Annotated in this window: 64 protein-coding genes, 1 tRNA gene and 1 pseudogene (1 of these 66 only partly in view); 27 read left to right on the forward strand and 39 right to left on the reverse strand. The window is 58.8% G+C overall.

Annotated elements, in window-relative coordinates:
- The 3 genes from J1G34_RS16180 to J1G34_RS16190 form a co-directional block, all read right to left on the reverse strand.
- The coding region (locus J1G34_RS16180) for a ShlB/FhaC/HecB family hemolysin secretion/activation protein (RefSeq protein ID WP_262411823.1) at positions 1-724 on the reverse strand (724 nt) is incomplete at its 3' end.
- Between the two features lie 238 nt (positions 725-962).
- Positions 963-2,570, reverse strand: coding sequence for an ArnT family glycosyltransferase (locus J1G34_RS16185; protein ID WP_222994333.1), 1,608 nt, complete (start codon positions 2,568-2,570; stop codon positions 963-965).
- A gap of 86 nt (positions 2,571-2,656) precedes the next feature.
- Positions 2,657-3,622: an arsenic resistance protein gene (locus J1G34_RS16190; protein ID WP_065898030.1), complete on the reverse strand. Its 966-nt coding sequence runs from the start codon at positions 3,620-3,622 to the stop codon at positions 2,657-2,659.
- Positions 3,623-3,762: 140 nt separating this feature from the next.
- Between J1G34_RS16190 and J1G34_RS16195 the strand changes: the two genes are divergently transcribed.
- On the forward strand, positions 3,763-4,176 hold the full coding sequence (locus J1G34_RS16195) for a hypothetical protein (RefSeq protein ID WP_222994371.1): 414 nt from the start codon (positions 3,763-3,765) through the stop codon (positions 4,174-4,176).
- 115 nt (positions 4,177-4,291) lie between these two features.
- Here J1G34_RS16195 and J1G34_RS16200 read toward each other — a convergent pair whose 3' ends face one another.
- The 3 genes from J1G34_RS16200 to gabP all read right to left on the reverse strand — a co-directional run bounded on the left by J1G34_RS16200 (position 4,292) and on the right by gabP (position 6,316).
- Positions 4,292-4,462 carry a hypothetical protein gene (locus J1G34_RS16200; protein WP_158254500.1) on the reverse strand — a complete coding sequence of 57 codons (171 nt, stop codon included), beginning with the start codon at positions 4,460-4,462 and terminating at the stop codon, positions 4,292-4,294.
- A 145-nt stretch (positions 4,463-4,607) separates the two neighbouring features.
- Positions 4,608-4,778, reverse strand: a complete 171-nt coding sequence (locus J1G34_RS16205; RefSeq protein ID WP_222994376.1) for a hypothetical protein — start codon at positions 4,776-4,778, stop codon at positions 4,608-4,610.
- 146 nt (positions 4,779-4,924) lie between these two features.
- Positions 4,925-6,316: a GABA permease gene (gene gabP / locus J1G34_RS16210; protein ID WP_222994334.1), complete on the reverse strand. Its 1,392-nt coding sequence runs from the start codon at positions 6,314-6,316 to the stop codon at positions 4,925-4,927.
- A gap of 556 nt (positions 6,317-6,872) precedes the next feature.
- Here gabP and J1G34_RS16215 point away from each other — a divergent pair.
- The 5 genes from J1G34_RS16215 (at position 6,873) to J1G34_RS16235 (ending at position 11,078) form a co-directional block, all read left to right on the forward strand.
- Positions 6,873-7,646, forward strand: coding sequence for an ABC transporter ATP-binding protein (locus J1G34_RS16215; protein ID WP_104501316.1), 774 nt, complete (start codon positions 6,873-6,875; stop codon positions 7,644-7,646).
- 13 nt (positions 7,647-7,659) lie between these two features.
- On the forward strand, positions 7,660-8,412 hold the full coding sequence (locus J1G34_RS16220; protein ID WP_005783892.1) for an ABC transporter substrate-binding protein: 753 nt from the start codon (positions 7,660-7,662) through the stop codon (positions 8,410-8,412).
- Between the two features lie 74 nt (positions 8,413-8,486).
- The gene (locus J1G34_RS16225; RefSeq protein ID WP_065892679.1) at positions 8,487-9,182 is read left to right on the forward strand and encodes an ABC transporter permease; all 696 of its coding nucleotides are present in this window, start codon (positions 8,487-8,489) and stop codon (positions 9,180-9,182) included.
- A gap of 38 nt (positions 9,183-9,220) precedes the next feature.
- The gene (locus J1G34_RS16230; RefSeq protein ID WP_065892682.1) at positions 9,221-9,910 is read left to right on the forward strand and encodes an ABC transporter permease; all 690 of its coding nucleotides are present in this window, start codon (positions 9,221-9,223) and stop codon (positions 9,908-9,910) included.
- On the forward strand, positions 9,891-11,078 hold the full coding sequence (locus J1G34_RS16235) for a methyltransferase (protein ID WP_065935986.1): 1,188 nt from the start codon (positions 9,891-9,893) through the stop codon (positions 11,076-11,078). The genes J1G34_RS16230 and J1G34_RS16235 overlap by 20 nt, the downstream gene beginning before the upstream one ends.
- Positions 11,079-11,319: 241 nt before the next feature.
- Here the strand turns inward: J1G34_RS16235 and bcsQ are convergent, their stop codons facing one another.
- On the reverse strand, positions 11,320-12,219 hold the full coding sequence (bcsQ, locus tag J1G34_RS16240; RefSeq protein ID WP_130138492.1) for a cellulose biosynthesis protein BcsQ: 900 nt from the start codon (positions 12,217-12,219) through the stop codon (positions 11,320-11,322).
- Positions 12,220-12,550: 331 nt separating this feature from the next.
- On the opposite strand from bcsQ, the gene J1G34_RS16245 reads away from it, so the two are divergent.
- The 5 genes from J1G34_RS16245 to J1G34_RS27235 all read left to right on the forward strand — a co-directional run bounded on the left by J1G34_RS16245 (position 12,551) and on the right by J1G34_RS27235 (position 15,409).
- Positions 12,551-12,626, forward strand: a tRNA-Thr gene (locus J1G34_RS16245).
- Positions 12,627-12,767: 141 nt separating this feature from the next.
- Positions 12,768-13,271 carry a hypothetical protein gene (locus J1G34_RS16250; RefSeq protein ID WP_222994335.1) on the forward strand — a complete coding sequence of 168 codons (504 nt, stop codon included), beginning with the start codon at positions 12,768-12,770 and terminating at the stop codon, positions 13,269-13,271.
- Positions 13,271-13,717, forward strand: coding sequence for a hypothetical protein (locus J1G34_RS16255; RefSeq protein ID WP_222994336.1), 447 nt, complete (start codon positions 13,271-13,273; stop codon positions 13,715-13,717). The genes J1G34_RS16250 and J1G34_RS16255 overlap by 1 nt, the downstream gene beginning before the upstream one ends.
- 1,144 nt (positions 13,718-14,861) lie before the next feature.
- A complete protein-coding gene (locus tag J1G34_RS16260; protein ID WP_262411824.1) occupies positions 14,862-15,101 on the forward strand; it encodes a hypothetical protein in 240 nt (79 codons plus the stop codon).
- Positions 15,102-15,112: 11 nt separating this feature from the next.
- Positions 15,113-15,409, forward strand: coding sequence for a hypothetical protein (locus tag J1G34_RS27235; RefSeq protein WP_262411825.1), 297 nt, complete (start codon positions 15,113-15,115; stop codon positions 15,407-15,409).
- Positions 15,410-15,457: 48 nt separating this feature from the next.
- On the opposite strand, the gene J1G34_RS16265 is transcribed toward J1G34_RS27235, so the two are convergent.
- The 26 genes and pseudogenes from J1G34_RS16265 to J1G34_RS16385 all read right to left on the reverse strand — a co-directional run bounded on the left by J1G34_RS16265 (position 15,458) and on the right by J1G34_RS16385 (position 34,695).
- Positions 15,458-15,622, reverse strand: a complete 165-nt coding sequence (locus J1G34_RS16265) for a hypothetical protein (RefSeq protein ID WP_222994337.1) — start codon at positions 15,620-15,622, stop codon at positions 15,458-15,460.
- 521 nt (positions 15,623-16,143) lie between these two features.
- On the reverse strand, positions 16,144-17,115 hold the full coding sequence (locus tag J1G34_RS16270; protein WP_222994338.1) for a hypothetical protein: 972 nt from the start codon (positions 17,113-17,115) through the stop codon (positions 16,144-16,146).
- The gene (locus J1G34_RS16275; protein ID WP_222994339.1) at positions 17,088-17,792 is read right to left on the reverse strand and encodes a hypothetical protein; all 705 of its coding nucleotides are present in this window, start codon (positions 17,790-17,792) and stop codon (positions 17,088-17,090) included. Before J1G34_RS16275 ends, J1G34_RS16270 begins: the two co-directional genes overlap by 28 nt.
- Positions 17,789-18,340, reverse strand: a complete 552-nt coding sequence (locus J1G34_RS16280) for a baseplate complex protein (RefSeq protein ID WP_222994340.1) — start codon at positions 18,338-18,340, stop codon at positions 17,789-17,791. The genes J1G34_RS16275 and J1G34_RS16280 overlap by 4 nt, the downstream gene beginning before the upstream one ends.
- On the reverse strand, positions 18,337-19,260 hold the full coding sequence (locus tag J1G34_RS16285; protein ID WP_222994373.1) for a hypothetical protein: 924 nt from the start codon (positions 19,258-19,260) through the stop codon (positions 18,337-18,339). The genes J1G34_RS16280 and J1G34_RS16285 overlap by 4 nt, the downstream gene beginning before the upstream one ends.
- Position 19,261: 1 nt before the next feature.
- A complete protein-coding gene (locus J1G34_RS16290; RefSeq protein ID WP_222994341.1) occupies positions 19,262-19,900 on the reverse strand; it encodes a tunnelling fold family protein in 639 nt (212 codons plus the stop codon).
- 2 nt (positions 19,901-19,902) lie between these two features.
- Positions 19,903-21,528, reverse strand: coding sequence for a gp53-like domain-containing protein (locus J1G34_RS27670; protein ID WP_459077114.1), 1,626 nt, complete (start codon positions 21,526-21,528; stop codon positions 19,903-19,905).
- A 9-nt stretch (positions 21,529-21,537) separates the two neighbouring features.
- Positions 21,538-22,539: pseudogene (locus tag J1G34_RS27675) on the reverse strand (phage tail protein); the annotation flags it as partial.
- A gap of 9 nt (positions 22,540-22,548) precedes the next feature.
- Positions 22,549-23,073, reverse strand: a complete 525-nt coding sequence (locus J1G34_RS16300; RefSeq protein ID WP_032895744.1) for a phage tail protein — start codon at positions 23,071-23,073, stop codon at positions 22,549-22,551.
- Positions 23,070-24,242, reverse strand: coding sequence for a baseplate J/gp47 family protein (locus J1G34_RS16305; protein ID WP_222994343.1), 1,173 nt, complete (start codon positions 24,240-24,242; stop codon positions 23,070-23,072). Before J1G34_RS16305 ends, J1G34_RS16300 begins: the two co-directional genes overlap by 4 nt.
- Positions 24,239-24,556, reverse strand: coding sequence for a DUF2590 family protein (locus tag J1G34_RS16310; protein ID WP_122561079.1), 318 nt, complete (start codon positions 24,554-24,556; stop codon positions 24,239-24,241). The genes J1G34_RS16305 and J1G34_RS16310 overlap by 4 nt, the downstream gene beginning before the upstream one ends.
- Positions 24,553-26,865 carry a phage tail tape measure protein gene (locus tag J1G34_RS16315; protein WP_222994344.1) on the reverse strand — a complete coding sequence of 771 codons (2,313 nt, stop codon included), beginning with the start codon at positions 26,863-26,865 and terminating at the stop codon, positions 24,553-24,555. The genes J1G34_RS16310 and J1G34_RS16315 overlap by 4 nt, the downstream gene beginning before the upstream one ends.
- A gap of 6 nt (positions 26,866-26,871) precedes the next feature.
- Positions 26,872-27,015 carry a DUF6890 family protein gene (locus J1G34_RS16320; RefSeq protein ID WP_370881244.1) on the reverse strand — a complete coding sequence of 48 codons (144 nt, stop codon included), beginning with the start codon at positions 27,013-27,015 and terminating at the stop codon, positions 26,872-26,874.
- A gap of 20 nt (positions 27,016-27,035) precedes the next feature.
- On the reverse strand, positions 27,036-27,323 hold the full coding sequence (locus J1G34_RS16325) for a putative phage tail assembly chaperone (RefSeq protein WP_032895740.1): 288 nt from the start codon (positions 27,321-27,323) through the stop codon (positions 27,036-27,038).
- 34 nt (positions 27,324-27,357) lie between these two features.
- Entirely contained in the window at positions 27,358-27,810 is a 453-nt protein-coding gene (locus J1G34_RS16330) for a lysis system i-spanin subunit Rz (RefSeq protein ID WP_032895739.1), read from the reverse strand.
- Positions 27,810-28,343 carry a lysozyme gene (locus J1G34_RS16335; protein ID WP_222994345.1) on the reverse strand — a complete coding sequence of 178 codons (534 nt, stop codon included), beginning with the start codon at positions 28,341-28,343 and terminating at the stop codon, positions 27,810-27,812. Before J1G34_RS16335 ends, J1G34_RS16330 begins: the two co-directional genes overlap by 1 nt.
- Positions 28,340-28,546, reverse strand: coding sequence for a hypothetical protein (locus J1G34_RS16340; protein ID WP_032895737.1), 207 nt, complete (start codon positions 28,544-28,546; stop codon positions 28,340-28,342). The genes J1G34_RS16335 and J1G34_RS16340 overlap by 4 nt, the downstream gene beginning before the upstream one ends.
- Positions 28,543-28,761 carry a TraR/DksA family transcriptional regulator gene (locus J1G34_RS16345; RefSeq protein ID WP_003235240.1) on the reverse strand — a complete coding sequence of 73 codons (219 nt, stop codon included), beginning with the start codon at positions 28,759-28,761 and terminating at the stop codon, positions 28,543-28,545. The genes J1G34_RS16340 and J1G34_RS16345 overlap by 4 nt, the downstream gene beginning before the upstream one ends.
- Positions 28,761-29,210, reverse strand: a complete 450-nt coding sequence (locus tag J1G34_RS16350; RefSeq protein ID WP_032895736.1) for a phage protein — start codon at positions 29,208-29,210, stop codon at positions 28,761-28,763. Before J1G34_RS16350 ends, J1G34_RS16345 begins: the two co-directional genes overlap by 1 nt.
- 6 nt (positions 29,211-29,216) lie before the next feature.
- Positions 29,217-30,338, reverse strand: a complete 1,122-nt coding sequence (locus J1G34_RS16355) for a DUF2586 domain-containing protein (RefSeq protein ID WP_222994346.1) — start codon at positions 30,336-30,338, stop codon at positions 29,217-29,219.
- 11 nt (positions 30,339-30,349) lie between these two features.
- A complete protein-coding gene (locus J1G34_RS16360) occupies positions 30,350-31,030 on the reverse strand; it encodes a phage virion morphogenesis protein (RefSeq protein ID WP_222994347.1) in 681 nt (226 codons plus the stop codon).
- Complete coding sequence (locus J1G34_RS16365) at positions 31,020-31,469, reverse strand: phage tail protein (protein ID WP_169374835.1); 450 nt, start codon at positions 31,467-31,469, stop codon at positions 31,020-31,022. The genes J1G34_RS16360 and J1G34_RS16365 overlap by 11 nt, the downstream gene beginning before the upstream one ends.
- Entirely contained in the window at positions 31,466-31,936 is a 471-nt protein-coding gene (locus J1G34_RS16370) for a head completion/stabilization protein (RefSeq protein ID WP_222994374.1), read from the reverse strand. Before J1G34_RS16370 ends, J1G34_RS16365 begins: the two co-directional genes overlap by 4 nt.
- Positions 31,937-32,034: 98 nt before the next feature.
- The gene (gene gpM, locus J1G34_RS16375; protein WP_222994348.1) at positions 32,035-32,760 is read right to left on the reverse strand and encodes a phage terminase small subunit; all 726 of its coding nucleotides are present in this window, start codon (positions 32,758-32,760) and stop codon (positions 32,035-32,037) included.
- Positions 32,757-33,776 carry a phage major capsid protein, P2 family gene (locus tag J1G34_RS16380; protein ID WP_222994349.1) on the reverse strand — a complete coding sequence of 340 codons (1,020 nt, stop codon included), beginning with the start codon at positions 33,774-33,776 and terminating at the stop codon, positions 32,757-32,759. The genes gpM and J1G34_RS16380 overlap by 4 nt, the downstream gene beginning before the upstream one ends.
- A gap of 1 nt (position 33,777) precedes the next feature.
- Positions 33,778-34,695, reverse strand: coding sequence for a GPO family capsid scaffolding protein (locus J1G34_RS16385; RefSeq protein WP_222994350.1), 918 nt, complete (start codon positions 34,693-34,695; stop codon positions 33,778-33,780).
- Between the two features lie 163 nt (positions 34,696-34,858).
- On the opposite strand from J1G34_RS16385, the gene J1G34_RS16390 reads away from it, so the two are divergent.
- From J1G34_RS16390 to J1G34_RS16400, 3 genes are all read left to right on the forward strand, one after another.
- Positions 34,859-36,916 (forward strand): terminase large subunit domain-containing protein, encoded by a 2,058-nt coding sequence (locus tag J1G34_RS16390; protein WP_222994351.1) that lies wholly within the window; start codon positions 34,859-34,861, stop codon positions 36,914-36,916.
- Complete coding sequence (locus J1G34_RS16395; protein WP_222994375.1) at positions 36,828-37,697, forward strand: phage portal protein; 870 nt, start codon at positions 36,828-36,830, stop codon at positions 37,695-37,697. The genes J1G34_RS16390 and J1G34_RS16395 overlap by 89 nt, the downstream gene beginning before the upstream one ends.
- A gap of 74 nt (positions 37,698-37,771) precedes the next feature.
- Positions 37,772-38,029, forward strand: a complete 258-nt coding sequence (locus J1G34_RS16400; RefSeq protein ID WP_043047335.1) for an ogr/Delta-like zinc finger family protein — start codon at positions 37,772-37,774, stop codon at positions 38,027-38,029.
- Positions 38,030-38,067: 38 nt separating this feature from the next.
- Here J1G34_RS16400 and J1G34_RS16405 read toward each other — a convergent pair whose 3' ends face one another.
- Together J1G34_RS16405 and J1G34_RS16410 are read right to left on the reverse strand one after the other, a co-directional pair.
- Positions 38,068-38,253 carry a hypothetical protein gene (locus tag J1G34_RS16405; RefSeq protein WP_222994352.1) on the reverse strand — a complete coding sequence of 62 codons (186 nt, stop codon included), beginning with the start codon at positions 38,251-38,253 and terminating at the stop codon, positions 38,068-38,070.
- A 75-nt stretch (positions 38,254-38,328) separates the two neighbouring features.
- The gene (locus J1G34_RS16410) at positions 38,329-38,679 is read right to left on the reverse strand and encodes a helix-turn-helix domain-containing protein (protein ID WP_222994353.1); all 351 of its coding nucleotides are present in this window, start codon (positions 38,677-38,679) and stop codon (positions 38,329-38,331) included.
- An 84-nt stretch (positions 38,680-38,763) separates the two neighbouring features.
- On the opposite strand from J1G34_RS16410, the gene J1G34_RS16415 reads away from it, so the two are divergent.
- The 10 genes from J1G34_RS16415 to J1G34_RS16460 all read left to right on the forward strand — a co-directional run bounded on the left by J1G34_RS16415 (position 38,764) and on the right by J1G34_RS16460 (position 45,953).
- Positions 38,764-38,976 carry a helix-turn-helix domain-containing protein gene (locus tag J1G34_RS16415; protein ID WP_222994354.1) on the forward strand — a complete coding sequence of 71 codons (213 nt, stop codon included), beginning with the start codon at positions 38,764-38,766 and terminating at the stop codon, positions 38,974-38,976.
- A 29-nt stretch (positions 38,977-39,005) separates the two neighbouring features.
- Positions 39,006-39,485, forward strand: a complete 480-nt coding sequence (locus J1G34_RS16420; RefSeq protein ID WP_279309148.1) for a YmfL family putative regulatory protein — start codon at positions 39,006-39,008, stop codon at positions 39,483-39,485.
- Positions 39,482-39,847, forward strand: a complete 366-nt coding sequence (locus J1G34_RS16425; RefSeq protein WP_222994356.1) for a hypothetical protein — start codon at positions 39,482-39,484, stop codon at positions 39,845-39,847. Before J1G34_RS16420 ends, J1G34_RS16425 begins: the two co-directional genes overlap by 4 nt.
- Before the next feature lie 73 nt (positions 39,848-39,920).
- Positions 39,921-40,154 carry a hypothetical protein gene (locus tag J1G34_RS16430; RefSeq protein WP_222994357.1) on the forward strand — a complete coding sequence of 78 codons (234 nt, stop codon included), beginning with the start codon at positions 39,921-39,923 and terminating at the stop codon, positions 40,152-40,154.
- A gap of 4 nt (positions 40,155-40,158) precedes the next feature.
- Positions 40,159-42,852 (forward strand): toprim domain-containing protein, encoded by a 2,694-nt coding sequence (locus tag J1G34_RS16435; RefSeq protein ID WP_222994358.1) that lies wholly within the window; start codon positions 40,159-40,161, stop codon positions 42,850-42,852.
- A gap of 20 nt (positions 42,853-42,872) precedes the next feature.
- Positions 42,873-43,190: a hypothetical protein gene (locus J1G34_RS16440; protein ID WP_222994359.1), complete on the forward strand. Its 318-nt coding sequence runs from the start codon at positions 42,873-42,875 to the stop codon at positions 43,188-43,190.
- A gap of 59 nt (positions 43,191-43,249) precedes the next feature.
- Complete coding sequence (locus J1G34_RS16445) at positions 43,250-43,492, forward strand: hypothetical protein (protein ID WP_222994360.1); 243 nt, start codon at positions 43,250-43,252, stop codon at positions 43,490-43,492.
- Between the two features lie 89 nt (positions 43,493-43,581).
- Positions 43,582-43,794 (forward strand): hypothetical protein, encoded by a 213-nt coding sequence (locus tag J1G34_RS16450; RefSeq protein WP_222994361.1) that lies wholly within the window; start codon positions 43,582-43,584, stop codon positions 43,792-43,794.
- Positions 43,791-44,939: a site-specific integrase gene (locus J1G34_RS16455; protein ID WP_222994362.1), complete on the forward strand. Its 1,149-nt coding sequence runs from the start codon at positions 43,791-43,793 to the stop codon at positions 44,937-44,939. Before J1G34_RS16450 ends, J1G34_RS16455 begins: the two co-directional genes overlap by 4 nt.
- 111 nt (positions 44,940-45,050) lie before the next feature.
- Positions 45,051-45,953 carry a hypothetical protein gene (locus J1G34_RS16460; protein WP_222994363.1) on the forward strand — a complete coding sequence of 301 codons (903 nt, stop codon included), beginning with the start codon at positions 45,051-45,053 and terminating at the stop codon, positions 45,951-45,953.
- An 825-nt stretch (positions 45,954-46,778) separates the two neighbouring features.
- Here J1G34_RS16460 and J1G34_RS16465 read toward each other — a convergent pair.
- Complete coding sequence (locus J1G34_RS16465) at positions 46,779-47,372, reverse strand: TetR/AcrR family transcriptional regulator (protein ID WP_065898025.1); 594 nt, start codon at positions 47,370-47,372, stop codon at positions 46,779-46,781.
- Positions 47,373-47,537: 165 nt separating this feature from the next.
- On the opposite strand from J1G34_RS16465, the gene J1G34_RS16470 reads away from it, so the two are divergent.
- The gene (locus tag J1G34_RS16470) at positions 47,538-48,320 is read left to right on the forward strand and encodes an SDR family NAD(P)-dependent oxidoreductase (protein ID WP_122561390.1); all 783 of its coding nucleotides are present in this window, start codon (positions 47,538-47,540) and stop codon (positions 48,318-48,320) included.
- Positions 48,317-49,315 carry an NADP-dependent oxidoreductase gene (locus J1G34_RS16475; RefSeq protein WP_222994364.1) on the forward strand — a complete coding sequence of 333 codons (999 nt, stop codon included), beginning with the start codon at positions 48,317-48,319 and terminating at the stop codon, positions 49,313-49,315. The genes J1G34_RS16470 and J1G34_RS16475 overlap by 4 nt, the downstream gene beginning before the upstream one ends.
- Before the next feature lie 77 nt (positions 49,316-49,392).
- Here the strand turns inward: J1G34_RS16475 and J1G34_RS16480 are convergent, their stop codons facing one another.
- Positions 49,393-50,679 (reverse strand): OprD family porin, encoded by a 1,287-nt coding sequence (locus tag J1G34_RS16480; RefSeq protein ID WP_065892667.1) that lies wholly within the window; start codon positions 50,677-50,679, stop codon positions 49,393-49,395.
- 408 nt (positions 50,680-51,087) lie between these two features.
- Here J1G34_RS16480 and J1G34_RS16485 point away from each other — a divergent pair, with 408 nt between their 5' ends.
- Positions 51,088-53,175, forward strand: a complete 2,088-nt coding sequence (locus J1G34_RS16485; protein ID WP_065935979.1) for a TonB-dependent receptor — start codon at positions 51,088-51,090, stop codon at positions 53,173-53,175.
- A gap of 26 nt (positions 53,176-53,201) precedes the next feature.
- Here the strand turns inward: J1G34_RS16485 and J1G34_RS16490 are convergent, their stop codons facing one another.
- Together J1G34_RS16490 and aguA are read right to left on the reverse strand one after the other, a co-directional pair.
- Positions 53,202-53,417 carry a hypothetical protein gene (locus J1G34_RS16490; protein ID WP_122463872.1) on the reverse strand — a complete coding sequence of 72 codons (216 nt, stop codon included), beginning with the start codon at positions 53,415-53,417 and terminating at the stop codon, positions 53,202-53,204.
- Between the two features lie 235 nt (positions 53,418-53,652).
- Positions 53,653-54,486, reverse strand: partial view of an agmatine deiminase gene (gene aguA, locus J1G34_RS16495; protein WP_222994365.1) — the 3' portion only. 273 nt of this gene lie beyond the right edge of the window; only the last 834 of its 1,107 coding nucleotides appear in the window; its start codon lies off the right edge, out of view; the stop codon is at positions 53,653-53,655.

The following is a 54,486-nucleotide window of genomic DNA, read 5'->3' on the forward strand; positions in this document are numbered from 1 at the left end:
CGCCGGTGCTTTTCTGGCCGTCGTTATTGCGCGACAGGCTGGCGCGCCAGGGCTTTTGCGCGGTGTTCTTGACCACCACGTCGCTGCCGCCGACTTGCTTGCCGGGGGTCAGTTCCATCTGCGCCTGTTTGGACGGCAGACGGTTGAGCTGGTCCACCAGTTGCTCGATTTCACGCAGGTTCAGCGCTTCGCCGACCTTGCCGGGAAAGGCCATGGCCAGTTCGCGTTCGGTCACGGTGCTGCCTTCGGCGCTGCGCAAGGCTTCGAGCTTGCCTTCCACCACCAGCACTTGCAGGTGGCCGGTGGACAGGTCCTGCTGCGGCAGGTAGGCGCGGCTGGTGACGCGGCCTTTGCCGAGGTAGTAGTCGGTGATGGCCTTGAGCAGATCGTTGAGCTGGGACACGCCCAGGCATTGGCCGACATAGGGCTTGAGCAGGCGCTCGCGCTCGGAGGCCGGCAGGCTGTCGGCGCCTTTGAGTTCGATGTCTTTGATCGGGAAGCAACGGGTGTCGGCGGGCGCGGTGGGCGCCTCGGGTTTGGCCGCTTTGCCGGGCAGGTCCTTGAGTTCTTCAAGGCGCCGCTGTTGCTCTTCGAGCAGGCGGTTCTGCCGATCGCGGATCAGGTCCTGGTCCCCGGGGGTGGGGGCCGCGAATGCGCTGTTCAGCGTGAAGAAAGTCAGCAGGCAGACGCCCAGCAGCCGAGTCCATGGCAGGAGCAAGTACATGTTCGATCCGTCGATTTACAAAGGGCGGCAAATTAACATCGAAGCATGCGTCATGCCAATATCCCGACTGCTTTATCGGCAGGCGCCTTAAAAACAACTAACTGACTGATTTTTAAATAAAATATTATTAAAAATCGGTATCTTGCCTGGCGATTCCGATAGACGGTAGCAATGATCTAACTGATGAGTAACGGTAACGCGCCGAGCGTCGCCTCGGATGCTTTCTAAAAAGGGCTTCTCAGTTGAGCAGAAACACCATCAACGCATTGTCATTCAACCGCCCCTGAAAGCTCGGCGCCAACGGCTCGACCGGCGACCCCTTCAACAGCGCCGCGTCCTTGCGCGCCACAATCACCCAGGATGGCCGGGGCAATGTGGCGAGCTTTTCCAGTTCGTTACGCCCGACGAAAAACGGCTGTTCATCGTGGTCCAGGTTCATCATGTAGCGCACCGCCCAGGTGTCCCGGCCCAGGTCGACAAATACCAGAGGGCCCGGCTGCGCATCCCGCAACGCCTCCACCTGGCTGACAAACTCCCGCGTATCGAACTGAAGATCCTTGGCCGGCTCGATGACGGTGACCAGCAGCAACCACTGCGCCGCCAGGGCGATCATGCTCAGCCACACCAACCGCCCGGCCCGACGCCACGCCAACAGCGCCGCCACTTGCATCAGCACAAGCACGCCGATCAATAACGGCATCGAAACATCAGGCCAATAGCCGTGCTTGTGCCAGGCATACCGACACGCAAACACCACCACCACGCACAGCGCCGGCAGCGCGACGACGAGCCCCTCGTAGCAGCGGCGCACGCCAACGAGCCAGCCTTGCGCCTGAAGCAGCCCGTAGGCCGCCACAGCGGCAAACATCGGCACCATGGGCAGGATGTAATAGGCACGCTTGAAGTGCGGTACTGACAGGCCGAGCAAAATCATCAAGCCGCACGCGCCGAGGCGTATCAGCAACTGCACATCATCATTGACCCAGCGCTGCGCCCAGCGGTGACGCAGCGCGATCAACGTCGCCAGGGCCAACGGCACCACCGGGAAGTACCGGTACAAACTCAGCTGAAAGTAGAAGTAAAACGGCTCGCCGGACTCATCCAGCCGCCCACCGACCTGCATCTTGAACACCTCATCGGCAAAGGCATCGCCCCCGCTGATTCGGGCGAGTTTCATCAGCACCCACCAGCACGCCAGCAGCATCAACAAGCCGACCACGCCGTGAACCAACACCTGCCTGACCCGCTCCCCCGGCCGGCCCAGCGCCCAGTACACACATGTCACGCCACACACCTCGATCAACCCCAGCGGCCCACGAATCGCGAAGGCCAAGACAAACAAGGGGAAAACCGCGAGTTGCCTGAACCGTGAGCCCAACCGCTCGCCACTGTGCAGCAGGTAGAAACTGCCGACGCACAGCAGCGCGACCATCTGGTCCAGGCACACCGAGCGCGACTTTTCGAGCAGTTGGGTGGTGAGCAGAGTCAGCAGCACCGTCAGTAATGCCCAAGGCCGGCTGGCCGGTGCGAGCAGGCGATAGATCAGGGCAACGACCCCCGCCGAAGCGAGCGCGGTGGGCAGCACATTCGCCAGATGGTTCGGCGCGTCAAACAGCCGGGCGAAGACAAAACTGAAGAACGTCGCGGTGCCGGGGTAATCCGCGTACGGCTGGCCGTAGGTGGTAGGGAAAAGACTCGCGCCGTGGCGAAACATTTCCTGCAGGAACAACGCCCATCGTCCGTCGAAGCCTTGGGGCTGCTGATCCCAGATACCCAGGGTGAACAGCAACAAGGCGATCAGAAAGATGCCCAGTGACTCCAGGCGAAAGCGGTTGTGATGATCCATCGGGTGACCTGTCAGGTGGGAAGCGCGGGCTTATGGTGCCGACCGCCCCCCTGAACAGCGTCTGAACGAACCTGCACATTCATGCATTACCGACTGGCGCGCCATACCAGGGCCGGGATCAGGCGGATGTAGATCAACTGCGCAACCAGTTCGACCAATGTTTGCAGGATGACCGCCGTCGCGGCCAAACCGCGTGTACCTTCAGGCAACGCCAGCGCCAGGGGCAACACCACCAGGGAATTGCGGGTGGATGCGCTGAACGTCACCGCACGCGCCGTTGCCGCAGGCAGCGCGAACACCCGCGCGGCCAACATCCCCATCAGCGGCGCCAGCAGCGCGAAGCCTGCGTAGATGGGCAGCACAGGCACAAGCAGGCGGATATCCCGAATCACTGATGTGATCTGCGATCCGATCACTACAAACAGCACGAGGGCCATCGCCGGCACCGGCAACCAGGCCCAGGCGCTGTTCCACCGGTTGATCAGCAGTGATCGTCGCGCGTAAAAAGCCGTCAACGCGGCCAGCAGCATCGGCAGCGCGATCAACAACAGGAACGCTTCGATAAACGGCGCGACCGCGATCACCACCTCCGAGTGCGCTCCCAGTATCAACCCCAGGTACACCGGCAGCAGGGCCAATTGCACCAGTAACAGTAACGGCGTGGCCGCCAGCATCAACCGCGAATCACCTTTGCCGATGTGGGTAAACACCACCACGTAATCGATACACGGCGTCAGCAATACCAGCAACGCGCCCACCAACAGCGCAGGGTGCTCCAACAGGCCACGGGTCAGCGCCCATACCAGCAAGGGCACCAGGATGAAATTGGCCAGCAGCAACGCCAGCATAAAGCGCCGGCTACCCCAGCCACGGCGCAGTTCGAGAAAAGGGATTTGCAGGAACATCGCGTACATCAATACCGCGATGGCGGGCGTGACCAGTGCGCCAAGCCCCTGAGCAAAAGACGGCGCAAATGCACCACAGAGCGCGGCCAGCAGGGTGGCGGCAAAATAGAGGGGAATCTGATTGTGCTCAAGGGTGTCGCGGGTCATGAAGACGCTCTGGCAGGTGGCGAAGGCCAAGCCTATTCATCTATTGCCCGGTGGTCGAGTTGGATGTGCGAGCAAACCTGCTTGGGATTTCCCCCAACCTGCGCTTCAATACCTGCCCCAACCCCAAGGACGTTACGCCCATGGCCTCGCCAAACAAGCAGCAAAAACGCGCCCAGCGGGCAAAAACCAAGGCCAAGCAAAACCGTACCCAGCGCGCCGTCGCCACCAAGCCGGACGCATTCGCCGGCGACGACAGCCGTATCGACCTTGAGTCGGTGGACTTGACCGAGCTGTTCATGGAGATGCGCACGGCGGGCGAAACCAGCCAGCAGGCGCTGTGTGCGGTATTCCTGGCGCACCCGCTGCTGGCGCTGGTGCTGGAACAGGAAGGCGAAGAGGAAGCGACCGACTTTATCCTGGCCGCGCTGATTGAATATCGGCAATGGGCCACTGACAGCGATGACGAGGCCGCCGCATTGGCATGGATCGAATCGCCGCAGTTCCAGGCGGACTACGTCGCCGCATCCCAAGCGCTGGCAAACTCAGCAGACTGACACATACAAATGTGGGAGGGGGCTTGCCCCCGATGGCAGTGGGTCAGTCACCTATTTGTCAACTGACCCACCGCTATCGGGGCAAGCCCCCTCCCACATTTTGATCTACATTTTGTCAGTTCAGTACGGGAGCGCCGGCTCTCTGCGCCTTGCGGCGACTGGCAACAAACAACCCCGCCAACACAACCAGCAAGCTCAGAACGCCCGTCGCGATGATTTCGACCCGATGGGCTTCCTGGAACAGCTCACCCGCCGCCGGACATTGGCGTGGATCGAATCGCCGCATCCCAAGCGCTGACGAATTCAGCATACTGACACAGACAAATGTGGGAGGGGGCTTGCCCCCGATGGCAGTGGGTCAGTCACCTATTTGTCAACTGACCCACCGTTATCGGGGGCAAGCCCCCTCCCACATTTTGATCTACATCTTGTCAGTTCAGTACGGGAGCGCCGGCTCTCTGGGCCTTGCGACGACTGGCAACAAACAGCCCCGCCAACACCACCAGCAAGCTCAGAACGCCCGTCGCGATGATTTCGACCCAACGGGCTTCCTGGAACAGCTCACACGCCGCCGTACATTGGCGTGGATCGAATCGCCGCATCCCAAGCGCTGACGAACTCAGCAGACTGACACATACAAATGTGGGAGGGGGCTTGCCCCCGATGGCAGTGGGTCAGTCACCTATTTGTCAACTGACCCACCACTATCGGGGCAAGCCCCCTCCCACATTTTTTGATCTACATGTTGTCAGTTCAGTACGGGAGCGCCGGCTCTCTGGGCCTTGCGACGACTGGCAACAAACAGCCCCGCCAACACCACCAGCAAGCTCAGAACGCCCGTCGCGATGATTTCGACCCGATGGGCTTCCTGGAACAGCATGATGGTCAATGTACCCACGATAAACACCATCACCGCGTAGGTCAGGCCCGGGAACAGCCACATCTTGAAGACAATCTTCTCACCCGCCGCCGCACGCTTCTGACGCATGCGCAGTTGTGACACTGCGATCACCAGGTACACCAGCAGGGCAATGGCGCCGGAACTGGCCAGCAGGAATTCAAAGACCGCCGCCGGTGCCACATAGTTGGCAAATACCGCCAGGAACGCAGCGCCGGTGGACAGCAGCACCGCCCAGTAAGGCGTACCGCTTTTATTGGTGCGCTTGGCCACAGCCGGGGCATCACCACGACGACCCAGGGAGAACAGCATGCGCGAGGCGGTGTACAGCGCCGAGTTGAGGCAACTGGTCACGGCAACCAATACCACCAGGTCGACGATCAGCTTGGCGTTCGGAATGCCCATGCGCTCGAGCACGGTCTGGTAGGAACCCACTGCAGCCAGTGTCGGATCGTTCCACGGCACCAGGGACACGACGATGAAGATCGACAAGAGATAGAACAAACCAATCCGCCAGATCACCGAGTTGGTGGCCTTGGTGATTTGCTGGCCGGGATTCTTCGACTCCGCGGCGGCAATGGTGACGATCTCAGTGCCCATGAACGAGAACATGGTGGTCAGGATCGCCGCCAGCACCGCGCCCATGCCGTTCGGCATAAAGCCCTGGGTGTCGAACAGGTGCGATACACCGCTGACCTGGCTGGTGGGCAGCAAGCCGAAAATCGCCGCCAGGCCGAGGATAACGAAGCCCACGATCGCCACGACCTTGATCAGCGCAAACCAGAACTCGAACTCACCGTAGTTCTTCACACTGAACAGGTTGGTCGCGGTCAGCAGCAAGGTAATGATCAGGGTAAAGGCCCAGATCGCCACGTCGGGGAACCAGGCATGCAGGATGGTCGCCGCCGCGTTGGCTTCCAGCGGAATCACCAGCACCCAGAACCACCAGTACAACCAGCCGATGGTAAAGCCGGCCCAGTGGCCGATTGCGCCGTCGGCGTAAGTCGAGAATGAGCCTGTGTCCGGCGACGCAACCGCCATCTCGGCAAGCATGCGCATCACCAGTACCACCAGCGTACCGGCAGCCGCATAGGCCAGCAGTACGGCCGGGCCGGCGGCGGCAATCGCGTGGCCGGAGCCGACAAACAAACCGGCACCGATAACACCGGCAATCGACAGCATGGTGACATGCCGCGGTTTGAGCCCCTGTTCGAGGTCATTGGAGCTTTGCGTACTACTCATTGACACACCTTTGCGAGGAATTGCGAAAACGGTTCGCCGGGCCTGCGGTCTTTCTCGTGAAAAGAAACCAACAGGGCGTTCTTTATTTTTTACGCAAGATTTGCGCCAAAATGTAACAAAGGCACAGTTGACGTGGGCTGTAGGAAAATTCAGTAGTGAGCGCAAGTCTTTGAGAACAATGGCATTCCGCTATAGCGTTACCGTGCGACTCACCTTGCAGACGGACAGGTGCACCAAAAACACACACAGAAAGTGCGTGACGCTCCATTAAAGCGCTGATAAGCGCCGTTTGCCCGGTTAACCCTTCCAACACCTGCCCAAAGCTGGCACCATCGCGCCCTTTTTTACGCGAAGCCTGTAGATGCTCCGGGTTCAAACGTCTGTTCGGTTGTAGATGGCGCGACACGCCGCTGTGCCGATGCGACACCCTGCCGCAGACCACCCGTTAACCGTCCGCAGCGCTGTTGGCTGTCATCCAAACGCTATGCTAGCTTGGCGCCTCGCCAGGAAGGCGGCCCAACAGCGAAGATCGCAACGAACACAATGAGGACCGCACATGGCCGAGGCCACGCCCGCGCTTGAAATCCGCAACTTGCATAAACGCTATGGTGAGCTGGAGGTACTCAAAGGTATCTCGCTGACCGCTCGCGACGGCGATGTGATCTCGATCCTGGGTTCCTCCGGCTCCGGCAAGTCCACCTTCCTTCGCTGCATCAACCTGCTCGAAAACCCGCACCAGGGGCAGATCCTGGTGGCCGGTGAAGAACTCAAGCTCAAGGCCGCGAAAAACGGCGAATTGTTTGCCGCCGACGGCAAGCAGATCAACCGCCTGCGCAGCGAAATCGGTTTTGTGTTTCAAAACTTTAACCTGTGGCCGCACATGAGCATCCTCGACAACATCATCGAGGCGCCCCGCCGTGTACTCGGCCAGAGCAAGGCCGAGGCGACAGAAGTGGCCGAAGCCCTGCTGGCCAAGGTCGGCATCGCTGACAAGCGTCACGCCTACCCGGCGCAACTGTCCGGTGGCCAGCAACAACGCGCCGCCATTGCGCGGACGCTGGCCATGCAACCTAAAGTCATTCTGTTCGATGAGCCGACGTCGGCGCTTGACCCGGAAATGGTCCAGGAAGTACTTAATGTGATCCGCGCGCTGGCCGAAGAAGGCCGCACCATGCTGCTGGTCACCCACGAAATGGGCTTCGCCCGCCAAGTGTCCAGCGAAGTGGTGTTCCTGCACCAGGGCCTGGTCGAAGAGCAAGGATCGCCACAGCAGGTGTTCGACAACCCGCTTTCGGCGCGCTGCAAACAATTCATGTCCAGCAACCGCTAACGGAGCAACATGCATGCAGACCTATAAAAAATTCCTTCTGGCCGCGGCCGTCTCGATGGCGTTCAGCGCCACGGCCATGGCGGAAACCTTGAAGATGGGGATCGAAGCGGCCTACCCGCCCTTCAACAATAAAGACGCCAGCGGCAATGTCGTCGGTTTCGACAAGGACATCGGCGACGCCCTGTGCGCCAAGATGAAAGTCGAGAAGTGCGAAGTGTATGTGTCCGACTGGGACGGCATCATCCCGGCCCTGAACGCCAAGAAGTTCGACTTCCTGGTGTCCTCGCTGTCCATCACCGATGAGCGCAAGCAGGCCGTCGACTTTACCGACCCGTACTACTCCAACAAGCTGCAGTTCATTGCGCCCAAAGCCACGGCGGATTTCAAGACCGACGCCGCCTACCTCAAGGGCAAGGTGATCGGTGCACAACGTGCAACGCTGGCCGGTACCTACCTGGAAGACAAGCTGCCCGACACCGAGGCCAAGCTGTATGACACCCAGGAAAACGCTTACCTCGACCTGACGTCCGGCCGCCTCGACGGCATCCTGGCCGACAAGTACGTGCAGTACGAATGGCTCAAGAGCAAAGACGGTTCGGCCTATGAATTCAAGGGCGACCCGGTTGTAGAGAGCGACAAGATCGGCATCGCCGTACGCAAGGGCGACCCGCTGCGCGAGCGCCTGAACAAAGCCCTGGCAGAGATCAAGGCAGACGGCACCTACAAGAAGATCAACGACAAGTACTTCCCGTTCAGCATCGAATGATCTGAACGGCCTGCCCGGCGCGCTCACCTGAGCGCGTCGGCTTTCAGCAATGCCTGCCGCGATATGAAAACACCATGAATTTCGATCTCTACGGATTCGGCCCGGCGCTTGCCGCCGGCGCGCTGATGACCGTCAAACTGGCGCTCACGGCCCTGTGCCTGGGGCTGGTGCTGGGTCTGGCCGGGGCCCTGGCCAAGACTTCACCGTACAAGCCGCTGCAATGGCTGGGCGGTACCTATTCGACCATCGTTCGCGGTATTCCCGAATTGCTGTGGGTGCTGCTGATTTATTTCGGCACCGTCAACCTGATGCGCGCCCTCGGGGAGTTCTTTGGTAACCCCGACCTTTCCCTGAGCGCCTTTGCCGCCGGGGTCATCGCACTGGGCCTGTGCTTTGGCGCCTACGCCACGGAAGTGTTCCGTGGCGCGATCCTCGCCATTCCCAAGGGCCACCGCGAAGCCGGTGTGGCATTGGGACTGTCGAAATTCCGGATTTTCACGCGACTGATCATGCCGCAGATGTGGCGCATCGCCCTGCCGGGCCTGGGCAACCTGTTCATGATTCTGATGAAGGACACTGCGCTGGTGTCAGTGATCGGCCTGGAAGAAATCATGCGCCACGCGCAGATCGGCGTGACCGTGACCAAGCAGCCGTTCACCTTCTTCATGGTCGCCGCATTCATGTACCTGGGCCTGACCGTACTGGCCATGACCAGCATGCACTTCCTGGAAAAACGCGCCGCCCGCGGCTTTGCAAGGAGCGCCCAATGAGCGGTGACTACAGCTGGCTGTCGCATTTCGACCTGGGCCTGAACTGGGCCGTAATCATCAAGTGGCTGCCTAAATTGGCCCAGGGCGCAACCCTGACCCTGGAGCTGGTGGCGATCGCCGTGATTGCCGGCCTGTTGCTGGCGATCCCGCTCGGCATCGCTCGGTCTTCGCGCCGCTGGTACGTGAGCGCCCTGCCCTATGGCTACATTTTCTTCTTCCGTGGCACGCCGCTGCTGGTGCAGTTGTTCCTGGTCTATTACGGCCTGGCGCAGTTCGACGCCGTGCGCCACAGCTTCATGTGGCCCTACCTGCGCGACCCGTTCTGGTGCGCCACGGCCACCATGACCCTGCACACCGCCGCCTATATCGCTGAAATCCTGCGCGGTGCGATCCAGGCCATTCCCCCGGGCGAGATCGAAGCCGCTCGCGCCCTGGGCATGTCCAGGCCCAAGACGCTGTTCTACATCATCCTGCCCCGCGCCTCGCGTATCGGCCTGCCGGCCTATAGCAACGAAGTGATCCTGATGCTCAAGGCCAGCGCACTGGCCAGCACCGTGACCTTGCTGGAACTGACCGGCATGGCTCGGACCATCATCGCGCGCACCTACCTGCCGGTGGAGATCTTCTTCGCGGCCGGGCTGTTCTACCTGTTGATGGCCTATGTGCTGGTGCGCGGTTTCAAACTCCTGGAAAAATGGCTGCGCGTCGATGCGTGCCAAGGACGTTGAGGCACGCTTCCAGGCACTGGATGCGTTTCTGATCGAGCACCAGGGGCTGTGGCGACCACGGCCCTTCACCCACCTGCAATTACCCTGGGAAACCGAGCATCGCGCGTTATCCCAGTGGCTACGCCAGCGCTCGCTGGACGACGCCGAAGCCAGTCACAATCATCCCCACGACCTGCCGGCGCCCGCGCCTTTTCCACAACTGGCGGCTCAGGCGCTGCGCCTGGGCACTGTGGATAAGTTGCCGACCCAAGCGCTTGCACCCGCTCGCCATCGCCTGAATGTCGACGTTCCGGGGCGTAAATGGCAACAGATCGAAGCCTTCGGCGCCGCCCTGAATTTTGCCGTAACGCCCAACCACTGGCTGGACTGGTGCGCCGGCAAAGGCCACCTCGGCCGCCGCCTGCTGCTACCCGGCCAACACGCGACCTGCCTGGAATATGATCCGGCCCTGATCGCCTCGGGCAAAGCCTTGAGCGATCACCACGGCTTGCCCGTCACCCATCGCCTGCAAGACGTGATGGCGGAGGTCACGATCAACTCCGAACACACGCCAGTCGCCCTGCACGCCTGTGGCGACCTCCACATGCGCATGCTGCAACTGGCCAGCGCTGCCGGCTGCAAACAACTGGCGCTGGCACCGTGCTGCTATAACCGCATCAACGCCGACCGCTATCAAGCGCTGTCCGCGACCGGGCGCGCCTCTGCCCTGCAGCTGTCAATCGATGACCTGGGCCTGCCGCTGAGCGAAACCGTCACCGCCGGCAACCGCGTACGCCAGCAACGCGATATCTCCATGGCCCGGCGCCTGGGCTTTGACCGCCTGCAACGACAACTGCGCGGATGCGACGACTACCTGCCCACGCCCTCCCTGCCCGCCAAATGGCTGGATAAATCTTTCGCTGAATATTGTCGGGAGCTGGCACGCCTCAAGGGTTTATCCACAGGTGATCAAGATTGGCTCGCGCTGGAAGCCCATGGCTGGCGGCGCCTGGCCGAAGTACGAAACCTGGAATTGGTCAGAGGCCTGTTTCGTCGCCCGCTGGAATTATGGCTGGTGCTGGATCGGGCCCTGTTCCTGATGGAGCAGGGTTACAACGTCGAGCTGGGCAGCTTCTGTGAACCGAGCCTCACGCCACGCAACTTGATGGTGCTGGCCCAGCGCGATTAAGGGGCAAAAATTCCTACAGCGCCCTGTGGATAACTCTGTTGATGAATTCTTTACGAAGGCTGTAACCATCAGCGCTACAGACCAAAAGCAGCACTGGTCATTTTTTGTTCACAAAATAAAACGCACACAAAACAGGCAGTTGCAGCGTGTTGAGAACGCCTCCACAAAATGGCTGTTATGTGACGCCTGTTACTAACCGATTGTGCATAAGCATCTGGGCTAAACCGTATAAACCGCGCTTTCACGCGGTTTTTTTCGATGCCTTCAGCAGCAGGCACAGCGCATCGATGTCGTCACTGGCGAGCCGCTTCGTCACGTTATCCAAGGGGTCTGCCGCAGAGGCCAACGCTTCGTTGATCGCCATGTCGCGGTGAACTTCAAACAGCTCTCTGCCAAGCCGATGTTGGAGCGTCTCGACCATGTCCAGGCTGAACGCACTGCGTTCATTCATCTGGTTAACCACCACGTGCACGGCAGGTGGGCACTGGCCTTCAAGATGCGGCGCGAGCAGCGTATCCAGCTGATCCAGCGTGACAAGGCACGCAGCGTCCGGCTGTACGACCACCAACACCACATCGGCAACGCTCAGCGCTTGATGGAAATACACGTTATTACCGGCGGGCGTATCGATAATCACCGTCTGCCGCTCGCTCAAGCCCAATGCCCCAAGACGTCGCGCCAGCCAGGCGGGCTCCTGCTTGAGCCAACGCTCCAGGCTCTCCTGCTGCTGGACATCGATATCGCCGAAAGTAATCACCCGGCACCCGGCAAAACCCAACTGCTGCAGCGGGCCCCATTGCCCATGCTCCAGGCTGGTGCGCCCGATACCCGGCAATGTGCAACTGACGCCAAAGTGGTGATGCAAGGCATTCTGCGGGTCCAGATCCAGCGCCACCACCGACTCCCCATGACGCTGCAAACCGCTGCTCAACGCCGTCACCAGCGTGCTGCGACCCACACCGCCATTGATAGACACCAGCGCCACTATTTTTGGACGCAACACAGGGCTCTCCAGCGGCTGGACAGGTTGATGAGATTCTTGAGGGATAGTGCCGAAAAAATGCATTCGCGCATTGATGCCGTCGGCATCACGGATGACGTCCTTGCCGAATAACGCCAGGATTTCTCTGCCAAGCCCCATTACCTGCTCCTCACGACGCAACTTAAGACGTGAAGCTCGGCAAGCGCGGGTACTTACCGCAGGTCTTATTATCAGTCGCCCTTGTGTGGGGCATTCTGTGACAACAGGGTGGCGAGTGTCATTATTTTGGTGCTATTGGCGATGGAATTTTGGATGAACGGTAAATGGTCAATTTTATGACCTTCCTTGGTGTATTTGTCTGTACGGGTTTTCAGGCGGTGAACATGTGGAAAAACCACGGCGATCGCGAAAAACCACAGGGTTTGCAAAAATAGTCAGAATTCAGGGGTTTACAGAACCTTTTCAGTCGCTATAATCGTCGCCCTAACACGCCGGTATAGCTCAGTTGGTAGAGCAACTGACTTGTAATCAGTAGGTCCCGGGTTCGACTCCTGGTGCCGGCACCATTTAAAATCAAAGGCTTGCAGCGATGCAGGCCTTTTTTTTGTGCGCAATACGTAACAAGCCACGTAACAAGCTTTGTTCTTGATTAGGATCTGCGGTAGGTGGGTGCTGGTCAAAGGAATTCCACCGCTCAAGGAATGGATATGAACCTTTTAGACGAAGCACCAAGCCCGAACAAGAACGGGGTGAGCGGAGCGCAGACCCAGGGCTCAGCCACGGAAATACTATCCGATGTCGCCCCGCCTCTTACGGGAGAGCTACTGCCACGAACCTTTATGGGCCTCACCAGTGAGAATCCCACAAACTTTGGCGGCGTCGACGGTGCTCGCGTACTCAATGCCATGATCAATGACCTGACCTTCGAAAGGGATGAGGCAAAAAATCTGGCTACTGAGACACAGTCCAAGCTGGACAAATCTCAGCGTGAGCTCCACGACGAAAGAATAAAAAACGTACGATTCGAAGAGCGTCTGGGCGGCGCCTTTAAGCTTGGGATTGCCCAACGTTTATGCACGTTCCTCAGTCCGATCTTATTTTCAGTAGGAATCGACGTTTTCAAAAACTCACCGTCTTCGGCCTACATAATTTTCGGCATAGCAACACTTTTGCTATCGACCAACATGATACCCAGTCGAGGTAAGAGCTAATGACCATCGGTATAATTACGAGCCTCCAAATTGTTGAGGTTATGGATCACGGCGTACCTAACCTTGAGCGCATCGCCATATACGTAACCGAATCGTGCGACCTATCAGAGTATTGCTTGCTGATAGGCCTCCCTGCTTTGGACGGTACGACGACGCCAATCAAGGACCATATGCTTTGGTTCGGGCATGGTTTCGCTAATGTCGGCGACTGGGTGATGATCTACACCGCGTCAGGGTCGACCACTATCATTCCGAACGGCTTACCAAGCGCAGGTACCTCAATTCAGCCAAGAGTGATCAACATTCACTGGGGGAAAAACCATACTGTTTTCCAGAACAGGGCCATCATACCAATGCTGATTAAGATCCAATCCTTGGCCGTGCCTACGCCACCAGCACCTGCGTACCAAGGCAACCCGGAGGCCCAAAGAAACCGTATCCTCTGAACTGTATAGATTCGCTCCTTTCTCCAATCACGCGTATTTCAATGTCTCCAGGTTAGGGGCAGTTCGTTTTTCTGCCCCGACAACATTCCCTAATGCCATCCCCAAGCCCCCACGGAATGACGCCATCGACATGGTGGAAACGTGCCAAAGGGAGTGAATATGCAAGTGAACACGTCAATGTCGACACCCCTTTCACAAGCAGCGTAAGCCTGGCGCACCGGTCAGCCGTGGCGAAGTTCGCAAAATGTGCTTGTACCTGAAAAAAGAGTGATAAAGGTAATATTGCTGCTTGAATCAAGCGGCAAGCCCCGCACCGCGTGGCTTTGAGCGATGTTCGGGAAGGGTGATATTTAAGTGATACAGAAGTAATAGTATTACTCTTTTATAAAGTGATATTCCAAAATGACCAAGCCCAATGAAACCGGGGGTTTGGCGGGAATATCACTTTTCATATCACTCCATATCACTTCTCAATGTGATATCGCCCCCCAACAAAACCGTGCCCTCCAGACGTTTTATAACTATCTCTTGCCCTTATTACTCTTTTTGAAATGACCACCCTTCAGTTGGGAATCGCTATCATCTTCAAAGGGTTTTTTCGCGTGGCAAGCCAACATATATAGCGCTCTCCAAGCTGACCATGGAGTGCGCTGTATTGAAATCTCTGGAAATGGTCACAGGCCCCGAGAAACAAGCGCTGTGGTGAAATCACCCTCCATCCGCACGCACGCAGTTGCCGCCTCAAATAGACGCATCGCGTTTTGAAAAACCTCCGAATCCAAGCGTTTTCAATTTTTCGCCCAATGAAATCGGGGTCCGGTTGATACTCGTTCGTGCCCGTCCGAGTCAGCGCTTTGCAATACCGCTGCATTTCTGTTCAAATTTTTTCACTCTTTGAAATCACCAACCGCCCGCAGAGCTCCCCGGCCCGCCTGCGCTACAGGTTCGTTTGCATTACGTCCGGCTTTGCACAAAAAAAGAACGGATACCCCGTCGGCGGGAGGGGGATAAGTGCTTTTTTCCTCTGTTTTTTTCTTCACCGCGTAAATTCATACGCCTTCACCTGCACTTCGTCGGATCCACAGCCTCATGATCGAACGGCGCCATATACTGTTTACATATACAGTATTTTTCCGGTATACCAATGAGCGCTGCCAATCTATCGAAAGCATGGACCGTTGATACATGGATGCTATTTCTGTGGGATCAGTCAGCACTCCTCAAACATCCAGGCGCCCACCACAAGACCCTCTTGCTGCAGGCACACGAACTGCACAGAGCGCAATTGATCGAGCGAGACGAACTGTGCGACCTGCTTGAGCTAGCCGACAGTGCGTTGGCTTATGCGGTGGAAACGCGCCTTGAAGAATCAGGCAACGTTTGAGCGAGGTGCCTATGCATATGTTGGTAACACCGATGCGATGCAAGGGAGTGCCGCTGACCCCTCAAGAAAGACGACGTTACCCGGCCATAGCGGGAGACGTCCGCGTTAATGCGGGGATCTCCTGCGAGTTAGGACGCAGCTCTAATATAGCCATACTGCACAAAGGGATGCCGCTTGAGCCCAGCCCTCTGCCCCAGTTATTGGACGCGACGCTGTCGGGGATGGCTCCCTCGGGGTTTGTGCTGACCGGTATTGAATACATTGATGGATGCGCCTATGCGCAGTCCTGGTGGTGCAGGCTTGGGTGAGCAAGGCGGATAAAAGAACAGAGACCGAAGTCTCTGTTCTGTACAGCCTTACACCTGTTGAAGGATCTTGAACCAGCGGTAAGCCCAGTAGGCCGTCTGCAAAATTCGTATCACCTCTTCAGGAAGATAGCGTGCAATGAAGTTTTTCATTGTCGTAACTCCGAGAACTATGAGCCACACCACATCGGCGTGGAGCGTCACGCAGTTGATCATACGGACCAACTCCAACCTCACTCACTCAACCATCATCGTTATTAACGGCGTTAAATATAGGATCAATGATCCTAATTAACTACATAACTAACGACCTAAGTAACGATTGTTTTCGTAGTGAATGAGCTTGACGGTGCCTGCCGTGGGCCATAGGCTTTGAGTTCTCACGTTCAAAGCTGTACCACGAAACTGTTCCACCAGCGCTTAGGTGAAGACGTTATCACAAATTTCTCCTGAGAAAACTAGCGCGAGTGCCCCTTAGAGAGTGACAAAAGGCCCGCTCCCATGCGGGCCTTGCCGTTTCAGCGCCAGACGCGATCTGTCCTTATCGGTCCTTCCTCGCTAACTGCCGAGGTTTCTAAAGGGCGTTGATCAAAAACGAAGCAAAGCTATTCAACAGTTGGTTGACAACAAATAGGGCATCACTCAGCAGAACTTTCAGACGAACGGCTTACATTCATTTCGGAAATCAGTATTACATTCCACCTAATCCCACTCTCCACCTATTAACAGCCTACTACTTACAAAGTGATTGGTTTTAAAAGACCTTTCAATTGCAACACTTCGGTGGCATAGCCAGTAAACATGGCGGAATTACTAGGTACCGGTGTCGGACCATGTGTGTGGCCTGCCAGTTGCGCGTTCATTTGCTGAACGAGTTCAAGTAGATCACACAGCACCTGCAGCACGTTCACGCCGTCGGAACCCAACCAGGTCTGGGGTGCAACCATTCGCTGACTGACAGCCGCCACACTCTTCCGCAATCCCTCTATCCGTTCCTGCATGTCGCCGCCCACCGTTGCGTTGTGCTTCTGTCCCACCACCAGGTTCAAGTCACGCCCGGTCGCCTGGTGCAAATCATTCACCGCCGCCAGGCTTGCAGATCCACCCGACAATAGCTTGAGCGCGCCCAGCGCCTCGATCGTCTTGATTCCACCCACTGACTCGGTGGAATGGTCATCCACCGTCCTGGTGTGGTTCTGGAACGTTTCCGTGTTGCCCATAGCCTCGACTTCCCGCTCGATCGCCTTGTCCCGGATCTTGCCGTCAGTCTGGCGCAACCAGTTGCCGTTCGCGTCGACACGCTGTTGACAGGCCTCGCTGTGCTGCCACACCTGGTCACCTTTCGGCACGCTGGGCATGCTCAGGCCGTGGGGCAGGATCGTTTGGATATAGGGCTTGTGAGGCAGGCCGTAGGCAAAGCACACCACGACTTGGGTGCCTTCCTCGGGGAAGGCATAGATGCCCATTTCCTCGCCACCGGTCGGCAGCGGCAACGGCACGCCGGCCAGAATCGGCAGCTTGGGATCTGGCTCGCCGTCCGGCCCCATGACCTCGATGTCGACCGCATAGCGCGGCCGGAAGTCGTCACAGATCCCGGCGCCGGCCGGGGCGTCGGCCACGGCGACCACCCGGGCAAAACGTGGCAGGTGGTAACCACCGGTGAGTTCGGGGAATTGTCGTTCTACGCTGCGGCGGATTGCGTCGTCCATCGGATGGCCATCTGGTTGTCGATGAGCGCCACACTGGTGATGCGCTCGCCGTGGTTGATTGTTGCACCTGGTCGCAACCCGGGAAGGGTTGCAATCATCGCGCTTTGATTGCCCTGGTAGTCGTCGAACAGTTCCACCGGCAGCTGCAGCGGCGGGCGAACGCCAAAGAAGCTGTCGGCCCAACTGCCCACGAACACCTCTCCGTCACCCTGCTGTTGCCAGATGAAGTCAGGGATATTGAAAACCCGGGCCAGGCTGTCCATGGCTTGGTAGCCGGCGGCCAGGCTGTAAAAGAACGGCGCCTTAACCCCGGCATACGGCTTGTCCGGCACGCGAAAGCGTAACCCGGTGTGCTGGCTGATCTCGACCAGGACGGCGCGCAGATCGACGTGGCGAATGTTCAGCGGTAGCGGGTTGGCCAGGATCGCGGCCAGCTCACGGCAGAACAGCACCTGCTGGCCGCTGCTGGCGGTGGTGGAGCGCTCGACGTAGCCAATGAAGTGTCGCTGCAGCGTGTTCCCGTTGTAGCCGATATCGAGCGTTACCAGCCCCTTGACCGGCGCTTTGGCTTGAACGGTAAACGTCGCCCGTCCGGGGCTTTTCGCGTCCAGCCGGACTTCGTTTTTGACTAGGACATAGGGCACGCCATTAATGGCCAATTCCTTGTGCAGCTTCATGTGCTTGCCCCGCCCAACCAGCCGTCGACCTTTTTCAGCGTGGCTTCAAAGCCGGTCAGTTCCTCCGGCCCGCTGCTGGAATCGCCACCGGTACCGCCGGTGCCACCCACTGCCCCGCCCGGGCCGGACTGAGCGGTGACCGCGTTGCCCGATCGCCGCCCTTCGACTTTCTCCGGGTTCGACAGCTTTTCAGTCAGGGTGAACTGGATCAACCAGGCGCGCAGGTTGTCGTCTTCTCGGGCGCTCACGCCTTCGGTGAACGTGACTTGGCGCATACCAAACGCGGCGGCGGTGTCGTTGACGATGCGGTAGGTCTTGAGCTGGCCACCGCCTTCGGTCGCTTCCACCAGGCGCATCAGGTCGCGCAGTTGCACCTGGTCAACGAAAGGAATCATCAGGCTGACCGTCAGGGTTTTGGGTTTAAAGCCCTTGTGCCCCTTGTCGGTGTTGCTGGTCTGGCCTGACAGGTCGTCGCTCTCGATGCGCAGATTGCCGGTGACTTTGAGGTTTTTGCCGCGCACCTCTTGTCCGTCGAGTAGCAGCGTCATAGGCCCACCAACTCACGTACGAAGCTCAAGCCCTTCTCAGATCCCACCAGCAGCGCACCGGCGCACAATACCCATTCGTGTCCTGGGGCATCGCCGGCTAACAGCGCCTGGCGCAGCTCGGTGGCGTTGCCTGGTCCTATAAGACGCGCGCGCATGCTGCTGTCGGCGTTACCGCCGGCGAGCAAGGTTTTCAGGTCGGCCAGTTGTTGATCCCGGCCCAGCTGTTGAGCAGCCTTGCGAGTGGCCAGCGCGGCAAGGTCGGACATGGGTGAACTGTCGGCGGCGTAGCTCTCCAGAACGGCGAGCTGGCCAGCCATGGATTGCTGCGCGGCCTTAACCACGGTGCAACGCTCCAGCGGCAGCGCCTGCCAGCGCGGCAAGGTGCCGGCGGCGGGGATCTCCCACTTTTCCGTTTCAAGCTTGGATAGGTGCCGTGCGCGGCGTTCGGTTCGCACCAGGTCGGGCATCGGCAACAGCGCATTGAAGCGCGCCAGGCTGTTGGCCAACTGATCAAAGCGTGTGGCCAGAAACATCAGGCACAGGGCGAACTGGGGACCGCTCGGCCGGCCGGTGTCGCTCACGTCCACCAGTTTGCCGGCCAGTTGCTGCAGCAAGTTCGGTGCTGACAGAAAACGCTGGTAACCGCGTCCCTGGCCAATACCGCTTTGAAAAGGCGTCACCACCAGGCACGCAGGGGCCTCGCCCATTTGCTCTGTTAGAGCCGCACGGCCTGCAGCGATCGCGCCTTGGGCAGCACTACCCACCGGCCCCGGGTTGGTGCTGGTCTTGTCGCTCAGATCCGCCAGACGCTTGGCCGTACTGGCCAGCTCTCCACCGGCCAGGCCCTGGGCCGCTGACAGCTGGCCCATCCACTCGGTAGCTTGTTCAGGCCAGCGCATTGTCACCGGCGACCAGTTCATGTCAGGCATTTGGCAGCACCAGGGCAGGCAGTTCGGCCACCAGTTCGGCGCTGGTCGGTGTCTTGCGCTTGTCCTGCTCGATCGCCGTCAACTGATCGTAGCAGTAGGCCCAGCACAACGAGCGCCAGGTACGAAACGCCAAGCCGTCAGCTTGAAACTTCGGCACTGCCGGTTCATCCGCGTAACTGATCGCGTCCTTGAGGTCGGTATATCCCGCCGCTTTGGCAGTTTGATCCAGGAACAGTTGTACGCTGGTCACAACCCCTGCTTTTACCTGCTCCCACGTCAGCGGCGGCGGGTCCAGGGCAACCGGTCGGCCTTTGACGGCTTGAATGACTTTACCCTGCGCTTGGGCGGCAAATAGAGCCTGGTATTCAGCCTGGGTGATCTCCAGTAATTGCGCAGCTGGCGGCAGGTTACAGCCAGCATTCGGGACTTCTATCAAAGGTGGTTTGGCCTTGGGGTCTTTAACTTTGATCATCGGAGCTGTATCCGTTGAGCCCTCGGGTGCCATCCAGTCAGGGTCCGGCACGCTGATCATGGGTTGTTTCCACTTCGGATCAGCGATAAGGGCGGTGCGCTCCCCATGGGCGCGGGTGTCGTAGAAACCAGCTGTTGCGGCGTGAAAATAGATACTCATGATTAGTAGCCAGTGGCCTCCCAGTAGATTTCATCGGGCGAGTTGAAAGGACCGGATATCACCGAGAACTGAGAGTTGCTGACGATCAGAGTGTTGGTGCCGGTGCTAGTATCGGAATAAAAGACGCTTGTCCTGGATGCGACCAATGACGCGCAACGATTTGGGAACGCGATAGGAAAACTGCGGTGGGTCACAGTGTCTGAGGCGCCCAGTGTGAAGCCCCACTGTTTAATGAGGCCGGTTTGCGCGCATTTCCACCAGCCGCTTGGTCCCAGCGATGCAGTGTTCTTCAATACCGCGCCAGGCACGTCGGGTGTCGCCTGAGGCAAGTTCGTAAGCCCCGCCGCGCTACCAAAGTAGGCACCGGCCACGGACAGGTTGCCGCCCTCAGTTAGAGTCATCGCGTTGTTGGTTGAACCAACATGGGTCACCACCTGCGCGGGTGTGCTGGCTCCGCCGCCGGCATAGGCTTCCATTGAGGCCAAATGCCGCTCATTCCACTTGGTAGCGCGCCAAACCATGTACGCGTAGCTATTGATGGAACAATCCACCTGCACCGCTGGCCACCTGCTGCGCCAGTCGACAAACCCACCGCCCAGTTGCGGAAAGTCAAACCTTGCGGTACCCGTCAGCGTGCCGCCTGCCAGCGGCAGTTTGGTCGCATCCCCGATCGTAATGTTTTGGGTACCATCAAACTCCACGCCATTGATCAGTCGCGATGTCGCAAGCTTTGAAGCGCTGCCCGCATTACCCGTAACAGCAATACTGTAGGTGCCTGATAGGCGCGCAGCGGGAACAGTGCCCAGGGCAAGCGCGCCGGCGTTTAAACCGCCCAGCGATCCACCGTCACCGATGTAAGATCCCTTGATGGTGAGGGAGCCAGAACCATCGAAGGTAAACGCGCCAACGGCCCCTCCTACGTGCATCACTACAGTGGGTTGGGATGTAGAGGAACCGCCGGCATACACCTCCATAGCAGCCAGGTGACGATCTCCCCAGCAAGTGCCTCGCCATACTTGATAGGCAGCTGTGTTCGTCGGGCAAGAGATCTGCAAGGCCGCGCTACGGTCTTTCCAATCCACAAAGTAACCAGCCATTGCGGGAAAGTCCGCATAGAGCGAGCCGCTCAGTGTCCCGCCAGTTAATGGCAGCTTTCCGTCATCGGTAATCTGAATATCTTTGGAACCGTCGAACGGGATATTGTTGATACGCCGAGCGGATTCAAGGCTGCTCGCCGTCTTGGCGTTACCCGTAACATTGACGTCGTAGGTCCCCGCCAGGCGGGCCTTGGGGACTATCCCGGTCGCCATCTCGCTGGCATTCAAACCCTGCAACAGGGCCCCGCTGCCTTTGTAGCGGCCGAGGATCGCCAGATCACCGCTACCCTCGAACGTGAAGGCATTAATCTTCGGATGGACATGCAGCACCACCGAGGGGACGGAATCTTTAGAGCCTCCGGAATAGACGTCCATCGCCGCCAGATCGCGCTCATCCCAGTTCGTGCCTTTCCAGATGGAATAAGCGTACTGATTAACTGGGCAATCAATCTGCAAGGCTGGGGTTCTTTTCCACCAATCCACAAAGCCGCCACCCATCGCAGGGAAGTCAGCGCGGATGCCCCCAGCCATCGTGCCACCGGTGAGGGGCAACTTGGAGTTGTCCTCTACCGTCACGTCCGCCGAACCGTCAAATGCCACGCCATTAATCTTGCGCGGATTGCTCAGCTTGTCTGCATTGCCCGAACGCAGTTGGGGGTAATGACCGACCTGGGCGGCGAAGTGGTCAACCAGCGGCCCTTCAATTTCGGCAACCTTGCGTTGATCGGTTACCAGCCCTGAGCCTGCGATATGGCCCAACTGAATGCAGTAATTACGGGTTCCAGCGGCATCCACGTAGTCGACCTGGTTAGGATCAAAAACTACCTTCCAACTTGCCACTACATCGTTCATTTCCCCGCGTAAAGAAACGTGCAGCCACACGGGCGCCGGAGCGCTGGCCGGAGCGATCTGATAGGCGCTGGTCAGCTCCAGACGAATACCTTCAATGTAGGCCAATCCTGGATTCAGTTGATACCAGGTCCCGACCTTCTGTACCTGCCAGCCGTTGCGGAAGAAGCACGCTCGACCAAACATGTCGCGGTTGCTAAGACGCTCGCGCTCATCAATCCCTTTGAGGCGCACGGTAAAGTCATGTTGCCAGGTGCTGGCATCGATCGTGATGCCAGTCAGCGACTGGGCGCCGTCGAACACCACCAGAATGTTGCGAGTGACGTTGTTGCCGATCTGCTGCGGCGGAATATTCTTACGCTTCTGCTGCAGCGGGACATAGGCCACGGCCAACAGGACGTTCTCGGCGGTTTCCAGGCCGATCCAGTTCCAGTCAAAGTCCCCGATATCGCTGCCCAGCATCGAGCTGTAAACCACCTGATTGGGGTTCACAAACCCGATATTTTTCGGCGGGATCGTATAGGTGTGGACGATCTGCGCCGCCGGCGGCTTCGGCGCGGCGCGATTGACTGGGCTGTTCGGGTTCAGGCCGGGTACGTTGGCAAACACAAAGCGCACAACCTCAAGGCGCTGTTGAGCGCCGAGTTTCTGGGCAATCAGGCTTTCGCCTGCAAGGGTAATACTGGCTCCCACGAGAGGCTCCTACAGGCTGGCGATCAGCGTTTGCTGATCGTCGTTAAAGTCAGCCGCGACAAGGCGCAGCGATACGGGGGTGAGGGTCACGAAGTCATAGCGCCGACAGGTGCGGCCGTACTGTTGAATCAGCACGCGCAGCAGCTCCGGGTTCTGCGACAGTTGGGAGTCGGAAAGACGCAGCATCACCACGTCCCAGTCCCGATCGGGCATACGCTCGTCAATCTCGACATAGCCCACGCCCAGGCGCTGCAGGATGCGTTTGAGCCCTGCCGTGCTACCGGCGTCGACCGCGTTGATGAAGGCGAATTTGACGCGCAGGCGGTACAGGCTTTCCGGCTCATCCTTGAAGCGACTGATATCGCGCTGCCAGGCCAGCAGGTCCAGGACAGTCAGGTGGCAGGTGTCTGCATCCATCTGCAGCAGCGGCCATTGCAGCCAGCCTTCGACCTTTTCCCACCAGGACTGGGCAGCGGCTTTCAATTTGGCCAACTGCGGGCCATCAAGCCAGAACGGCAAATTGAGCTTGATCATGCGGGCACCACCTGCAGGGTTTGGATCCTGGGAATGCTCAGCTCTGACACGATGTCGGCATTGTCAAAATGCAGCGACTCAATGCCAGGGAACTGCTGGTGAAGCTCTTCGCCCAGGCGGCTGAATGAAAACCGCGACTGTGGATAGGTCAGCGTTGGCTGATAGTCACCGGTGCCGCTCTCGCGAAAGGCCGCACGAATGAACTGTTCAACCTCAGCCTGCAGCTTGGCGCGCTGCTCAACAGTCAGCAGCGGCCGTGGCCACAGGGTCAGGCTCAGCGCGTGCTGGGTTTCCGGCATCACCATAACCAGCAGATCATCGCCGTGGCCATGGTTGCCCTGGTCGCGGATATGCGCGTTGATTTGCTCCAGGTAAGTCGCTGCCGGCACGTCTGCATCAAACAGCACGTAGGCATTGGCACTGCCTGGCCCACGCGGCGCACCGTGCAAGAAATACACGCCGTCCGGCCGCACGCCCGGGAAGGCGGAAATCATGGCGCGATACACAGAGTCGGTGTGCCACTGGTTGACCGCCGAGAACTGGTTGCGTACGCGCAAACGCAGCTGATCGTCCGGCTCAGGATCTGCACCTGGTGCAATCAGCCAACCGTCCGCGTTCACCACCTGGACGATGCCTGCAATGGGCACCGGCAGGATGGCGTAGTAACCCGGGGCCAGGTTGTAGCCGCTGCCCACGTCCTCGGCTTCTACCGGGACCTCCAGCTGCAGCACGCCGTCCGCAAAGGTCACGGCCTGGGTAGTGATCAACTGGTAGATATGCCCGTTGATCGCCGCAGACTGCACCCTCACGCCGGCGGACAATTCCAGCGCGCCACCCGGCACATCGCGGGTGAACAGCAGCACGCCTTTGGCCTTGGTCGCACCTTTACGCTCGACGTTGACCGCCCAGGCCAACATATCCAGCCATTTGTCGCGTGCGGTTTTGACAAAGAAATTCGGCAGGATCGTGCCGCTGACGAAGTTGATCAGCCACAGCACCGGCTTGGTCACCAGCGCAGTGATTACCCGCCAGAACGGCGAATAGGCGCTGGTGTTGCTCATCTTGCTGCCCTGGGCCGCGACTTCCTTTTCCCACGCCTGGCGCAAGCCTTCCTCGGTGACTGGGATGCCGCCGTCTGCCAGAGCCTGCTTAAAATCTACGTCGCTCACAGGGTCACCTCGATGTCGCCAAATTTCAGCGTTTTCGCCGTGACCAGGTATTGGCCAGACTCCACTTGTTTAATCAGTGCCGTGCCCGGTACCAGGCGCTCGTCGGCCTCCACCAGCAGTTCCAGTTGCTGGATGCAGTCGCGCTGACGCAGCTTGCTGCGCTCGGCCACCAGAGTGACCAGCAAGCCGCTCTCGCGGATCATGTGCGCGATGTCCTGGGCGATGCTGGCCCGGTCCTCGATCAGCAGCGGCTGACGCGATGGGTCCAGTACCAGGTCGTTGTCGGCGATCAGCAGGTCGATGTATTCGCTCATCCGCCCACCGCCATGGCCAACATGCCTTCCAGCTCCAGCGGGTTCATCGGTTTGCCGGTGTGAATGTTGACGTTCTCCACGTGGGTGCCCTTGTTTTGGGTTTGGTTGTTGTTCTGGATGCTCGCCAGCAAGCCGCCCCGGGGCACTGCGTCGGGCCGTTTCGGTGACAGACTGGTGACTGCGCTATTGATCCGTTGCTGGCTTTGCTCGGCCTTCTCGGTCGGCTTGGACGCGGTGACCAGAGCCGGCGGTTGCGTTGGCTGCGCAACGTGTAGTTGCGGCCCGATCGGCGCCGGCGTTTTTAATGCCGGCGCTGCCACCAGGGCCGGCGCCGCACGCGGGGCTTCGGGAGCGGTCAGCGGCTGCGCGATCGGCGCCGGGGTTTTCGGCACAGGTGCCAGCACCAGGGCCGGCGCTTGGGTACGGGGCTGCAGAGCGTTGAGGGCTGGCATGGCCGGCTGCGGTGCTTTCGGAGTAGCAGCCATGACCAGGGGCGGCGCCTGGATGGGTTGCTGGGGAGCGCTCACCAATTGCGGCAGCAACGGTGCCTCAACCTGTGGCGCGCTGATGGTGGGCAAGTCAGGCGCGGCCGGCATGTCGCCGAACGCCGCATCGATCTGCACACCCGGGATCTTGTTCAACATCTCGATCAAGCCGTTGATCGCGCTTTTGAAGATGTTGACGATGCCGTCCCAGGCCGCGCTGGCCATGGCTGACCAGCCGCCCATCGAATCGAACCACTCAGACAGCGCGGTCAGTTGGCCACTGACCCACTGGAACGCCTCACTGTTAAGCAGCGCACTCGTCCACTCGTCCCAATAGATGATCGCCGCCGCAACAGCCGCGACCAGGGCAACAATGCCAATCACGATCCAGGCCACCGGGTTGGCCAACAACGCGGTATTGACCAGCCAGATCGCGCCCTGCCACAGCAGCATCGCGCCTTTGACCAGGCCCATCCATGCGACCATCAGCACCAGGCCAGCCACAAAGCCGATCACCATCACGGTGTGGTACAGAAACATTGCGATGCTGCGGTAGCCCGACCAGGTGAGAGCATTCCACACCACAGTGGCTCCCAGCCAAGCCATTTTCGACAGCCCCACAGTCAGGGTCAGCAACGACATGGCGGCGGTGATCGCCAGGAACGACAGCGTGACTATCCCTATCAGCCGGGTAATGTTGGGGAACAACTGGGTCCAACGAGTCAGCGTGCTTGCAATGCCCACCAGGCGTTCCATCAAAGGTGTCAGGATCGGAATCAATGACTGGCCAAAAGCGATGCGTAGAGCTTGCACGGCGGCGCCGAACTGCTGCCACGGGTCCACCATGTTTTTGGCCATACGCTCGGCGTTCTCCAGGCCACGCACATTGCCCAGTTGCTCCATGCCGTTTTTCAAGCGGCCGGTGTCGCCCATCAGTGTGGTAATCAGACGTGCCGCTTCACCACCAAAGGCGTCTCGCAGCTGCTTGCCGTTGGCCTCAATCGACAGATCCCCGAACTTGCCTTTGAGCTTGTCCAAGATATCCATCATCGGCAGCAACTTGCCCTGCTGGTCGACAAAGGACATGCCGAGCTTTTCCGACGCGCCGCTGACGTTCTCAAAGAAAGATTTGTAGAGCCCACCGGCCTCCCCGCCATCCATGGTGCTGCCCAACGTGCCCAGCACCGCCATTTGCTCGGCCAGGCTCACGCCTGCAGTGCTGGCCAGGCCGCCGGCGGCTTTGAAGGCTTCGCCGATTTGCTCACCGCTGGTGCGAAACAGCTGCACCGCCGTGGCGGTTTGGCCAGCCAGGGTTTCAACCCACTGCCCTTTCCCCATTGCGTCAGCTTGGCCTTTGAACAGGTTGTACATCGTGCCGACGTACGTGCCCATGGTGTCGGCGTCGGACTTGGTGGCCTTGGCCAACACGTCGCTGGCGTTGGTAAAAGTCGCCAACTGGTTGCCCACCAGTCCCTTAATGGCGCCTTCAATGTGATACGCCGAGGCGACAAAATCCCGGGCGTTTTCGCCATACGCCACGGAAAACTCCAAAGACTTGCGGTTCAACGCATTCAACGCATCCTCGGCCACGTTCAATGATCGAACTTCGCCCAGGGCGCGATTCATCTCAAGGGCTGGTTCCATGGATTGGGTGATACCGACATACGCGCCCGTAATGCCCGCCAGACCAAACCCCATCGTCTTGATGTGCTTTTCGCTCTGTTCAGCCAAATCAGAAAAGCCCATCTTGACCTTGCCCAGCGGGGCGGTGACCTTATCGGTCAGGCTCAAAATGAAGGCCAGGCGGGCGCTTTTGTCAGCCATCAGTGTTTATCCGTTGAGTGCGTAGGCGATGCCGTTGGCAATGGCGATTTCCATCCGGCGCCAGTGTTCATCCTCCAGCCACTTGGCCGTCCCCATCACCTCGGCGGTGGGCTCGGCACCAGGTAGCCAGCGACCGGCCAGGGCCACCAGTTGGCCAAGGCCGCTTTCGGTCAGTCGTTCGGCGTGGTCGAGGGCTTTTTTACGGTGATTTCAACGTCCGGGCCGTACTCCTCGAGGAGCGCGCCGGCCAGTTGCATGACCAATACCGGGTTGCCCAACTGGGCCTTGAGCGTGGCGCGCTGTTCCTGCTTAACGGTGGTCACCAGCAGGTTGTTGGCCGGCGAAACCTTGTTGGTCTGGGTCACGGCGTTGAAGTACTTGGTCACGTCCTGCGGGGTCAGAGCGAAGGTGAATTCCTTGTCGCCGACTTCCAGGGTGATATCGCGTGTATCGGTCATGGTGTTGCTCCGTTCAGATTTAGAAAGTGTTGAATCAGCGCAGGCAAACCCGGCGCATGTGGTCCTGCAGGCCCAGAATCATTTGCCGACTGAGGGCAAGCTGATCTCTGAGGGTGAAATAATCCTGTCGAGCGTCTGCTGTGAGTTCGGCGGTGCCTGCATCAGCCACGCCGCCGGCGCCGGCCGCTGGGGTGGCTGGGACGCTGCAGGTGGCGTTGAGGCGCAGCCGCTTAAGGCCAGCGCCAACAGCGCGGCGCAAGCCGTCGTTTTCGATGCGTTCATCGTTGAGTTCCTGGGTTCGTTGAAGGTCGATAGCGTCACGTTCGGCCAGCATCTCGCCGCTGATCCGCGCCGCTTCGCGCAGGCCGCTGGCTTCGAACAGCGCGGCGTCACGCTCGTTACGGGCGGTGTCGCGCTGGCCTTCCAGCAGATCGAAGCCGAACCAGGCCACCAGGCACACCACCAGGATGAAAATGCCTTCGCGCATCACAAGCCCGCCTTACACAACGCGGCTTCCGCCAGACGGCGAGCATGTAGCCCTGGGATAAACGCCTTCTTGCCCTGGGCGGTGGTGACGAAGGCCCACACTGGGGTTTTGCCATCCGGTGCCCAGGCCAGGGCCTCGCAGCCCTCTTTGATGCGGCCGGCGTTGATCAGGCCCACGGCGCGACTGGCGCAGGTGCTGGGGTTGCCGAAGTTGTGGCCATGACTACTCAGGGCGTCGAACGTGTTCTGGCCCACGTCCTGATTGGTGATGCAGTCGGCCAGCTGCAGTTGGCCTTTGCTGATCACCAACTGCTCCACCTCGCTGCAGCGAGCGTCCGACCAGTAATCCCCCACAACCACCGGGTAATGGCTGGTGTGGCGGGTGATGCCCTTGCACACGGTTGGTAGGCCACGGGCCAGCTTGTCGGCATAGACGATGTTCTGGCCGTTGCCTTCCCACGTGCCCAAAAACAGTACGAGCGTGGAGCTGCATAGCGCGATAGCGCCGGCGGCGATCTTGCCGCGCAGGCTCATAGCTTCACCTTCCAGTCACGCAGCATCTGGCGATACTTGGGAACCAACAGCAGGATCTGCAGCACCATGTAAACGGCAGTCAGCATGTAGGCGACAGCCGACCAGTCGATGGCCCCTGTCGCCCCAGTGGCGGCTACACCGATCGCAGGTGACGCTTTCGCCAGTGCGATGGCGGTGTCCTGGGCCGCCTGATTCGTGCTCATCGCTGCACTCCTTTTTCGAAAAAAGACTGGCACGGGACACAGCGGGTCTTGCCGCCGAGCGCTTGGCGCGCTGCCGGAATCTCGTTATCACAGTCCTGGCAGTGGGTAAGGCTTGGGCCCGCTGACTCTCGCCGGGCCTGGGCCAACTGGGCGTTGATAGCCTGGTCCCGCTGACGTTGTTCCAGGGCTTGGGCGCGATCGAACGGGCAGACCATCAGCTAATACCCTCGATCTCGGTGGCATCCAGGTACGGCACGCCGTTGATACGGATAAAGTCCGGGCTGGTGACCTCGAACGGCACCTTGTGCTTGGTCTTCTCGCCACCTTTGGGATCGATGCTCAGCAGGCTGGATACCTTCAACTTGCAACCGAAGGCCTCAATGCGCAGCTCGTCGTCGCCTGCCTTGGCAAAAAACACCGTGTCGAAGGCATCGAGCTTGCGAAAACTGCCGGCAGTGCGCGCCGCTTCGATCAGCAGGTTGAAGTTGGTGGAATCCAGCTCCAGTTCGCCGGCCGCTGCCACATCGCCATCGACGTAGCCGTCAGGCACGCCCCGGGTTTGTGCGGTCTTGCTGTTGTCGGTGATATCCAGGGTGCAGCTTTCAACGTGGACCAGCAGATCGCCCAGGTTCACGTCAAAGTTCTTGCCGCCAATACGTGACATGGGGGATTACTCCGAATCGTCGTTGGAAAGGTCCAGGGCAATGTTCGCCGTGAGGTCTTTCGGGCAGTTGTGGGGCTTGAGCTTGATGAACGCCTCAACGGCGGTTTTGCTCTTCCAAACCAGCACGATGTCGCCGTCTTTGGGCGACTCGATCTCGCCGGGGAACACCTCGCCGGCGAACTTGACCGACTTGGCCATGCGGCGCAGAGGGGCCATCAGCGCGTTGATGTTCACGGCCATGCTGTTGGGGGTGTTGTTCAACCGGCGATCGCCCACGCGGCGAATCAACAGCGGTCGCACCTGGCGCGCCGCCTTGTCAGCCAGGCGCAGGTACTCCACGACCTGGTAGTCGCTACCCGGTGCATCGAGCATGTTGCCGTCGCCCCAGTACACGCCCGGGTAATCGGAATAAGTTTGGGAGACGGAGAAACGCGCCTTGTCGAGTTCTGCGCGGATCGAGGACGGCAATGGCACGCCTTCGGAGTCGACCGGTACGGCGCCAAGCCCCAGCACTGCGCCGGTGGCCACGCGCATTGGGCTGTCAGCGATGCTGACGGCCGCATTGGCCAGCCGGCCGGCCAACACGCCCAGGTCGTTACCGTGCAGCTGCGGCACTACCAGGACACGCGGCGCGGATACGCCGGCGGTGATCGCTTTTTGAGCAACCAGGTACTCGGCCCAGCTTTGGAATGGGCTTAGCGACAGGCCGGCCGTGGCCGCCATGACGAAGGCACGACGGCCGTAGGTGTCATTCATCGACACGGCCGCGTCGTGCATGGCCGACAACTCGGCGCCGGTGGCCACCGGTTTGGTGATCACCACCGCCTCGACGGAAAAGCCCTGCTGCTGGGACATCTCCAGGGCTTTGATCCAGTCGCCGTCCGGCGCAATCGGTGCTGCCAGGCACGCCCAGCGATCACCGCCGTTCAAACGTGCTGCAGTGATCTGGGTTTTCAGATCACTGGCCGGTAGGCCCAACTGGGTGTCCAGATCGCTATCGATGTTGAGAGCGATCAATTTGCCGGTGTTTTTCGGACCGGGGCCGATGAACAGAAAATAGCGCTCGATCTCAGTCACGGCGCCTTGGCCCAGATTGAGATTGTTAACGCTGACTTTGCCAAGTGCCATGCTGTGCCTCGTTAGCGGGGTGAATTAAGGATTTGTTGGAACACCTGGTTAACCAGGTCGCGGGTTTCGCTTCCGCTCTCCACACCGAGGAACTGGCGTTTGGGCAGGGTGATATCCCAGCTTTGCGCGCCGGTGGACTCGGTTCGTTCGTCGTTCAAGATGCGGATCAGCAAGCCGGCCTTGGCGTAATTCACGTGTTCTTGAATCCACGCCACTGACGGCCTGGCCAGCGCCTTTTTGCCCTTCTGGCGAACACGAAAGCCCAGCCGGCGCAGGCGCTTGGCCTGTTTGTCGGTGCAGGCGATACCTGGGGGGACTTTGTTCCAGCGGCGCATCTGTGCAGCGGTACGCCGCTCGCTGACGCCGTTGTGCTGCTGGGCGGCGACCCAACGGGTCAGGGCGTTTTTCCAGCCCAGTTCGGCTTCGTCAGAGCTGACGCGGGTCACCTGCAGCAGCTTGGCCAGGCCGGCTTCCATCTTCTTTTTGCCCTTGGCATTGCCCTTGCGCTCAGCGAAGGGTGTGCCGTCGGTGTTCCGCTGCTCACGTACGCGTTTGCGGCTCATCGTCCGCACGCGCGTGGTCACTCTGTTCAGCAACCGCCGGCGCAGTTGGGGCGGTAGCTCAAGCAACGCCAACTGGGCATCGACATCGAGCAAGCCCCTGACATCGAGGTCGAGCGGCTTAGCGGCCATTGCTGCCTACCTCGCCATGCTCGGCAACCCACAGATCGAACGGGACGAACGCCCAGGTCTTGCCGAACGCCTCGATCTCGCCATCAGGGTCTTCGGCCAGGTACTGCGGTTCGACGAATTCCAGGGACAGGTCCACGTCGAAGCTGTCCTGGTCGAGCGGTTCAACTGCGAACAGCGGCGCAGGCAGTTCGTGGCGGTCCCGATCGGGATCATGGTTTTCCAGCCAACTGCCCACCAAAGCCATCAGCCTGGCCGGGTTGCCGGCGAATCGCTCCAGGGAGAACACAGCGCGGTAGCGCATATCAGACATGTGCAGGCCGTCGCGGTCGGGCTTCCAAATCAGTTCAAGACTGACCTGTTCCGTCCAGCTATCGAACTGCTCCGGCGCCACCAGGTTGCGCGCCATCAGGAAGGCGGTCAGCGCCTGCAGCTGGATCACAGCAGCGCCGCCGTAATGCGGCCACGGCCCTGCAGGGCGCGAACGGCCTGCTGGCTGAAGGCCAAGAAGGTTTCCGCACGCTCGGGCGCTTCCTTACCGGTGTTCTCGGCGCTTTCGCGCCGGGTGACAGTGGCGAACTGCGGAAGTGAAAGTCCCTTGGCGCGGCAATACACAGCCCGCTTGTAGAGCGCGATCTTATTGGCGTAAGCCCATTCTGCGGGGGTTGCCACACCTGCCGCTGCAGTAAGGCTCGACACGCCGGCGTCCTTCAGCATCGTTTTCACGCGGGCCAGGTCAGTATTCACCTCAACCATGGCGCTTTTCAGTGTGTCGACCAGCAGCTCTACCAAGTATTCCGCCGGCACGCGCTGTTCCTTTTGGAACTCGGACACAGAGAGGTCTGGCCAGAAACCGTCATTCTCGATCGCGTGTTCCACCAGGGCGGTAGGTTTCCCGGAAAAGCTCATTGCTGGTCGCTCAAATAGGGCGGGGAGCCTGTTTTCAGTGGGACGGTCCATAAATGGGCGGCTCACTTCCACAAGTCCCCGCTGGGGGGGGTAGTCGGTTATTCGGTGGCCGGGTTAGCGGCCGCTTGTTTCGCCAGGGCCTTGCGGACCTTTTCGATACGGGTGTCGTTGCCGGCTTGGGCGTACAGCTCCGTTGAACGCTCCAGGTGCTTGAGTGCGATCTCAAAATTCCCGGCCTCCATGGCGCGCATACCGATCAACTTGTGGTACTTGCTCGGGATCTGCTCCGTCAGCTGCCATTCACCGTCAACCAGGGGCAGCAGGTCAGAGAGGTAAGGCTCTGGGCTGCGGTTGGCTTTGTATTCGGCGTAGGCCCACTCACACACGGCGTCAGCGACAAAGGTCTGGATGTCGCGGCGCTTAAAGCGCTCCGGCATCTGCTGGCCCTGCTCGATCAGGAAGTCAGCCAGTTCCAACGCGTCATCGAACTGGGCGGTATCGAACAGCCAGACCAATACCTGCACTGCAACGCGATTCGGGAAGTTCAGCCCCGACTCGCAGTAGCGCTGCACGTATTCCTGGTACTTGGGCAGCAGCTCTTCGCGCTTGAGTGCCTGGCGTCCGGCCAGGCCATTGATCGCACTGATGCGCGCCAGGTCCTGATCCAACGCCGCCTCCTGCAGCAGCAAGTGTTTGCGCGCATTGGCTGGGCTGCTCAGGGCATCGCCCGGGGTGTAGGCCATGCCTGCAGTAGCGGCGACCGCCGCCACTGCAGTGCTGCCCATAGCCAGGGTGCGGCGCTTATGCGCCAGGGCCAGACTCACGCCAACAGCTCCACGTTTTCGGTCAGGGCGATCTTTTCCAACTGCTCGATCACATAACCTTCGTTGCGGCTGTTGTAGTCCTCGACGCGGGAGCGTTTCGGGTTCTCGATCGTCTGTTTGCGCCAGCTGGTGTCCTGGTAGTAGATCGACAGGTTGTCCCAACTGGTGACCAGCACCGCGTTGACCGGAAAGTTCGGCACGCTGAACGCCGGCAGACCGCCGTAGGTCGCAATGACCTGGGCGTTTTCGATGCGCTCTTTTTCGGTCGGCGTATCGCCTTGTTTGGTGTAGAGCTTGGCCTTGTCAGAGGCGAGCAAGTCGGTGCCGATGATCGCGACCAGGTCGCCGTCCTCGCGCAGGATCTCGTCCACCATTTGCTTGGTGTCGTGCACCAGGGCATCAAGGTTGGCGTAGTCACCACCGGCGCCCAACGTAACCTTGCCAGCGGCGGCGCCCTCTTTCAGTACCTGCTGTGGGGCCTGTTCGCGCAGTTGCTGCAGCCAGCCTTTGTTCACGTCCTGCAGCTTGGGATTCGCCGCCAGGTCGGTCTGAGGCGCGGCGCGGGTGCCATGGAAGCCGATAACGATCCGGTCCTGGGCAATGCGTTTTTGCACTGCAGCGGAATAGCGCTCTTTGAAGTCGGGAAACTTCGCCCAGGCGTCAATCTTGGCGTACGGCAGGCCCACGTCCGACTGGGTATCAGCCAACTCGTAGGTGCTGTTATCCAACGCCGACGCGTCTTTCGCTTCGCGGTCGGTGGTTTTGGTGTTCGTGCGGCCGGTGACCGGACCATTCACGCCGATGAAAACTTTTTCGCCCTTGATCTCGCTGACTGGGGTGACGTTGATACGCTCCAGGAAGTCGGCTTTCGCGGTGATCGCGTCGTTCAGTTCCTGGGCAATCGTCGGATCCACACTGAACATGCGGGTCGAATTTTCGATGCCGTATGCTTCAGCGATCGCTTCCTGCAGCTCGGCATATTGCTTGGCGCCGCGGGCGCTTAATGGCTGGGCCATGTCAGAGCACCTTGCGTCGTGGAGCGGTTACGGGGCCTGGGGTGCGCGGCAACTGGCGACCGGCGGAGGTGTTCTGCAGCGCTGTGAAACGCTTTTCCAACGCTGCCATGCTCGCCAACAGCGCCTTATTCGTAGCCCCGCCCTTACGGCTGAACTCACGCTCTTCTTCAGCAGTGGTGACGATGCCGTCGACGGCAGCTTGCACGTCATCGATTGGCTCTGGCTCTGGCTCGGGGGCCTCTTCGGCGACGGGCTCAACCACGGCCTGAATGCCGGCAGCGACAATCAGCAGTTGAGCCAGCAGGGCTTTTAAGGCCGTTGCGGTAGCTTCATCCATAGGGGGTTTGGTCTCAGTTGGGGTGGTGGGTTCGGCGGGCTCAGCGTCCGCCGCGAAGCGCTTGAAAAAGCCAGTGAGCAAACCGATTAGCTTGCCCACTTCGCCTTGGGGCTCCTCCTCAAAGGTGCCCAGTTCAACGGAAGCGGCGTAGTACGTGGCTTTGTTGGTTCGCCGGGAGAAATACAATTCCTGGGTGCCCAGGCTTGAAGGGGTGTCGGTGACCGCGAGGCCGGTCAGGTAGGATTTGCCACTACCGGCAAAATTCGGCCAAATTTCAATGCTGGTGAAGAGCTTCTGCCCCTGGTCATTCAGGTACAGCAGTCGGTCGTTGGGCTTGAGCTGGGCCTCCAGGGCAATTTGCCCTTCCTCCAGGTCGTCGCCCTCCTCAACCAGACGGACCGCGTATACGGTGCCGAAAGAACCTTCCGAACGTTGGTGCTCACACCAGATAACAGCCGTGTATTTAGACGGCTTGTAGGTTTCAGCGATATCGCGCAGTTCCTGGGGAAGGATCTCGCGACCATCGGCGGTGATGCCGCTGGTGGCGACACGTTTCCAGAACGAAACAAGGGAACGGGGCATGGGCGTTGACTGCGCTCAATCGGTTGAATGAGCCGCCAAGATAGGGAGCCGTCAGCCCTCAAACAAACGGTTCAAATGCGCGTTTCTCCTATATTCGAGATATAGGCGAATCACGGAATTTAACCCCGCGTTTCCAGCGTTTTCGCCGCATAGACTGCGGCCCATGTACTACTCGACCGAAGTTAAAGAAGCCGCCAAACGCCTATTTCTGCGCCGCTGTAAGGCCAAGGAAATTCAGGCGCAGCTCAACCTGCCCAACATCCGGATCGTCTACTACTGGATCCGCCAGGGCGGTTGGGAGGACATGCTGTCGGACGAAGAGCCGCTGACTGCCGTCGGCCGGCGGATCACCCTCCTCCTGGACAAGGTTGGCAGCCTGTCCAAAGACGACCTCAACGAACTGGACCGACTGACCATCGTTCGCGAACGCCTGCTGAAACAAGCGGCCAAGCCCGCACCGGTGGCGGCATCGAACGGCGACGACATGGGCGAGCCCCAGGAACCGCGCAGGCAGTCGCGTGGCGAACGCTCCAGCCGTGGCGAGGGCGGTGATAGGAAAAAGGAAAAGAAGGCCAAGAACGATATCAGCGGTCTGACCGAAGTCGACTTCCTGGATAAGTTCATCAGCAAGATGTACCGCTATCAGCAGGAATTGTTCGCGGCCAAGCAAAACCCGCTGACGAGCCGGATCCGCAACATCCTCAAAAGCCGCCAGGTCGGTCTGACCTACTACTTCGCCGGCGAAGCGTTCATGGACGCGGTACTAACTGGCGACAACCAGGTGTTCCTGTCAGCCAGCCGCTCGCAATCGGAGATCTTCCGCAGCTACATCATCCAGTTTGCCAAACAGTGGTTCGATATCGAGCTGACCGGCAACCCGATCACGCTCAGCAACGGCGCCGAGCTGCGCTTCCTGTCGACCAACAGCAGCACCGCTCAGGGCTATCACGGCCATGTGTACGTGGATGAGTACTTCTGGATCCGCGACTTCGAAAAGCTCAGCACCGTGGCCAGCGCCATGGGCACCCACAAGAAGTGGCGAAAAACCTACTTCTCAACGCCCAGCGCGGTGTCGCACCAGGCATACCCGTTCTGGTCGGGCGAGGAATTCCGCAACAGCAAACGGGGCAAGAAAGCCGGCGGCACTTGGCCTACCGAGGCGTCCTACACGCAGGGCGCGCTGTGCCCAGATGGTCAATGGCGCAAGACCATCACCATCCAGGACGCGATCGATGGCGGGTGCGATCTGTTCGACCTGGAGCAGCTGCAGCTGGAGTACGACGAAGACAAATTCCAGCAGCTGTTTTATTGCAAGTTCATCGACAGCAGCCAAAGCGCGTTCGGTCTCAAGGATCTGGAGCGGTGCTATTCCGACCTGTCGTTGTGGAAGGACTACGACCCGGAGCTGGACCGACCTTTCGGCAACAGTCCGGTGTGGCTTGGCTACGATCCGAGCCGCACCCGCGACGACGCCACGTGCGTGGTGGTCGCCCCGCCGCTGGAACCCGGGGCGAAATTCCGCATTCTGGAAAAGCACAGCTGGCGGGGGCATTCATTCAATTACCAGGCTGCCCAGGTCAAAAAGCTTACCGAGCGCTTCAACGTCCAACACATCGGTATCGATATCACCGGTGTGGGCTATGGCGTGTTCGACCTGGTGCGCGATTTCTACCCTAAAGCCACGCCGATCCATTACAGCCTTGAGACCAAGAACCTGCTGGTACTCAAGGCCCAAGACACGATTCAGGGCAGCCGCATCGAATGGGATGCCGGCTGGACCGACATTGCCCAGGCGTTCCTGACCATCAAGCGCGGCACCACTACCAGCGGCCAGGTCACCTACAGCGCTTCGCGCACCGACGCCACCGGCCACGCCGATATCGCCTGGTCGATCATGCACGCCCTGTTCAATGAACCCCTCAACACCAACAAGCGGCGCCGTAGCCGCTACGTCACGAGCGGAACCAATGCCCAAGCCACGACACAAAAAACCCCAAACCAGCCAACAGGCGCGACAGCCGCAGCCCATGCGAGCGTTCACCTTCGGGGAACCCGAACAAGTGCTGTCCGGCAACATCGGCGAGTACCTGGGGGTGTTTCTCAGCGACGACGGCGAGATCTACAAACCGCCAGTGTCGCGGGCGGGCCTGGCCAAGCTGCTGCGCGCCAACGCGCACCACGGCGCCATCCCCAAGTTCAAGCGCAACCTGCTGTTGCGTGAATTCATCCCGTCCGACGGGTGCAGCACGCAGACAATGGGCCGGGCGAGCCTGGACTACATGGTGTTCGGGGAGGCGTATTTCTACCGCGATACCAACGCCTTCGGCGAAGTGCTGGAGATGCAGCACCTGCCGGCCATCAACATGCGGGTGAAGGTCGACGGCGGGTTCCGGATGCTGCTGCCCGATAACAAGTTCATGGACTTCAACCAGGACGAAATTGAACACGTCCTGGACTACGACGTGGAACAGAACATCTACGGCGTGCCCGACTACCTGGGCGGCCTGCAGGCGCTGTTGCTCAACGAGGCCGCGACCCTGTTCCGCCGGCGCTACTACAGCAACGGCGCGCACGCGGGATACATCTTCTACACCAACGACCCGGACTTGACCGAGGAAGACGAAGAGAACCTGCGCGCGCAGATCAGCGCGAGCAAGGGCGTGGGCAACTTCCGCTCGATGTTCGTGAACATCCCCAACGGCAAGGAAAACGCGATCCAGATCATCCCCGTGGGGGACTTCCAGGCCAAGGACGAGCTGGAGAAGGTGAAGAACATCACTCGTAACGATGTGATCGCCGCCTGGCGAATGAACCCTGCCCTGGCCGGGATCATCCCGGAAAACAGCGGGGGGTTTGGGGACATCGAGAAGATCGATCGGGTGTACACCAGCAACGAGATCAGGCCGATTTGTCAGCTGTTCAGCCAGCTCAATGAAGCGCTACGCCAGGACAGGCATATCGCCTGGAGAAAGATCGATAAGGCAGGCGAAACCAATACCTGAAACCTCAAAGATAGAGAAATATCCTGCACAGCATGCCAAAATAGTGGCAATTTGCTGCACCCTGGGGAGGAAACATGAGAGTGACTTGTAAGTGCGGGCACAAAGGTCGGATTGCATCGCGAGAAGTGCTATCTACCGACTTCGCGAAACTTTACTGCCAGTGCCTCGACGCAAAGTGCGGGCATAGCTGGGTGGCAAACCTAACGTTTTCCCACACGCTCAGCCCGTCGGCGCAGACATTCGACCGGCTGCTGATCGATCGACTGCGAGACATGCCTAGGGCGCAGCAGCGGGAGCTATTTGAAAAGCTTGGATCGCAAGCGGTCGCGTGATGTTTACCGCCGACAGCAACATGTCGGCGGCTTAAAAATCAATTTTTGTCGGACTGGTCCGGGTTGCTAACCAGCGCTTCGGTCAGTCGGCGCAACTGCTCCTGGTCACGCTGACTCAACTGGCGATAAAACCCAATCAGGCGACGTTCAATATGCGAAAGCTCATACCGCGCAGATGCAGCCATTTCAACGTAACCGACATCGGCGTTTGTGCGATCCAACATGCGTACCACTCCATAAAATCAATTGCTGACACACTGATATGGGGGCGAGCCGGTGGCATGGCAGAAACACTCTGTTCAGATCGATCCTTTGACAACATCGTCCGCCAAGGCCTTAACAAATCGGCGAATAGCTCTCTGATCGTCCTCGGGAATGCTGCGGTACTGCTGAACGATTCTGTCCTCCAGTTCATTAAGCGAATCAAGCGCAAGCGTAGTACGACGGCCCGTCAGGATGTACGGCACATCGAAATTGAACTGAACAGAGACATTGCTCAGGTACGAGGCCGTAGCGTCGCTCGATCCAGATTCGTAGTTCGCTTGTGTCCGCTTAGAAATACCCAACGCCTCCGCGAGTTGGAGTTGTGTCATGCCGCATCGCTTCCGTTCTTCTTGCAGCCGAGAACCTATTTCTTCAGAAAGATGCACTTATTTTCATCCCTACTCTTTACAAGTGCACCTAAGTGCATCATTGTGCATCTCACACCACATGAAACTGCACGGATCTGCACTATGCCGAACTCACGCATCACCGAGCAAGCCCGCATACAGGCGCGGCAAGCATTAGAAAAACGTGGCCAGTCAGCAAAAGACTTTGCGGCTGAACACGACCTGAACCCCAGCACCGTGTATGCGGTGCTGAGTGGCCAAAGCCAGTGTCGCCGTGGGGAGGCACATCGCGCTGCCGTCCTCCTGGGGATCAAAGACGGCGTGATTGCACAGTAATGGCCAATACTCTTAGGGAACAGCAGAAGATGAAAAATCAGGTTCTAAAGACACGTCGCGAAGTGGTCAGTGCAATTATTTGCACCTTCGAAGGGGGCCGCGAATGCGCTGCCGCTAGGATCGGCTTGCCGCTCAAGAAATTTGATAACCACGCCTACGAGAATAACAACTGCCGCCCGTTGACGGATGCACAGATTTTTCAGTTGGAGCAAGTGACCGGTACACAGCACCTACCCAACTACCTAGCGGCAATGTACGGCGGGATGTTCGTGCCGGTGATCCATCCAGAGAACCTGGACAACGTGGAGATGTACACACGGGCCATGCAGAGTTCAGCCAAACAAGGGACGGTCGACCAGATCATCGCCCAGGCACTTGATGACGGGGTGATCACCGACGTAGAAGCCGAGTTGATCCAGAACGCCCATACCTTGCACATGGCCGCACGCACCGCCGAAGTGTATGCCGCGATCGATCTCTACCGCGCCAAATCGGGGAAAGCCAAATGACCACCCAAACTAATGCCCTGGACTACCAGGAATGCATACAGAACGCCGCGCTGGCTTTCCTTGAGCGCCATCAAGCTGAACACCTGGGCGATCTTTCGGCCTTTCTTAATCGCGCCATCAACCACCTGGTGGCCACCTTCGACGTATCCGAATCAGTTGCAATCAAGCTGACGTCCCTTGCCCATTTAGAGCTGCAGGGAGTCGCTTACCGTCAACGCCTCGATCTGGACTACAGCAACACCACCGTTGTGGTGATCAAAGATCCCGTCAAAGGGGTTTGCTGGTCCGTACCCGTCAGCCTTATCTACGAACGCATCTTGACCGCTCCTGACAACGTGCGTCTGCGCTCCGCGAACTCGTAACACAAACCCAACCAAACGCCGGCCCCATGTCTCGTGGGTTTGGGTGAGCTGCGCCCGAAATCGAGGTTTAACGATGGTAAACGTCGTAATTGTCACCACTCAACTGCCCCCAGCCGAGGCCGAAGCGTTGCTGGCCGCGCTGCGTGAACAGTATCGCTTGAGCCTCAATGAACATTGGTACGACGACCAATTCCGTTTTGTAGCGGACGGTCTTCGCCACGGCGCAATCCTCGCCCACGTCCCGGTAATGGCAGCGCAAAAACGCCTGATGGCAGCCCTGTCCCACAGCCTCAAAGCAGTGAAGTAACCCCATGAAAGAAGATCTTCGTCACGACGTGCTGCAGCGCCTGAAATCCGACTATGGCCTGAAACATCGCAAAGATACCGATTACATGCGCGGTGGTGAGTGCCCTAAGTGCCACAAGCGTGAGCTGTATTCGCGTCATGACAAACCCTGGCTGGTGATCTGCGGCCGGTCTGAGAAGTGCGGCCACACCCTGCACGTCAAAGAAATCTACAACGATCTGTTTGAAGACTGGAGCAAGCGTGCGCCGGCGACTGACAACGCGCCCACGGCCACAGCCCGCGCCTATCTGGAGTTTGGGCGCGGATTCAACATCGAGCTGATCGCCGGCTGGTTCACCCAGGACTCCCACTATTCAGGGCAGCACAACGCCGGAAGCGCCACGGTTCGTTTCGCTCTGGAGAAAGGCGGCTACTGGGAACGCCTGATCGACAAACCGGCCCGCTTCGGAAAGATGAAAGCCCGGTTCGCACCAGGTGAAAGCTACCGGGGCACGTGGTGGTGCCCGCCGTGCGTCGACGTCCTTGAAGCGAAAGAAATCTGGATCGTTGAAGGCATATTCGATGCCATCGCCCTGGTCCATCACGATATTGCTGCCGTATCGGCTATGTCTTCGAACGCCTTCCCGGCCGACTCGCTGCAGGCGATCGTGGCAGCGCGTCCAGGCAACTTACCGAAGCTGGTGTGGGCCTTGGACAACGAGCCAGGTGCACACGCCTATACAAAGCGGTGGGTGCGTATGGCGCGTGAAATGGGCTTCACTTGCGAAGCTGCACAAATCCCGCAGCGGGACAACCGGAAGGTCGACTGGAACGATCTGCACCAGCGCTGGCAGTTCCTGGACGAGGGTGCTAAGCGCGACGCCCAGTTTGACAAGGACATCACCACAGCCCGCCACCACGGCGCGCTGCTGATTGCCGACAACGCCACGGAGAAGGCCCTGGTGATGTTCGATTGGAAGCGCCGTAGCGAATTTCACTTGGAGTTCGGCAACCGCCTCTACTGGTTCAAGCTCGACCTGGAGAAGTACAACAAGGCGATTCAGGAACTTGAGGACAGCGAACACCACGACGACCAGCAGTTAAATAATAAGCAGATGCGTACCAAGGCTATGCAGCAGTGCGGCGCCCTGCAGCGTATCGCTACGTGCAATCCCAAAGCGCTGTACTACCAGGAAAACAAGCTCACCGATGAGTCCTGGTACTACTTCCGCATCACCTTTGCACATGACGCCCCGCCTATTAAGAACACCTTCACCAGCTCTCAGATCGCATCGTCTGCAGAGTTCAAGAAGCGCTTACTCGGCATTGCCCCAGGCGGGATGTTCACCGGCACCACGCAACAACTGGATGCGTTCATTGAGGAACAAACCGACGCTCTGAAAACTGTGCAGACCATTGATTTCACCGGATATACCCGTGAACACGGTGCGTACGTCTATGGCGACGTGGCGGTGCGCGACGGGAAGGTGTTCAAGCTCAACGAGGAAGATTTTTTCGATATGGACCGGCTCAGCATCAAGACCTTGAGCCAGTCCGTGATCCTCAACCTAAACACCGACCTGCAGAAATTTGAGACTGAATGGCTTGAAATCATATGGGAGTGCTTCGGCGCCAAGGGCCTGGTAGCGCTCGCTTTCTGGTTTGGCTCCCTGTTCGCCGAGCAAATCCGGCAACACCAGAAAAGCTACCCGTTCATGGAGATTATCGGCGAACCAGGTGCCGGCAAATCCACCTTGATTGAGTTCCTGTGGAAGCTGTGCGGCCGGAGCGATTACGAGGGCTTCGACCCAACCAAGGGCACACCGGTAGCCCGGGCTCGTAACTTTGCCCAGGTCGCCAATCTGCCGGTGGTGCTGATTGAGTCCGAGCGGGAAAAGACCGACGGTAGCCAGACCAGACAGTACGACTGGGACGAACTAAAAACCGCCTATAACGGGCGTAGCGTCCGCTCCACCGGTGTGAAGAACAACGGCAATGACACACGGGAGCCGCCCTTCCGTGCGGCCGTGGTCATTGGCCAGAACCACGCCGTCAACGCGTCAGAACCCATCCTGCAGCGGCTTGTGCACATCGCAATGACGAAAGAAGGTCAGACACCCCAGACCAAACTGTTGGTGGAAAAGCTGGAGCGAATGCCGGTGGATCGCGTCAGCGGCTTCCTGGTGAAGTCCACCATGATGGAAAGCGCGGTAATGGAAACCGTCCGCGAAAAAGGTCCCAAGTACGAGCAGCAGCTGCTCGCCCTTCCCGAAATCCGCACAGTCCGGATCGCAAAGAATCACGCCCAACTGCATGCCCTGGTCGACGCTCTGGTGCACGTGGTCCCACTAAAAAAGCACCAGGTGGACGCGGCCCATGCCGAGATTAAGAACATGGCAAAGGATCGCCAGTTGGCCATCAACGCCGACCATTCAGTTGTCGTGGAGTTTTGGGAGCTGTTCGACTACCTCAACGGCCCCGACGGAGACCTCAACCACTCCCGCGCCGACGGATTAATCGCAGTCAACCTAAACGAGTTTGCCGAAATGGCCGCGAACAAGCGGCAGAAAGTCCCTGATCTGACCGAACTCAAGCGACACCTCAAAACCAGCAAATGCCCCAAGTTCATTGAAACCAATCGCACCGTTTGCTCGGCACGGGCGAAAGACGCATTCGACAAAGCCAAAACCGTGCGCTGCTGGATGTTTCGTAGCGACTGACAGCACCAGGAGCAACACCAATGCAGATTCAAGTTATCACCGGCGAAGGTCTCGACGGTGCCCCGAAACAGCTCAAGCACTTGAAGGAACTGCAGGAGTGGATCGTGGGAGCAAACCAAATGGTGTACGCCGAGGCATATAGCGTCGCTGGCCTGGTCGAGATTCTGGAAGTCCGTGGTGCCACGGAGAAAGAGCTTCTGGTTCTGCAGTGCACAAGACAGCAGATCCAGGCGGTATTGGAATGGCAGTCAGTCATGGACGAGGTAATCGAGCTGGAGAACCTGGTGATTCACCTGGTTAGGCAAGTGCAACCAAAAACTTCCGGCGGACGCCGGTAATTAGAGCGGTGCAGGGGAGTTACAGCTCCCCGACACCAGCCACCACTGAGGGCAACACCATGCAAGCACAGCACCAAAGCAGCAGCAGCGATAAGGCTACCACAGCGCCAACCGATGGCATGCAAGCAGCTCGACACCTGATGGCAATCCGCATCGTCGGTACCGCGCTTTTCGATTACCAAGTCCACAAGACGCCCGACGCCAGGATCCGCCTCGAGGCGGTCACCACCATGGCACACCTGCAGGGTGATCTCACTGCAGTTGAGAGGGCATTTGTGTCGCAGCTGCTGGCCAATCAATAGTCCAGCAGCTTGCATCCCAACTTCTAACAACCATGCCCCGGCTGCAGCGCTAGACTGCCCGGGGTGCTCCAGCTTACAGAGGGCTAGCAATGAACTCCCGATCGGACAACGTCCTGGTATTCACCGATCTGCAGCGCATCACCGGCTACCAACGCCGATCTGATGTTGAACGCTCGCTGATCGACCAGGGCGTTCGGCTGTTCCGCGGCCGTACCGGACCATGGACAACGCTGGACCTTATCAACCATGCCGCAGGCTTGAAGCCTGCCGCTGCAGAGCGGTACGACGCCGACATCCTATGAGGAAAGCAAGAAAGCGGAAGCATAATCCGCACATCCCCGCTCACATCGATCAGGCCGCTCTCCCTGCGGCCGTTTACTTTGACCAGCGAAACGAAGGGGTTTGGTACACCCTTCATCGTGACGAGACGGGCAAACAGCGCCGGCGTAACATTGCGCCGGCAAGCGTTTCGCTGGCAGAGCTGCACCAGATCATGGACGAGGCGTCCAACGTTGACCGGGGAACGCTTCGCTACGTTTGCGCACAGTTCCACGACAGTGATCGGTACAAGAAGCTCAGTTCAAAAACCCACGACGACTATCGCTATTCCCGCGATGTTCTTCTGAACATTCCCACCAAGCTGGGAAAACCGCTGGGGGATCTGGCTGTTCGGAAATTCACTTCTGCGCTGGTGCAGCGAATCGTTGACCGACTGGCGGACGAAGGCACGCCGTCGAAAGCCGCGCACGCGTTGCGCTACCTGCGCCGTGTACTGCAGTGGGGCCGCAATCGCGGCTTCCTAGAAGTGAACCCAGCCCTGGGCATTGAAGCGCCCGTGGAGCGCAAACAGCGCCGCCTGCCGAATCACCTGATTATGGATGCTCTCATCGACCGGGCAATTGCCAGAGGTTTGCTGCAGCGTAACGAGAAAGGCGGCTGTCCCGAATACCTTGGCTACGTCATGGAACTGGCCTACCTCTGCAGGTTGCGCGGCATCGAGGTTGTGACGCTCACCGACGAAAACGAGCTGGAAAGCGGAATATTGACGAACCGCCGCAAGGGCAGCCGTGACAATATCGTCCGTTGGACGCCAAGGCTGCGCAAAGCCTGGGACAACGCAAAGGCCTATAGGGCCAAGATATGGACCAAACGCAAAACTGCGATCCCGTTCATGCCATCACGCCGGAACATCATTGTGGCCAGCCACGGCGGCCCACTTCGCAAGTCCAGCCTGGATACAGCCTGGCAACGCTTCATCACACTCGCACTCGCGGACGAAATCATCACGCAGGAACAACGGTTTGCCCTGCACGATCTGAAACGTCGTGGCATCACAGATACCGTCGGAACCCGGGCTGACAAGCAAGAAGCAAGCGGCCATCGTGACCCAAAAATGATGGACGTATATGATTACAGCATTCCAACCGTTGATCCTTCCACTAAGTGATGACCGTGTGAAGCTAGACACGCAGGGGTCGCTGACGCTATACATCCATACGAAAACATAAGCGATGCGGAACAATTCTGCCTTTTTCAAAATCCAGAGAATGGACTCAAAATGACTCAAAAAGATAAAACCCAGCCGCCCGCAGATCGAAAGCCCGCTCAAACTGGTGAAAAAGACCAAGAACCGCAAAAAACTTGTTTTGTAATTATGCCTATAGCGGATATGGATGGTTATGAGCCAGGTCATTTCACGCGTGTGTATGAGCACTTGATAAGACCAGCATGCTCAAAAGCTGGATACGTAGCACATCGCGCCGACCATGTCGCTGCAAGCAACTATATAATCATCGACATACTTCGAAAAATTGTTGAAAGCGATCTTGTAATATGTGATTTAAGCGGGCGAAATCCAAACGTGCTATACGAACTGGGAGTTCGACAAGCGTTCAACTTACCAACCGTGTTAATTAAGGACCATATAACTCCACGGATTTTTGATATTCAGGGGCTGAGGTGCGCTGACTATAGGCATTCGCTCAGAATAGACGAGGTTCAAAAGGAACAGGAGAGCATTCGCAACGCGATAATTGAAACAACTGAAAACCCCAATGACTTCAACTCCATGATTCAACTACTGGGCGTTAGTCCCGCCGCACTACCCGCACGAGTTGAGTTATCAAACGACACCAGCGTCATCCTTCAGTCTTTGAAAAATATTTCTTCGAGACTGGCAGAGATGGAAGCTACTCCGACTCGTGCCACACCTAAACGCTCAGCTACTCGCTTCTTAGCCTCGGCACCAGCTACCTCTGCATTTGACATAGACGCGGAGGCATTCGTAATAAATGGAGAGCCTATGATTGCAGGGGAAACTGTATGGATCGAAGGGCAAGTATTTGGAGACCTTGTTGATTACGACTCATCAGGCATAACCGTAAAAGCCAATGATGGTCGTCTAAGAAAAATGAATTCCTCTGATCCTAGATTTTCGAAGCTTTCATCCCTGCCCTTCTGAGTCAAAGTCTTGTTCAGCACTGCAAGCCTAATGCAATGCAATGATCGCGATACAGTTGGAAAGCCTACGTTAGGCAACTGATTTTGCTTTACCAAGCAAGGCTAGGCCACGTAACAAGCTTCTGGAGCGCCACGACACCGACGGCCTCCCGCCAGGTGTACACGTAACAGATTCAGCGCTAACCTATTGATTTTGAAGTAATGTTCAATTGACTTGTAATCAGTAGGTCCCGGGTTCGACTCCTGGTGCCGGCACCATATCTCAAAGCCTCGCAATGCGGGGCTTTGTGGTTTCTGGGGTTTGGAAATCTCAAAATTTTAATGAGCCGTTTTCTTCAAAACGTCCAAAAAACGTCCACACTTCGTTTTCAGCCTGCTACGTAGCGTCGGCATGAAGAACCCGCAAACTGATGAGTAATGATGCCGCGTTGAGCCGGGCCGCCGCTCCCGGTGACATATTGCTGCTCTGCGGCAAAAGCAAAAGTCGCTCCCTCAACCTCGGCTATCAAACGCTGGCGCGAGACAGCCGTGCGTTGTACACGCATGTCGCATTGGTTATCAGCCCTTTCCGCGTCATCCACGCACCCCAAGCAAGGGTGTAGAAACCCGGGTGAAAACATGCGGGCCAGGGTTGATAACCTGGACCACCTATTGGGTTGGACGCAAAACTTATCTGACGATTTCACCCTGGATTTTCCTGCCATCCTTGCATCAGGCATCTACGAATCCGAAGAAGAAATAACCTCAGCAAGTCGATGCTTGTTGAATATTGCTGACTTCGCCAATGCCATAAGCAGTTGGGACGCTATGCGAACAGCAGTGCTGGCTACCTTTGAGGAACGGCCTTCTCTGGAGTTGACAACGACCCACCCATCCGCGCCCTACACACCTCCAAAATCTCATCCGCCAACGCCGAATCATCCGGGCAAGCACGCGACAACATAATCGCGCCCACCGCCCTCGCCAGTAGATCAATCATTTTCGCCCGCGCCTCTTCCGGCACTTCATCCGGGCCAGTCGGGCATTTTTCGCCGAGCGTCTGCAACAAGCGTTCGATGCCTCCAGCGAAGGCCGACTTCAATTCCCCCGACTGACGCGCCGCGTCACCGCATAACGCCGCCATGGTGCAACCCGTGGCGCGGCCGTCACGATGTTCCCTGGACACGTATAGATCGATGAAGTCCTTCACACTCAGTTTTTCGGCGCCGGCCAGGGATTGCGCGAGGCTGTTGGCCGAAGCTTCGGCCATCAGGTCAGCCTTGGAGCCGAAGTGTTTGTAGAAGCCGCCATGGGTGAAGCCGGCGGCGGCCATCAGGTCGGCCACGCCGACGCCGTCAAAGCCGCGCTCGCGAAACACGACTGACGCCGTTTCGACGATGTGCTCCCGGTTTGCCTGGGCCTGGGCCTTGGATACGCGCATGTTCGATTCCTCTCTACCGCTGGATGCATTGGCCAATGATACATAGATGTCGTTCATAATCAAAACCGTTGACAGTTTAGATTTCGATCATCATCCTAATAACCAGCGGTATGACCTTCCTCCAAACGCACGGAAATCTCCGTCCCTGACCAAAGAGCTGACATCATGACTACTCGCCCTACCGTTCTCATCACTGGCGCTTCCACTGGCATCGGCGCGGTTTATGCCGAGCGTTTCGCCCAACGCGGGCATGATCTGGTGTTGGTCGCCCGCGATCACTCTCGCCTGGAAACGCTCGCCGCGACCCTGCGCGACAAACACAACGTCGCCATCGATGTGCTCCAGGCCGACCTGACGCAACTCAGCGACCTGCACGCCGTCGAAGCGCGCCTGCGCGATGACGCGCGGATCGGCATCTTGGTCAACAACGCCGGCGCCGCACAATCGGGCACGTTTATCGAGCAAAGCACTGACAGCGTTGCGCAACTGGTGGCCCTCAACACCACCGCGCTGGTGCGGCTCGCGAGCGCCATCGCGCCGCGCCTGGCCAAGGCAGGTGAAGGCTCGATCATCAACATCGGTTCGGTGGTGGGGCTGGCGCCTGAATTCGGCATGTCGGTGTATGGGGCGACCAAGGCGTTTGTGCTGTTCCTGTCCCAGGGTCTGAGCCTGGAACTGTCGCCTCGGGGTGTCTACGTGCAAGCCGTACTGCCCGCCGCGACCCGCACGGAGATCTGGGATCGCGCCGGTATCGACATCAACACCTTGAGCGAAATCATGGAAGTGGATGCGCTGGTGGATGCCGCACTGCTCGGCTTCGACCGTCGCGAACCGGTAACCATCCCCGCGCTGCAGGACGGCGAGCGTTGGGATGCGCTGCAAACCGCACGTCAGGGGCTGACGGCGCAGATCAAGCAGTCCACCGTGGCGCAGCGCTATCTACCATGAAGGCATTTTTTATCGATCGCTACGGCAAGCAAGACGGAATGATTGGCCATGTACCTGACCCTGCGGTCGGTGTGCATGACGTGCTGATCCAGGTGCATGCAGCAAGCGTGAACCCGCTGGACTCCAAGATCAGCACGGGGGAGTTCAAACTGATCCTGCCCTACAGGTTTCCGTTGATATTGGGCAATGATCTGGCCGGAGTGGTCGTTCGCACAGGTGCGGCGGTCACACGATTCAAGCCGGGAGACGAGGTCTATGCACGTCCTCCCGAGTCACGGATCGGGACCTTTGCCGAGTTGATCGCCGTGCATGAAAACGCGCTGGCGTTCAAACCCGCGAACCTGAGCATGGCCGAAGCGGCTGCCATGCCCTTGGCCGCCTTGACGGCCTGGCAGGTGCTGGTTGAAACCGCCCAGGTGAAAAGAGGCCAGAAGGTGTTGATTCATGCCGGTTCCGGCGGTGTCGGCACGCTCGCCATCCAGCTCGCCAAGCACCTCGGCGCCTTCGTGGCGACCACCACCAGTACGGCGAATGTCGAATGGGTGAAAGCACTTGGGGCAGATGTGGTCATCGATTACAAACAGCAGGATTTTGCCAACGAGTTGCACGATTTCGACATGGTATTGAACAGCCTCGGCAGCAATGTACTGGAGAAATCGCTCAAGGTGCTCAAGCCTGGTGGACAGCTTATTTCTCTGTCAGGACCGCCCACCGCGCAATTTGCCCAATCGCAGGGCTTGCCCTGGGTGCTGGGGCAGGTCATGCGCCTGCTGAGCAGCGGCATTCGCAGAAAAGCCCGCAAGCGCGGGGTGAGCTATGCATTTTTGTTTATGCATGCCGATGGAATACAACTGCAGAAAATCACTGCGCTGATCGAGGCGGGCGTTATCAAACCGGTCATCGATCGCTCCTTCCCTTTCGAATCGACCGCGCAGGCATTGCGGTACGTCGATCAGGGAAGGGCAAAAGGCAAGGTCACCATCACCCTCCAATAAGCTTATTTCGAGCATAAAAAAACCCCGAACCAGTCGGGGTTTTTCATGGCCTGGTATCAGGCACGACGTGCAATCAATCAGAAAACATTGATCGGGTAGTCGGCGAACAGGCGCAGCTCGTTACCGCCTACGTTGTAGTTGCTGGCGTTGTTGGAAACGCGCAACCACGAGGCACGCGCACGCAGGCTCAGGTCTTTGGCCGGGCCGCTCTGGACCACGTACTTGAACTGGTTCCAGATTTCGCGCTCGGTGCCATCGCCACGGCCGGTGCCGTCGTCGATGTTGGTACCGCGCACGTAGGCAACGTTATAGGTCAGGCCCGGTACACCGAAGGTGGTGAAGTCGATGCCGTAGCCGGCCTGCCAGGAGCGCTCGTCCTTGCCGTTGAAGTCGGACCAGTAGGAGTTGGCCAGCAGGATGGTATTGCCGCCATCGCCGATGCCGCCGGCGTTGCGGTAGCCGCCGTACAGGTAGCCGGTGTCGCCGGTGCTGCGCTGGTGAGCGACGGTGAAGCTGTGCGGGCCAACAGCCCAGGTAGCGCCCAGGCTCCAGATTTTGTTGTCGCGTGCGTCCGCATCACCTTGGTTTTCCAGGGCGAAGCTGCGGTCCAGCTTGGTTTTGTAGCCGTTGAAGTCAAAGGTCAGCGACTGTTTCTCTGGCAGCGCCAGCACGTAGTTGACGTTGACGTATTGCTTCTTCAGCACGTCCTGCATATCGGAGGCATACAGGGCAGCCGACAGGCTTTCGGTGAATTTGTAGCTGCCACCGATGTAGTTGATGCTCTTCAGGCGGCCGCTGTCGCTGCCTTCGGCACTCTTGCGGGCTTCCTTGGTGAAGTGACCGGCGTCCAGTTGCAGGCCGGCGATTTCCTTGGAAACGATCGAGGTGCCCTCGTAGGTTTCCGACAACAGGCGCGAGTTGTCGTACTGCAGGACCGGCACGGCCGGCATCTGCTGACCGTATTTGATCACGGTGTTGGAAATGCGCGCCTTGACGGCTGCGCCGCCTTTGGCCAGATCGTTGGCCGCTTCGCCGCTGTCGCCTTGCTTGAAGAAATCGATACCGCCGGCGCCGCTGCGACCTTTACCGCCGTCCAGACGGATGGCGTATTGGCCGATCACGTCCACACCCACCCCTACCGTGCCCTGGGTGAAACCGGACTCGAACTTGCCGATGAAGCCCTGGCCCCACTCGGCTTTGTCCTGCTTGCCGTTTTTGTAGTCACGGCTGATGTAGGCGTTGCGTGCTGCGATGTTCAGGTGGCTGTCTTCGACGAAACCCTTGGATTGCTCCTGGTCGTTCGCCATGGCTGTCGATGCGCTCAAAATCCCCAGAGCGATCAGACTCATCCGTTGCTTCAACATGTTCTTATATTCCTTATTACTGGTTGAGTACGCGCTATGACACCAGGCCCCTATCATTTTCCGGTGTCGACTTTCTCCAAAAAAAACAAGGCCCGCGGACGACTGAACTGCCGCGGGCCTTTTCTTATTGGATGAGTCATGGCTGTCAGCCACAGGCGTTGGGCGCAATCCTATGCGCGCGTTGAACTATGTGTCAATTTCGTGAAGCACCTGTATTTAGGCTAAATAATTCTAAGCACAGACCTATTGCGCTTGGGTAACCGTCCAAAAATCCCAACAGCCCCTGCAAAAAAACACACTAAGTAACAAATTAACCGACGATACGTTTGGGAATAGATCCCGCAAGCAAATGCAAAGCATTACCATTTGCGCGCTTTCTCATCCCTGACAATTCGGACACTTTTTCCCATGCCTGCCCCTCGCCTGACGCCCGTTCTTCTTGGGCTTTCTGCTGTGCTGTCTGCCGGTTTTGCCTGTGCTACCACAGTGTTGCCTGCCACCTCGATCAGCGCGGAACTCGACGAAGACGACCCACGCATCAAGCAAAGCACCACTGCCACGCGCACCGCGACCGCCGTGCGTTACGTGCCCCAGGCGATTGATTCGGTGAAAACCGACAGCCTGCGCGCCTATGGCACCCACGATCTGGGCCAGGCGTTGAGCGGTATCCCCAACGTCAGCAGCGGCGCCGACACGCGCTTCGACAGCCTGCGTATCCGCGGTTTCGATGCGAGCAATGACTTTTACCTGGACGGCATCCGCGACGACAGCCAATACGTGCGTGACCTGCACAACATCGAGCGTATCGACGTGCTGAAGGGCCCGGCAGCGGTGCTTTACGGGCGCGGCGGCCAGGGCGGGATCGTCAACCGTGTGAGCAAACTGCCAAGTCCCGGCCGCGCATCCAGCTTAGAAGCCCAGGGCGGCAGCAACGATTTGCGCAGCCTGTACGCCGACCTGAGTACCGACCCCAGCGATAACATCAGCCTGCGCCTGAACATGGGCAACCAGGACAACAACAGCTTTCGCGATGGCGTCAGTGGCAACCGCCAGTTGTTCGCGCCGTCGATGAGCTGGCAACTCACGCCCGAGCTGAACTGGCTGGTGCAATACGAATACAGCCGCTACAACCGCACGCCGGACCGCGGCATTCCTGGCGTCAATGGGCGTCCTGCGGATGTGAGCCGCAGCACTACCTATTTCTCCAGCGGCGATTACATCGATGACACATCCCAGTCCCTGCGCTCCAAACTGGCCTATGAGCTCAACGACAACTGGCAACTGCGCCACACCCTGGGCGTGTTCAAGCTCGACAGCGATTTCGACAACACCTACCAGACCGGCTACGACGCGAGAACCAACACCGTCAGCCGCCAGCACTGGCAGCAGGACCTGACCACCCGCAACGTGTTCAACAACCTTGAACTGGAAGGGGGTTTCGAGACCTTCGGGCTGGAGCACCGCCTGCTTACCGGGATTGAACTGGGCAGCCAGCGCCGCGACCCGAAACTGTACACGGCCACCGCGCCCAATCGGGGCGGCCAGGCTGTACCGAGCCTGAATCTGCACCAACCCAACCGTCACCTCAGCCATACCGGGCGCATGAGCGTTTCGAGCGACAACCACACTGAAGTCGAAAGCCGCGCCCTGTACGTGCAAGATCAACTGCGTTTGAACGATCAGTGGCAACTGTTGGGCGGGCTGCGTTATGACCGCTTCGAAGTCGACACCACCAACAAGCTGCTCAACACTCAACAGGACGTGAAAAGCCACAGCACCAGCCCCCGCGTCGGCCTGGTGTGGACGCCGCTGGAGCATCACTCCTTCTATGCTTCGTGGAGCAAGACGTTCTCGCCGGCAGGCGGCGGTTTGATCGGCATCACGCCGAACGCCGCCGGCAGCGTCAATGATCTCAGCCCCGAGCTGACCAAACAGAAGGAAATCGGGGTAAAAAGCGATTGGCTTGACGACCGCTTGAGCACCACCCTGGCGGTGTACGAGCTTGAACTCTACAACCGCCGCACCAGCGACCCGCTAGACCGCACCATTACCCTGCTGACAGGCAAGCAACGTTCGCGCGGCATCGAGCTGACCGCCACCGGCAAGCTCGTCGGCCATTGGTATGTGCGCGGCGGCATCGGCCTGCAGGATGCCAAGGTCGAGGAGGACAACAACGGTTTCGAAGGCAAGCGCATCAGCGACGTGGCCAAGCGCAATGCCAGCGTGTTCATCACCTGGAAACCGGAGATGGGCTGGTACGCGGAAACCGGCCTGACCCTGGTCGGTGACCGTTATGCCGACAACCTCAACACGGTGGTATTACCCGGTTATGGCCGCTGGGACGCGCTGGCCGGGTTCCGCCAGAAAGAATGGGACGTGAGGGCTGCGCTGAACAATATCGCCGACAAACGCTATTACGCCTCGGCCACCAGCGTCGCGCAGATTCAGCCGGGGGAGCCGCGTAGCGTGGTGGTGACAGGCACCTACAGCTTCTAAAGTTTCTCGCGCGATGTGGGAGCTGTTCAGTGACTCATCAGCTCGCACAACACCTGCACCTCATCCTCCGTGAACAAACCCGCCGGGTAGCGTTCGCTCATCACGCTGCGCAAGTCAGGCTGTTGCCTGACTTGCCTCGAGCCGTTTTCCTTCAACCAGAGCCCCAGCGCGTGGATGGCATTGCCATCGACCCGTACCGGGTGGAACGTGCGCATGTACATCGGGTTGATTTCGGCATTCATTTCAGCGCTCTCTCCTGCTGCGTGAGCGGCTAACGTACTCAAGGTATGTGACAGAACAACGCGGTCTTGACCTGAGTCCCTGTCGCTTCTCTGCGATACAAGAGCTATGCCAATGTCCCGTATTCACGGGTATTGAGACGCAAAAAAGCCCGCGACCTTGCAGGGCCGCGGGCTTGCCTGGAATACCGCTATCACACGGTACTCAGTCGCCATCAAGGCACTGTTACAACTGCACTCAATTTCTCTGCGGGGCGGGCTGCTGCTGGGTCAGGCAGTGAATGTTGCCGCCCCCCAGTAACAGTTCGCGGCCCGGCACCATCACCACTTCGTGTTGCGGGAACAGGTTCTGCAGGATCTGCTTGGCCTGGTGGTCCAGCGGGTCGTCGAAGCTCGGCGCGATGATGCCGCCGTTGACGATCAGGAAGTTTACGTAGGAGCCGGCCAAGCGCACGCTCGGATTACGTTCCTGGCTTCCGTCCACCGGATCGACACCGGCACATTCTTCCTCGGTGGCGTACAGCGGCCCTGGAATCGGCATCTTGTGCACCGTGAACGAGCGGCCCTGGGCGTCAGTGCTGCTTTGCAGTACGTCTATGGCGGCATGGCAGCGCGCGTAGTTCGGGTCTTGCGGGTCGTCGGTCCAGGCCAGCAGCACTTCACCGGGGCGCACGTAGCAGCAGAAGTTATCCACATGGCCGTCGGTTTCGTCGTTGAACAGGCCATCCGGCAACCAGATGATCTTATCCACAGCCAGGTTGGCGCTGAGTACCGCTTCAATGGCTGCGCGATCCAGGTGTGGATTGCGGTTGCGGTTCAGCAGGCACTCTTCGGTGGTGATCAGGGTGCCTTCGCCGTCGACGTGAATGGAACCGCCCTCCAGTACGAAGCCTTCGGTGCGGTAACGTGAGGCGCGCTCGATCTCGAGAATCTTGCCGCCCACTTGTGAGTCGCGGTTCCACGGCGCATACAAACCGCCGTCAAATCCGCCCCAGGCGTTGAAATCCCAGTTCACACCGCGCACTTCGCCGCTGTCGTTGATCACGAATGTCGGGCCGGTGTCCCGCACCCA

The organism is Pseudomonas sp. Wu6 (assembly GCF_019891515.1).
GTDB lineage: Bacteria > Pseudomonadota > Gammaproteobacteria > Pseudomonadales > Pseudomonadaceae > Aquipseudomonas > Aquipseudomonas orientalis_A.

Bases quoted from the DNA above. Each gene is read 5' to 3' on its own strand.
- J1G34_RS16185 (WP_222994333.1), bottom strand. From the start codon at position 2,570: ATGGATCATCACAACCGCTTTCGCCTGGAGTCACTGGGCATCTTTCTG.
- J1G34_RS16190 (WP_065898030.1), bottom strand. From the start codon at position 3,622: ATGACCCGCGACACCCTTGAGCACAATCAGATTCCCCTCTATTTTGCC.
- J1G34_RS16195 (WP_222994371.1), top strand. From the start codon at position 3,763: ATGGCCTCGCCAAACAAGCAGCAAAAACGCGCCCAGCGGGCAAAAACC.
- J1G34_RS16200 (WP_158254500.1), bottom strand. From the start codon at position 4,462: ATGCGGCGATTCGATCCACGCCAATGTCCGGCGGCGGGTGAGCTGTTC.
- J1G34_RS16205 (WP_222994376.1), bottom strand. From the start codon at position 4,778: ATGCGGCGATTCGATCCACGCCAATGTACGGCGGCGTGTGAGCTGTTC.
- gabP (WP_222994334.1), bottom strand. From the start codon at position 6,316: ATGAGTAGTACGCAAAGCTCCAATGACCTCGAACAGGGGCTCAAACCG.
- J1G34_RS16215 (WP_104501316.1), top strand. From the start codon at position 6,873: ATGGCCGAGGCCACGCCCGCGCTTGAAATCCGCAACTTGCATAAACGC.
- J1G34_RS16220 (WP_005783892.1), top strand. From the start codon at position 7,660: ATGCAGACCTATAAAAAATTCCTTCTGGCCGCGGCCGTCTCGATGGCG.
- J1G34_RS16225 (WP_065892679.1), top strand. From the start codon at position 8,487: ATGAATTTCGATCTCTACGGATTCGGCCCGGCGCTTGCCGCCGGCGCG.
- J1G34_RS16235 (WP_065935986.1), top strand. From the start codon at position 9,891: ATGCGTGCCAAGGACGTTGAGGCACGCTTCCAGGCACTGGATGCGTTT.
- bcsQ (WP_130138492.1), bottom strand. From the start codon at position 12,219: ATGGGGCTTGGCAGAGAAATCCTGGCGTTATTCGGCAAGGACGTCATC.
- J1G34_RS16250 (WP_222994335.1), top strand. From the start codon at position 12,768: ATGAACCTTTTAGACGAAGCACCAAGCCCGAACAAGAACGGGGTGAGC.
- J1G34_RS16255 (WP_222994336.1), top strand. From the start codon at position 13,271: ATGACCATCGGTATAATTACGAGCCTCCAAATTGTTGAGGTTATGGAT.
- J1G34_RS16260 (WP_262411824.1), top strand. From the start codon at position 14,862: ATGAGCGCTGCCAATCTATCGAAAGCATGGACCGTTGATACATGGATG.
- J1G34_RS27235 (WP_262411825.1), top strand. From the start codon at position 15,113: ATGCATATGTTGGTAACACCGATGCGATGCAAGGGAGTGCCGCTGACC.
- J1G34_RS16265 (WP_222994337.1), bottom strand. From the start codon at position 15,622: ATGATCAACTGCGTGACGCTCCACGCCGATGTGGTGTGGCTCATAGTT.
- J1G34_RS16270 (WP_222994338.1), bottom strand. From the start codon at position 17,115: ATGGACGACGCAATCCGCCGCAGCGTAGAACGACAATTCCCCGAACTC.
- J1G34_RS16275 (WP_222994339.1), bottom strand. From the start codon at position 17,792: ATGAAGCTGCACAAGGAATTGGCCATTAATGGCGTGCCCTATGTCCTA.
- J1G34_RS16280 (WP_222994340.1), bottom strand. From the start codon at position 18,340: ATGACGCTGCTACTCGACGGACAAGAGGTGCGCGGCAAAAACCTCAAA.
- J1G34_RS16285 (WP_222994373.1), bottom strand. From the start codon at position 19,260: ATGAACTGGTCGCCGGTGACAATGCGCTGGCCTGAACAAGCTACCGAG.
- J1G34_RS16290 (WP_222994341.1), bottom strand. From the start codon at position 19,900: ATGAGTATCTATTTTCACGCCGCAACAGCTGGTTTCTACGACACCCGC.
- J1G34_RS27670 (WP_459077114.1), bottom strand. From the start codon at position 21,528: ATGGCTGGGGGCATCCGCGCTGACTTCCCTGCGATGGGTGGCGGCTTT.
- J1G34_RS16300 (WP_032895744.1), bottom strand. From the start codon at position 23,073: ATGATCAAGCTCAATTTGCCGTTCTGGCTTGATGGCCCGCAGTTGGCC.
- J1G34_RS16310 (WP_122561079.1), bottom strand. From the start codon at position 24,556: ATGAGCGAATACATCGACCTGCTGATCGCCGACAACGACCTGGTACTG.
- J1G34_RS16315 (WP_222994344.1), bottom strand. From the start codon at position 26,865: ATGGCTGACAAAAGCGCCCGCCTGGCCTTCATTTTGAGCCTGACCGAT.
- J1G34_RS16325 (WP_032895740.1), bottom strand. From the start codon at position 27,323: ATGACCGATACACGCGATATCACCCTGGAAGTCGGCGACAAGGAATTC.
- J1G34_RS16330 (WP_032895739.1), bottom strand. From the start codon at position 27,810: ATGCGCGAAGGCATTTTCATCCTGGTGGTGTGCCTGGTGGCCTGGTTC.
- J1G34_RS16335 (WP_222994345.1), bottom strand. From the start codon at position 28,343: ATGAGCCTGCGCGGCAAGATCGCCGCCGGCGCTATCGCGCTATGCAGC.
- J1G34_RS16340 (WP_032895737.1), bottom strand. From the start codon at position 28,546: ATGAGCACGAATCAGGCGGCCCAGGACACCGCCATCGCACTGGCGAAA.
- J1G34_RS16345 (WP_003235240.1), bottom strand. From the start codon at position 28,761: ATGGTCTGCCCGTTCGATCGCGCCCAAGCCCTGGAACAACGTCAGCGG.
- J1G34_RS16350 (WP_032895736.1), bottom strand. From the start codon at position 29,210: ATGTCACGTATTGGCGGCAAGAACTTTGACGTGAACCTGGGCGATCTG.
- J1G34_RS16355 (WP_222994346.1), bottom strand. From the start codon at position 30,338: ATGGCACTTGGCAAAGTCAGCGTTAACAATCTCAATCTGGGCCAAGGC.
- J1G34_RS16360 (WP_222994347.1), bottom strand. From the start codon at position 31,030: ATGGCCGCTAAGCCGCTCGACCTCGATGTCAGGGGCTTGCTCGATGTC.
- J1G34_RS16370 (WP_222994374.1), bottom strand. From the start codon at position 31,936: ATGAGCTTTTCCGGGAAACCTACCGCCCTGGTGGAACACGCGATCGAG.
- J1G34_RS16380 (WP_222994349.1), bottom strand. From the start codon at position 33,776: ATGGCCCAGCCATTAAGCGCCCGCGGCGCCAAGCAATATGCCGAGCTG.
- J1G34_RS16385 (WP_222994350.1), bottom strand. From the start codon at position 34,695: ATGCCCCGTTCCCTTGTTTCGTTCTGGAAACGTGTCGCCACCAGCGGC.
- J1G34_RS16390 (WP_222994351.1), top strand. From the start codon at position 34,859: ATGTACTACTCGACCGAAGTTAAAGAAGCCGCCAAACGCCTATTTCTG.
- J1G34_RS16400 (WP_043047335.1), top strand. From the start codon at position 37,772: ATGAGAGTGACTTGTAAGTGCGGGCACAAAGGTCGGATTGCATCGCGA.
- J1G34_RS16405 (WP_222994352.1), bottom strand. From the start codon at position 38,253: ATGTTGGATCGCACAAACGCCGATGTCGGTTACGTTGAAATGGCTGCA.
- J1G34_RS16415 (WP_222994354.1), top strand. From the start codon at position 38,764: ATGCCGAACTCACGCATCACCGAGCAAGCCCGCATACAGGCGCGGCAA.
- J1G34_RS16420 (WP_279309148.1), top strand. From the start codon at position 39,006: ATGAAAAATCAGGTTCTAAAGACACGTCGCGAAGTGGTCAGTGCAATT.
- J1G34_RS16425 (WP_222994356.1), top strand. From the start codon at position 39,482: ATGACCACCCAAACTAATGCCCTGGACTACCAGGAATGCATACAGAAC.
- J1G34_RS16430 (WP_222994357.1), top strand. From the start codon at position 39,921: ATGGTAAACGTCGTAATTGTCACCACTCAACTGCCCCCAGCCGAGGCC.
- J1G34_RS16435 (WP_222994358.1), top strand. From the start codon at position 40,159: ATGAAAGAAGATCTTCGTCACGACGTGCTGCAGCGCCTGAAATCCGAC.
- J1G34_RS16440 (WP_222994359.1), top strand. From the start codon at position 42,873: ATGCAGATTCAAGTTATCACCGGCGAAGGTCTCGACGGTGCCCCGAAA.
- J1G34_RS16445 (WP_222994360.1), top strand. From the start codon at position 43,250: ATGCAAGCACAGCACCAAAGCAGCAGCAGCGATAAGGCTACCACAGCG.
- J1G34_RS16450 (WP_222994361.1), top strand. From the start codon at position 43,582: ATGAACTCCCGATCGGACAACGTCCTGGTATTCACCGATCTGCAGCGC.
- J1G34_RS16455 (WP_222994362.1), top strand. From the start codon at position 43,791: ATGAGGAAAGCAAGAAAGCGGAAGCATAATCCGCACATCCCCGCTCAC.
- J1G34_RS16460 (WP_222994363.1), top strand. From the start codon at position 45,051: ATGACTCAAAAAGATAAAACCCAGCCGCCCGCAGATCGAAAGCCCGCT.
- J1G34_RS16465 (WP_065898025.1), bottom strand. From the start codon at position 47,372: ATGCGCGTATCCAAGGCCCAGGCCCAGGCAAACCGGGAGCACATCGTC.
- J1G34_RS16470 (WP_122561390.1), top strand. From the start codon at position 47,538: ATGACTACTCGCCCTACCGTTCTCATCACTGGCGCTTCCACTGGCATC.
- J1G34_RS16475 (WP_222994364.1), top strand. From the start codon at position 48,317: ATGAAGGCATTTTTTATCGATCGCTACGGCAAGCAAGACGGAATGATT.
- J1G34_RS16480 (WP_065892667.1), bottom strand. From the start codon at position 50,679: ATGTTGAAGCAACGGATGAGTCTGATCGCTCTGGGGATTTTGAGCGCA.
- J1G34_RS16485 (WP_065935979.1), top strand. From the start codon at position 51,088: ATGCCTGCCCCTCGCCTGACGCCCGTTCTTCTTGGGCTTTCTGCTGTG.
- J1G34_RS16490 (WP_122463872.1), bottom strand. From the start codon at position 53,417: ATGAATGCCGAAATCAACCCGATGTACATGCGCACGTTCCACCCGGTA.